The organism is Stenotrophomonas sp. CASM101, from assembly GCF_049384845.1.
In the GTDB taxonomy this organism is placed as follows: Bacteria; Pseudomonadota; Gammaproteobacteria; order Xanthomonadales; family Xanthomonadaceae; genus Stenotrophomonas; species Stenotrophomonas hibiscicola.
Map to the genome: position 1 here is coordinate 1 of NZ_JBMRFR010000005.1, position 55,215 is coordinate 55,215.

Here is a 55,215-nt window from a genome sequence, read left to right on the forward strand (position 1 = left end):
TCCAGTACTACAACCAAGAGCGAATCAAATTGAAATTGAAGGGCCTGAGCCCGGTACAGTACCGGGAGCAGGCCCAACAGGCCCAATCGGCCGCCTGACCCCTGTCCAAGTCTCGGGGGTCACTTCACCATGGGGGCTTGGTCGCTGCATCCATGCCGCTCACACCCCCGCAACCGGACCCACCCCGCCTTCGACAGTTGGTCGCTGCTGTTGGTGCCAGCTGCTGTTGGTGGGTGCCGACCGTTGGTCGGCACGGGATCGGATCCCATCTCTGATTCATTTCCGGCTGACGATGAATAAACTGGCCCCATGTCCATCGAACTGCGCCACCTGCGCTACTTCCTCGCTGTTGCCGATACGCTGCACTTCGGCCAGGCGGCCGAGCGCCTGGGCATGTCACAGCCGCCGCTCAGCCAGCAGATCCGGCAGCTGGAGGAACTGATCGGCGCGCGCCTGTTCGTGCGAAGCCATCGCCGCGTGCAGCTGACGCCTGCTGGGGAGCTGCTGCAGGAACGCGCGCGCGCGATCGTGCAGCAGGTGGAAACCGCGGTGGACGAGGTGCAGCGTGCGCAGCGCGGCGAGCAGGGTGAACTGCATATCGGCCTGACCCGGGCCACGCCGCTGTCGCCACAGATCCCGCGTTCGATCCTGCATTACCGCCAGCAGTATCCGCAGGTGCGGCTGCAGCTGAGCGAGATGAATACGCTGCAGCAGATCGACGCGCTGCTCGATGGTTCACTGGACGTGGGCATCATCCGCAAGCGTGCGTTGCCGCCGGAACTGATGGCACACAGCCTGTTCGTCGACCCGCTCGCACTGATCGTGCATGCCGACCACCCTGCCCTGCGCAGGCTGTCGAAGCAGGGCGCCTTGTCGTTGCGCGACTTCGCGCAGGAGCCGTTCGTGGCATTCCGGCGCAGCGCGGGCGCGGGCATCCACGACCACATGATCGCGTTGTGTGCGGCGGCGGGCTTCACGCCGCGCATCGTGCAGGAAGCCGGTGAAGCATCGACGTTGATCAGCCTGGCCGCTGCGGGCCTGGGTGCGGCGATCCTGCCGTCGTCGTGCGATCACATCCGGGTGGAAGGATCGCGCTTCGTGGCGTTGGCCGATGCTGGCGCGCATTCGGAAGTGCAGCTGGCGTGGCATCGCGAACGGGTGACGCCGCTGATCCGAAACTTCGCCGGGCTGCTGCGCGGGGCGTTCGCCGGTAGAGTCGACTGTTAGTCGACTATCGCGCGCAGCGCGGGTTTTCGCGATCTGATGGAAGAGCAGTCGACTGACAGTCGACTCTACCTCGGCAAAGCCGCTACACCGTGGTTGCCGGCCAGCGGCCGGCACTACCGTGCGTTGGGTCACGCGGTCACCGGCTGCGGGGCGCGGTGCTGCAGCGCCCAGACGATGCCACCACCGATCAGGGTCAGCACCGCGGCGAACGCACACACGCCCCACCAGTCCCAGGCCGCGTAGGCCAGGCCGCCGACCCCGCCCAGCACGCTGGAGCCCAGGTAGTAGGCGAACAGGTACAGCGCCGACGCTTCCGCGCGCATCGTACCGGCACGGCTGCCGACCCAGCTGCTGGCCACCGAGTGGCCACCGAAGAAGCCGAACGTGACCAGCGCGATGCCCAGTGCCATCGTGCTCAGCCACGGCATCGCCAGCAGCGCGATGCCGGCGCCGATCAGCGCGAACGAGATCGACAGGATGCGGCCGCGCCCGTACCGCGTAGCCTGCTGGCCCATCCACGCCGAACTGAAGGTGCCCACCAGGTACACGCTGAAGATCAGCCCGACCACGGTCTGGCTGAGGTGGTACGGCGGCGCCAGCAGGTGATAGCCCAGGTAGTTGTAGAGGGTGACGAACACGCCCATCAGCACGAACGAGGTGGCGAACAGCCACGGCAGGCCCGGGTCGGCGAACAGCAGGCGCCAGCGCGACGGCAACTCGCGCAGGCCATCGCGGCGGGGATGGAAATGGCGCGACGGCGGCAGCTGCAGCCACAGCAGCACGGTACTGGCGATGGCGATGATCGAGACCACGCCGATGCCCCAGCGCCAGCCCCAGTGATCGGCGATGATGCCGGCCAGCAGGCGCCCGCTCATGCCACCGATGGCGTTGCCGCCGATGTACAGGCCCATCGCCAGGCCCAGCGCGCGGCTGTCCATTTCCTCGACCAGGTAGGTCATCGCCACTGCCGGCACGCCGCTCAGCGCCAGGCCAAGCAGGGTGCGCAGCACCAGCAGCGTGGTCCAGTCGTCCACCAGCGCCGTGCTCAGCGACAGCATGGCCGACGCCAACAGCGCAACGATCATCAACGGGCGACGGCCGACCGCATCGGACAGCAGGCCGGCCAACAGCATCGCCACCGCCAGCGTGCCGGTGGTCAGCGACAACGACATCGCGCTGCCTGCGGCCGACACGCCGAAGTGGCGGCTGAACTCGGGCAGCAGCGGCTGCACGGTGTACAGCAGGCCGAAGGTGGAGAAGCCGGCCAGGAACAGTGCCAACGCGGTGCGGCGGAAGGCCGGGGTGCCCTGCTGGATGCGCGTGTCGGTGCCGGTATCGAGAGTGGAGGGACGGCCTTCAACGGCCGCCGCAGTTTCGCCAGTCATGGAATCGAAGGGCCGGTGGGGACGGCCGGGCGTGGGAGGGAACGGGCCTCAGACTAGGCCCGTCGATCCAGTCGATCCATAACCTGATAGATCAGGATTGATATATAGGAAGTATCAATTCAGCTTACAGGCGTTGCCACTCGAAACCGTCACCGCGGCGGTAGTACACCGCCACCGCGCGGCCGTAGATCCTGTCTGCATCGACGAAACCGAAGAAGCGGCCGTCGAAGCTGTTGCCACGGTGGTCACCCAGCACCAGCACCTTGCCCGCCGGCACCACCAGGTCAGCGATGTCAGGACCGCCCCCCATACCCAGATCGAGGCGGGCTCGGCGCTCGCCGAAGGCTTCCACGTCCTGCAGGTCGGCGGTCTGCAGCGGCTGGCCGTTGATGCTCAGGTGCCCTTCGTGCAGCTGTACATGGTCACCGGCCACCGCGGCCACCCGCTTGATCAGGCGGGTGCCGTCGGCCGGCGAATCGAACACCGCCACCTCGCCGCGCTGCGGGGTGCCGGTCGCCATCAGTTCCTTGCCGGTAAACGGCAGGCGCAGCCCATAGGCACGCATGTCCACCATCACCCGGTCGCCGGGCTGCAGGGTCGGCTGCATCGAGCCGCTGGGCACCACGTAGTGGTTGGCCAGGGTATCGCGGGCGGCGGCGAGCAGGCCGAGCATCACCAGCAACGGTAGCGCCTCCTTCTTCAGCCAGGCCAGCGCGCGTTCGGAAAAGGGAGGGCGGGCAACAGCATCCATGACAGGCTCCGGGTGGGTGGTCGCTGCATCAGACCACACTCGGGCGGGAGAGGTTCCCGCGCCGGCTTGTTGTAGAGCCGAGCCCGCGCTCGGCTGCTCTTCGAGTGTCGGTGCACGCCAGCCGAGCGTAGGCTCGGCTCTACAGGAAGGGTTACGCAGGTTTTACAGGCGCACCCGGCCACGGGCATCGCACCTTTACGGCCAGCACGTGCATCGTGTGCCCACCGCGCCGCAGGGCGCATTCCGCAAGGTGTTGTATGACCCTCCTGGTGATCCGCCACGCCTCTTCGTCGGCACCGCGTCCCCAACTGCCGGCACAGTTGGCCGGCCATCGCGTGCTGTGCAGCGACTGCGCCAGCCTGTCCGAAGTGCGCCAGTGCCTGTGCCAGCCGCAGGCGCGTTCGGCCGACTGGGTGCTGCTGGATGTCGGCGTGGCCGACGAGGCGCAATGGCAGGCCGAGGGTGGCGCACTGCAGGCGGCGCTGGAACGGCTGCCGGCGCAGTACATCGAGCTGCAGTCGCCCAGCGAGCCCGGCCTGGATGCGCGGCTGCGCCTGCAGCACGGCCCCGCCGCGGTAGTGGTCGACCAGCGCAGCCAGCAGGCCGGCTATCCGCTGTCGCTGGCCATCGTCGGCCGTCGCCTGGCGCAGGAGGGCTGAGCCATGTCGATCTTCATCATCCGCGGCCCGGAAGCCGCCGGCGCCTTGATCCGCACGGCAATGCCACTGCCGGCGCCGGTCCTGAAGTCGCTGGTGCATCGCGCGATCGATGCCGGCACCAGCGTGGCGATCCGTGCCTGTGGCTCGGAACAGGAACTGCTGGACGCACTGCGCGTGGCCGATCACAGCCGTGGCGAAGTGACACTGCTTGACCCGGGTGCGTGCGCCAACAGCCTGCGCCTGCAGCGCCTGCTGCCCTACCTGCACAATGCCTACGTGGAGGTCCACGACGACGGCGCGGTGGCCGAGCCCTGCCTGCCGGCCGGTGTCGGCCAGCGCTTGGGCATCGCCTCCGGCTATGGCGCGCAGAGCTATGTGCTGGCGTTGGATATCGCGCTCGATCACCTCGGGTTGGCCGAGCAGGCCAACCGGGTGCACGTGGGGACGTGATCCGCTTGTGTAGAGCCGAGCCCATGCTCGGCTGCGTCTCCAGAAAAAGCCAGCCGAGCATGGGCTCGGCTCTACACAAAGAAAAACGGCGGGGTTTCCCCCGCCGTTTTCGATTTCTTACTTCAGCCCGCGGAACTTCAGCAAAGGTTCCACCGACGGGTCCTTGCCGCGGAAATCGCGGTACAGGGTCGACAGCTCCACGCTGTTGCCGCGCGAGAGGATCTTGTCGCGGAACTCCTGGCCGTTGGCCGCCGTCAGCCCACCGTGCTCGGTGAACCACTGGTAGGCGTCATGGTCGAGCACTTCGGCCCAGAAGTAGGCGTAGTAGCCGGCCGAGTAACCGCCACCCCAGATGTGGTCGAAGTAGGTGGTGCGGTAGCGCGGCGGCACCTGCGGCAGGTCGACCTTGAACTTCTTCAGCGCGCTGGCTTCAAAGGCGCCGACATCCTGCAGCGGCGCGTCGGCCTTCTGGGTGTGCCAGGCCAGGTCCAGCAGCGCGGCAGACAGGTACTCGGTGGTCGCATAGCCCTGGTTGAAGCTGCGCGCCTTGAGGATCTTGTCGACCAGTTCCTGCGGCATCGCCTCGCCGGTCTTGTAGTGCTTGGCGTAGTTGGCGAACACCTTCGGATCCAGCGCCCAGTGCTCGTTGAACTGCGACGGGAACTCGACGAAATCACGCGAGGTGGCGGTGCCGGCAATCGACGGGTACTTCACGTTCGAGAACATGCCGTGCAGCGCATGGCCGAACTCATGGAACATGGTGGTGACGTCGTCGAAGCTGATCAGCGCAGGCTGGCCGGCGGCCGGCTTGGTGAAGTTGCAGACGTTGTAGACCACCGGCTTGGCACCGGTCAGGCCGTCCTGTTCGACGAACACGTCCATCCAGGCGCCGCCGGACTTGCTGTCACGCTTGAAGTAGTCGGTGTAGAACAGCGCCAGCGAGGTGCCGTCCTTGTCGAACACTTCGTACACCTTCATGTCCGGGTTGTAGGTCGGAATGTCGGTACGCGGCTTGAAGGTGATGCCGTACAGCTGGGTGGCGGCGTAGAAGACGCCGTTCTGCAGCACATTGTCCAGTTCGAAGTACGGCTTGATCTGCGATTCGTCCAGATCGTACTTGGCCTTGCGCACCTGCTCGGCGTAGAAGTCCCAGTCCGAAGCGGCGACCTGGAAACCACCCTTCTGCGCGTCGATCACCTTCTGGATCTCGCCGGCTTCGGCGCGCGCCTTGGCGGTGGCGGCCGGCACGGTGTCGGTCAGCAGCTTGAGTGCCGCAGCCGGGGTCTTGGCCATCTGGTCGCCCAGCTGGTAGTCGGCGAAGGTCTCGAAGCCGAGCAGCTTGGCCTTCTGCGCACGCAGCTGGGCCAGGCGCTGCACGGTCTGCCGGGTGTCGTTGGCATCACCGCGCTCGGCGCGGGTCTCCGAGGCCTTCAGCACGGCGGCGCGCTGGTCGCGATCGCTCAGCGAGCCGAGCACCGGCTGCTGGGTGGTGTTCTGCAGCGGCAGCAGGAACTTGCCGTCCAGCTTGCGTTCCTTGGCGGCGGCCGCGGCGTTGTTGATCGCATCCTCGTCCAGGCCGGCCAGCTTGGCCTTGTCGTCGACGACGACGGCCGCAGCGGCGGTGGCGGCCACCAGGCGGGTATGGAACTGGGTGGAGAGGGTGGTCTCTTCCACGTTGAGCTTGCGCAGGGTCGCCTTGTCAGCGTCGGACAGCTGCGCACCGGCGCGCACCAGGCCGTCGTAGTAGTGCTCGACCAGGCGCTTCTGCACCGGATCCAATTCCAGCGTGTCGCGCTGGTCATAGATCGACTTCACGCGCGCGAACAGCTTCGGATCGAGATTGATCTCGTCCTGGTGGGCAGCCAGCTTTGGCGCCACTTCTTCCTGGATCTTCTGTCGTGCATCGTTGGTATCGGCCTGGACCAGGCCGAAGAAGATGCGCGACACGCGGGTCAGGGTCTCGCCGCTGCGCTCCATCGCCACGATGGTGTTGTCGAAGGTGGCCGGCTCGCTGCTGTCGGCGATCCTGCGCACCTCGGCCAGGTGCTGGCGCATGCCTTCCTCGAACGCCGGCAGGTAATCGCTGTCCTTGATCCTGTCGAACGGCGGCGCCTGGAACGGCAGCGTGCTGGCGCTCAGCAACGGGTTGGTGGAGGCATCGGCCGGCTGCTGGGCCGGGGCTTTCTGTGCATCGGACACGGGGGTGGACTCCTTGCCGGAACAGGCCGCCAGCGCCAGGCTGATGGCGGCGGCCAGGACTACGGTACGCGACATGCAAAACACTCCTTGGGCAGACGGTATTCAATACCAGCCCTCCACCCTACTCCTGTCGCGCCCGCCCGGCATGTGCCGGACGTGGCGTCTATGCGGGTGGCCTTTGCCGGGTTCAGACCGTGCCGCGGGTCTTGCCGATCCAGGGCCGGTAGAACTCGCGGATCGCGGCCATGTCGGCGGCATCATCGCCGGTCGGCGTGAACAGCGGGCCGATGCCGATGATCTTTTCCGGGTAGTGGAAATACGCGGTCAGGATCGGCACATCGGCCATCCGGGCGATCTTCAGGAAGCCGGCCTTCCAGTCCTTCACCGCCTTGCGGGTGCCCTCGGGGGTGATGGCGAACCACATCTTCTCGTTGTTGCGGATCAGATCCACGGCCTGGCCGACCGTGCCCTGCGGCGAACTGCGATCGAGGGGGATCACCCCCAGCCGGTGCAGCAGCGGGCCCAGCGGCCACCAGAACAGCGAGGCCTTGCCCAGCACCTTCACCCTCATGCCCAGCGCGATCTTGGCCGCCATGCCCCACAGGCCATCCCAGTTGGACGAATGCGGGGCGATGATGAAGACCAGCCTGGGGATGTCAGGCAGGGTGCCGGTCACCTTCCAGCCCCCCACACGCAGGGTGCAGCGCGCCAGCCAGCGCAGGAAGGCGTTGGGTTTGACCTGCGGCATCTGCGGCGGCACGGCCGGCAGCAACGGAGTCGGGTTGTTCAAGCAATCACTCCCAGTCACGTGATGAGCGCCCGCGCTTGATCTGCGCGCGCCCGCGTTTGGCGTCCAGACGACGCAGTTTCGACCCGAGGGTCGGCTTGGTGGCCTTGCGCGGCTTGGGCACGCTCAGCCCGGCCTGGATGAAGGCCGCCAGCCGCTCGCGCGCATCCTCGCGATTGCGATCCTGGGTCCGGAAACGTTGCGCGTCGATGACCAGCACGCCTTCGCCGGTCATGCGCCGGTCACGCCGCGCCAGCAGGCGCGCGCGCAACGGTTCGGGCAACGAGGGCGAGTTGGCCACGTCGAAACGTAGTTCCACCGCGGTGGAGACCTTGTTGACGTTCTGGCCGCCGGCGCCACTGGCGCGCACGAACCGCTCGACGATCTCGCCGTCGGGGATTTCAAGCTGCGCGCTGATGGTGACCGGTCCACTGCCCATCCGCGCATTGTAGCGGCAGGCACGCGGCCGGGTGCGGCATCGCGCCCCGTATGCCGCCGATCAGGCATCGAACACGCCGCCTTCGCCGTGGCTGCAGGTATGCTGGGCATCCCATGTACCGCAGGAAGCCCCGCATGACCCGCACCCGTCCCGCCCTACCGTCCCTGCTGCGCCGCACCGCTCTGCTGCTGGCCCTGGTCCTGGCCTGCGCTCCGGCCCTGGCCGCCCCGCCGACCGACGGTGACATCAACCGCCTGCTGTCGGCCTCGCGCGCGCAGAGCATGATCGACACCATGCTGCCGCAGATCGAAGCCATGCAGCAGCAGCAGTTCCAGCAGGTGGCCGCGCAGCGCCAGCTCAACGCCCAGCAGCAGGAGCAGCTCGGAAGGATCCAGGCGCGGACCCGCCAGACCCTGCGCCAGGCGCTGTCTTGGCAGCAGCTGCGACCGATGTACGTGGACCTGTACAAGAAGACGTTCAGCAAGGAAGACGTGCTGGCGATGGCCGAGTTCTACGAGAGCCCGGCCGGCCAGAGCCTGCTGGACAAGACCCCGGCGCTGATGCAGAACGTGATGGTGGCCATCCAGGCGCGCATGCAGCCGCTGTTCGCGGACCTGCAGAAGGATCTGGAAGCCATCGTCAACGAGCCGGAAAAGAAATAACGGGGTGCGCCGGGCCACGCCCGGCCGCTGGCTGTAGAGCCGAGCCCACGCTCGGCTTACGGCAGCAGCATCAGGCGTCGTCCACCTGCCAGCCAAACAGGTCCAGCGCCTTCTGGAACCCGCCGTCCAGCGGCGCACGCACATCCACCGTGCTACCGTCCGGATGCGGGAAGCGCAGGCGCTCGGCGTGCAGCAGCATGCGGTGCACGCCCTGCATGCGGAAGATGCGGTTGTGGCGGCCATCGCCATGGCTGGTGTCGCCAATCATGTGGTGCGAGAGGTGCTTGAGGTGCCGGCGGATCTGCCGGAAGCGCCCCGTCTGTGGCTGGCAGCGCAGCAGTGCATAACGCGAACGGGTGAACTCACCGACCGGCACCGACAGCTCGCCCGTCGCCAGGCGCTGGAAGTCGGTGATCGCCGGCTTCTTCACCGGCTTGCCCGGGCCGCCATCCAGATCATGGTCCACCCGCCAGGACAGTTCCGCCGGCCATCCCCGGCAGACCGTCAGGTAGTCCTTCAACACTTCGCCGCCCATCAACGCCTTGCCCAGCGCGCTGGCGGTCTCGCGGTCGAAGGCCAGCAGCAGGCAGCCACTGGTGGCCCGGTCCAGGCGGTGCACGAGGAAGATCGGCCGCCCCAGCTGCTCGCGCAGGCGGTCGGCCAGGAAGTCGTCTTCGCCACGGGCCAGCTTGCTGTCGTGGACCATCAGCCCGGCAGGCTTGTTGACCACGGCCAGGCGCTCATCCAGGTGCAGCAACTGCAGGGGCGCGGTGTCGGTCTCGACCGCGGCGAGGGTATCGGGTTCGGTGCTCACCGCGGGATTATAAGGGCCTGCTTACTGTAGAGCCGAGCCCATGCTCGGCTGCTCTGCGCGACCGGCAACAGCGTGCCAACCAAGGTTGGCACCTACCGATGTAGAGCAGTCAGGCGCTGCGTACGGCCAGCAGCTCGCCGTTGCCAACCGGCACCAGGCTGACGCTGAAGTCCGGATCAGCGTCCAGCAGCACGCGCAGCGGTTCCATTTCCTGCGCATGCGAGGTGGCGTTGTCCACCACCAGCAGGCCCCCCGGCCGCAGCACGCGGCGCAGCTGCGGCCACCAGCCGGCGTACTGCCCGCGGTCCGAATCGAGGAACAGCAGGTCAATGCTGGCATCGACGGCCTGTGCCAGCCACGGCCCTGCATCGTCGTGAACCAGCGTGATGCGATCGGCCAGGCCACTGCGCGCGAAGGTGTCACGCGCCATCGCCGCCTTGTCCTGTGCGTATTCCAGCGTGATCACGTGGCCGTCGATGGCGGCGGCAGCCTCGGCCAGCCACAGCGTCGAATAGCCGTTGGAGGTGCCGATCTCCAGCACCCTGCGCGCGGCGCCGAAGCGGACCAGCGCGGACAGGAATTCACCCGTGTCCGGCGTGATGTTGAGCATGCGGCGGCCACGCGCGCTCTCGCGGGCGTCGTTGTCGGCGCCGAAGCGTGCCAGTTCGTCCTTGAGCGCTTGCAGCATGGGACCTACTTCCACCACGCGCGCGCCAGCGCCACTGCGCCCAGCGCACCGGACAACCAGCTCCACATTGGCAGGTCGCCCCAGTACCAGCCCGGCGGCTGCAGCACGTACATGAGCGCGGCAATGGCCAGCAGGCCCACGCCAGTGATCGCCCCCACCGCGCGCTTCTGCAGGCGCTGCACGCTGGCGTCCAGAGCGGCCAGGTCGCGCGAGCGCATCGACAGTTCATGGCGGCCTTCCACCTGCTGGGTCAGCCAGGCGTGTACCAGACGTGGCATGTCCGGGGCATGGGTCATGATTTCCGGCAGGCGCTTGCCGATCTCGCGTACCACCCGGCGCGGGCTGTAGCGCTCGCGCAGGATCTTCGCCAGCACCGGCTTGGCCACCGCCCAGATGTCGATCTGCGGGTCCAGCTGGCGGCCGACGCCTTCGATGTTCAGCAGGGTCTTCTGCAGCAGGATCAGCTGGGGCTGCAGGGTCAGCTGGTAACGCTGCGCCACGCGGAACAGCTTCATCAGCACTTCGGCCAGCGAGATCTGCGACAGCGGCCGGGTGAAGTAAGGTTCGCAGACCGATCGCACCGCCGCTTCCAGATCGTCGATGCGTACGTGGTCCGGCATCCAGCGCGCCTGCACGTGCAGTTCGGCAATGCGGCGGTAGTCACGGTTGAAGATGGCCATGAAGTTCTCGGCCAGGTAGTACTGATCTTCCTGCGAGAGCTGGCCCATGATGCCGAAGTCCAGCGCGATGAAGCGCGGGTTGGCGCGACGCGCCGGATCGGTGTCGACCCAGATGTTGCCGGCATGCGCATCGGCATGGAAGAAGTTGTCGCGGAACACCTGGGTGTAGAACACCCGCACGCCCTTGGCGGCCAGCGCCTTGCGGTCGATGCCGGCCTTGTCCAGCGCGGCGATGTCGTCGGACGGAATGCCCCACACGCGCTCCAGGGTCAGTGCGCGCTCGGCCGTATGGCTCCAGATCACTTCCGGCACGTACAGGTCGTCGCTGTTTTCCCAGAAGCGGCGCAGCACGCTGGCATTGGCGCCTTCGCGCTGCAGGTCCAGCTCGGCGGCCAGGGTGTTCTCGACCTCGGCCACCACTTCGCGCGGCCGGATTTTGTCGGCGCGCGGGTGGGTGCGCTCGACCAGCGCGGCCAGCGAATTGAGCAGGGCGATGTCGGCGTCGATCTGCTTCTCGATGCCCGGGCGAAGTACCTTGACCACCACCTGGCGGCCATCGGCCAGCGTCGCCGCGTGCACCTGTGCGATCGAGGCCGAGGCCAGCGGTTCGGTGTCGAAGCTGGCGAAGGCCGCACTGACCGGCAGGCCGAGCGCGTCCTCGACGATGCGGCGCGCGGTCTCGCCATCGAACGGCTTGACCCGGTCCTGCAGCAGGGTCAGTTCATTGGCCACGTCCGGTGGCACCAGGTCGCGGCGGGTGGACAGGATCTGGCCGAACTTGACGAAGATCGGGCCGAGGTCCTGCAGCGCCAGGCGCAGGCGTGCACCGCGCGACTGTGCGGCGATGTCGGCCGAGGCCCGCGGCACGAACGGCTTGGCCAGGCGCAACCAGCGCTCGGCCGGTGTGCCCTGCAGCAGGTCGTCGAGGCGGTAACGCAGGATCACCCGGCCGATGCGGCTGGCGCGCAGCACGGCCTTCATGCGGCACCCCGCAGGCGCTGCACGCGAGCACCCAGACGCTCGACGTCATCGCGCAGCACGTCCACGTCATCGTGGAAGGCGTCCAGCTCGGCACGCGGCACCACATCGCGCGATTCCTCGGTGATGAACTCGGCGGCGCTGTGGGCCAGATCGATCGCGCCCTGGCGCGCGTGCTGCAGGCCGTTGCGCAGGGTGTTGGCAACCTGCACGCCCAGTACCTCGCCGAATACGCTGACGAAGGGCTGCTGCCAGTCCGGGTCGAAGCCCTTGGCCAGCTGCTGCAGGCGTCGCGCCAGTTCGGCATCGCCGGCCACGCGCACGCGACCCTTGCCGTTGCTGTCACCGCGCCGCGCGTTGGCCAGCAGCGGCAGCTGCGCCAGCACGCCGGCCAGGCTGCTGCGCACGGCCAGGTCGGCTTCCTGCGCGTCCACCGGACCGACCCGCAGCTGGTCGCCTTCGACGCTGATGCGCATCGCCAGCGACGGCGCTTCCAGGGTCAGGTCGATGTGGCGGCCGTCGAGGCTGGCCAGGGCATGGCGGGTATCCGGATCCAGCGCCAGGGCGCGGTTCAGGGCGATCTGCAGGGCGCGGCCAGCGACCGGCTTGAGGGACTTGAGCAGGGAAGGAGCCATGGGCGCATTCTACCTGCGTGGGTGGGGGGCTTGGGCCGGGCTGCCGCCCGGCACCCGCAGATGCAACAGCCAGGGCAACATCAAAAGCTGGCTATCCGTGGGATGGCGGGGTGGGTCCGGTTGCGGGGAACGCTGCAAGTACGTCCATGTAAGCTCGGTCGCGCCATCCATGGCGCTCACGCCCCCGCAACCGGACCCACCCCGCCTTCGACAGCTTGCTGCGATCTGTCGGGACGGCGTTCTGTGTTGCTGTGGTGGGTGTCGACCTTGGTCGACACGGTAGATCCACGCCATGCGTGGATGGATTTCTGGTTCATCTGTGCCTCACGCGGAGGGCCGATGAAGGTTCATGCTATGGGGCCACGCAACGCACAGGACATCGCATTCCCCATGGCACGGACCCGGGTCGGCATCATTTTCGGTGGCAAGTCATCCGAGCACGAAGTTTCGCTGCAGTCGGCGAAGAACATCCTCGATGCGCTTGATCGCGAGCGCTTCGAGCCGGTGCTGGTCGGTATCGACAAGCAGGGTCAGTGGCATCTGAGCCAACCCGATACCTTCCTGATCAATGCCGATGATCCGTCGCGCATCGCCCTGCATCGGTCCGGTACGTCGCTGGCGGTGCGCCCGGGCGCCGAGCAGGCGCAGCTGCAGCCGTGCGATGCGGCCAGCGCGCTCGGCCAGATCGATGTGGTGCTGCCGATCGTGCACGGGCCGCTGGGCGAGGACGGTGCGCTGCAGGGGCTGCTGCGCATGGCCAACCTGCCCTTCGTCGGTTCACCGGTACTGGGTTCGGCGGTGGCGATGGACAAGGACGTGACCAAGCGCCTGCTGCGCGACGCCGGGCTGCAGGTGGCACCGTGGCTGTGCATCCGTCGCCATCAGGCGGCGGCAGTCGATGTCGATGCGGTGATCGCGCAGCTCGGCCTGCCGTTGTTCGTGAAGCCGGCCAACCAGGGTTCGTCAGTGGGGGTGAGCAAGGTCAAGGATGCAGCGGGCTTCGCCGAGGCGCTGGCATTGGCGCTGCGCTACGACCACAAGGTGCTGGTGGAATCGGCGGTGGTCGGCCGCGAGATCGAGTGCGCGGTGCTGGGCAATGCGCATCCGCAGGCCAGCCTGTGCGGCGAGGTAGTGGTACACGACGAGTTCTACGCCTACGACACCAAGTACATCAACGACGATGGCGCCGACGTGGTGGTGCCGGCAGACATTGATGGCGCAACGCAGGCGCGTATCCAGCAGATCGCGCTTCAGGCCTACCGGGCGCTGGAGTGCGCGGGCATGGCGCGCGTGGATGTATTCCTCACCGCAGCGGGCGGGATCGTCATCAACGAGGTCAACACGCTGCCGGGCTTCACCCGCATCAGCATGTACCCGAAGCTATGGGGCGCCAGCGGCGTGGACTACACCACGCTGATCACGCGCCTGATCGAACTGGCGCTGGAGCGCCACGAGGCCGATCGCGGACTGCAGAGCGCTGTGTAGCGGCGCTGTGTGTAGCGTCGAGCCATGCTCGATGATCCTCTGTAGAGTCGAGCCATGCTCGACTCACGAGAAGCAGTCGAGCACGCTCGACTCTACAAAGGGGCGTGCCGACCAACGGTCGGCACCCACCGGAAAGAGCAGTGCCGGCCGGCGGCCGGCACTACCCTGCGGTTTACTAGCCTCGCTTGCGGAACATCGAGATCACCGCAAGGATCAGGAACACCACGAACAGGATCCAGGCGATGTTCGTTGCGGCGCCGGCGATACCGGAGAAACCCAGAACGGCGGCGATGATGGCGATGACAAAGAAGATGATGGCGTAGTGCAGCATGGCGCTCCTCGCGGGTGGTCGAGCCTTGGATGGCGTGGGTCCATCCTCCCGATCCTGCGGTGTGCAACCAGTGATGGCGATCTATGCAGCAGATGAAGCCTTCAGCCTGCGCAGCCCTTCTTCGATGCTGACCTGCGGCACGTAGCCGAAGTCACGGCGCGCCGGTTCCATGCTGTACCAGTGTGGCGTACACAGCTGTTCGGCCAGGAAACGGGTCAGCGGCGGCTCCCCGCGCAGTCGCAGCAGCGGCCACAGCCGCTCGCAGACAGCGCCGATGCGGTAGGCGGTCTTGAAGCTGATCGCCTTGTCCACCGTCGGCGCACCCACCGCAGCCAACAGCTTGTTCACCAGCTCGCGCATCGGCAACGGCTCGCCATTGGAGATGAAGTAGGCCTTGCCCGCGCACGCAGCGCCCGGTGCCAACGCTTCGAAGGCGAGGAAGTGCGCCAGCGCGGCATTGTCGATGTAGGTGGTATCGACCTTGTTGCTGCCATCGCCCACCAGGCGCAGGCGGCCCTGCCGCGCACGCTCGGCCAGGCGCGGCACCAGCTGCTGATCGCCAGGGCCCCAGATCAGGCGCGGACGCAACGCCATCGTCGCCAACGCGGCATCGTTGGCGGCCAGCACGCGCTGTTCGGCGATCGCCTTGGTGGCCGCGTACGGCGCCTGGAAATCTTCGCCGTACGGCACCTCGTCGGCGCCGAGGCCTTCCACCGGATGGGTAGCGCGATGGGTCACGCTGGGCGTGGAGGTGTAGACCAGCCTGCCGATGCGGTGCGCGCGGCAGGCTGCGATGACGTTGTCGGTGCCGACCACATTGGCCTGGTGGTAGCTGTCATAGCTGCCCCACGCGCCGGCCTTGGCACCATTGTGGAACACCGCATCGACGCCGGCCACCGCATGCAGCACCGCCTGCGCATCGGCCAGATCACCGCGGATCTGGCCCACGCCCATCGCCTGCAGTTCGGGGTAGTGGCTGCGGTTGAACGCCAGCACCTGGTGGCCACGCTCAACCAGCCCGCGGCACAGCGCCTGGCCGAGGAAACCACCGCCGCCGGTGACCAGGATTTTCATGCGCGCTTCTCCAGTTCGGCGCCGGCCCAGACGGCGAGCTTTTCGCGGCCGATCTTGGCGTTGTGACGGATATCGACGGGGAACGCCGGATGCACCAGGACGTGCTGCAGGTTCGCATCGGGCAACCGTGCGGCGGCTTTCGCACGCAGGGCCTCGCGCAAGGCCGGGCTGTCGCTCTGCCCGCGCTGCAGTTCCACGCACAGCACCGGTACCTGTGCACCGGCCGGGCCAACACCCACCAGGGCCGTGCGCGCCACGCCGGGCACGGTGTTGAACACCGGCTCGACCTGTTCGGTGTACAACGGCCCCTGCGCGGTTTCCACGCGATGGGTCTTGCGGCCGCAGAACCACAGACGGCCCTGTGCATCAAAGTAGCCCACGTCGCCCATGCGATGGACGATGCGGGTGCTGCCATCGGCCAGCGTCTCGCGGATCTTCGCCGCCGCGGTGGCCTGCGGGCGGTTGAAGTAGCTGTCGGTGGCGGTTGGGCCGGCCACAGTGATTTCTCCCACCTCGCCGGTGGCCAGCACACGTGCCTGCGACCAGTCGGCCAGCGGCGCGTCATCGATGGCGATGATGCGGACCTCGTTCGGTTCCACCACGCTGCCCACGCAGGTGCCAGCGCCGGCCTCGGTGGCGGCGCGGGTGCGCTCCAGCTCACGACCCTCCACCACTGCCACCGGCAGGCACTCGGTGGCGCCGTACGGCGTCCAGAACTGCGCGTCGGCCGGCAGCAGGCTGCGGATGGTGGCGACCACGTCCGGCGGCACCGGTGCACCGGCCGAGGTCACCCGGGTCACCGTCGGCAGCGGCCGGCCATGCTTCGCCAGCACCCGCATCAGCGCGGGCGAACCAAACAGCTGGGTCACGCCGAAGCGCTGGATGGCATCGTGCAGGCGTGCCGGGTCGGCCTGCGCCGGCCGCGTCGGGTCCATGTCCGGGATCACCGAGGTCAGGCCCAGCGCCGGGTCGAACAAGGCAAACGGCGGGAAGGTCGGCAGGTCCACCCCGCCCGCTTCCATGCCGAAGGCACTGCCCAGCAGCTGGATCTGGCCGACGAAATGGCGGTGGCGGTAGACCACGCCCTTGGGCACGCCGGTGGAGCCACTGGTGAACAGGATCGCGGCCATGTCCTCGCCATCGGTGTCGGCCAGCATCGGCCCAGCGCTGGCGCCGGCGCGCTCCAGCGCGGCCAGGCTGGTGCCGCCCCAGCCGAGGCGGCGGCCGACAGTGACCAGGCGGGTCGCCGACGGCGCCCAGCGCAGCACCAGCCGCGCCACATGGGCCAGCGGTATGCCGATGAAGGCTTCCGGCTGCGCCTCGTCCAGACACTGTTTCAGCGCGCGCTTGTCGATGCCCGGGTCGACCAGCACTGGCACCGCGCCCAGCTTGAACAGGGCGAACATCAACAGGAAGAACTCCGGCGAGGGCCGCACCATCACCACCGTGCGCACCCCTCGGCCGATCCCGTAGCCGGCCAGACCGGCGGCCATGGCGTCGCTGCGGGCATCCAGCTGGCGGTAATCGAGGGTGACGTCGTAGGCGGCCATGCCGTTGCCGGCGCCTCGGCGGCCCGGGCAGCGGATGGCGATCTGATCGGGGCGTTCACGCGCCAGTTCAGGCAGGCGCGCGGCAATGTTGCAGGGTCGGTTCATCTGTTCATTGTCGCCGCTTACGGAATTTCTTGCGCGGCGGCCGACTTCGTGGAAAATCCGCACCCTCGTTCCCGATTCCGACTGCCGCCCGAGGCGGCTTGCCCATGCAACATCCCTGCATGACCTGCGGCGCCTGCTGCACCCAATACCGCGTGGCCTTCCACTGGATGGAATCGGACGAGGTCACCCCCGGCGGCGTGCCGCACCAGCTTACCGAGGTGCTGGACCCGCATCGCCTGTGCATGCGCGGCACCCATTCCAAGCCGGTGCGCTGCGTCGCGCTGGATGCGCAGATCGGCGTGTATTCACGCTGCACCATCCACCCCAACCGGCCCAGCGTGTGCCGCGAAGTGGATGCATCGTGGGAGTATGGCAAGGCCAGCCCGCAGTGCGACAAGGCGCGCATCGCCTATGGCCTGGATCCGTTGACGCCGGCCGACTGGCGCTGGCGCGATGACGCCGACAATGACGACGACCATCCGGACGACAACGGCAACAGCCCTTCCTCGCCGCCGCAGGCGCCGGTCGCCGCGTAATGGTAGTGCCGGCCGCTGGCCGGCAACCTCATCAACCCTTCGGGTGTGCCGACCAACGGTCGGCACCCACCGGAAGAGGAAGGGGTGGATGCCGACCGTTGGTCGGCACACCGATCAGATCGGGTTGGCGTCCAGGAACGCCCGGATTTCCGGCACAAGCACCTCGTGCTTGTCTTCCAGCACGTAATGCCCGGCGTCCTCGAACGCATGTACCTGGGCCCGCGGCAGCGCGGCCTGGAAGCCCTTCAGGAAATGATGGTCGAACACGAAGTCGCGCAGGCCCCAGCCGAGGAAGGCTGGGCGGTCGGCGAACGACGGCAGCGCCTTGCCGGCGCGTTCCAGCAGCGACCAGGCCTTGTCGGCCGGCGACAGCGGGATGTCCTGCATGAAACGGATGGTGCTGATGCGGTTGGCCCAGCTGTTGTACGGCGACACGTAGGCGCGGCGCACGTCGGCCGGCATCTTCCGCTCCACGCCCAGCCACGAGGCACCGGAGGAGAACGCGTTGAAGCTGCGGATGATCCACTCGCCGATCTTCCAGTGACGGCCCAGCGCGATCTGCCACGGCATCTTCTTCGCCGCCGGCATCGGGAACGCGGCGGTGTTGAGCACCACCAGGCGCTTGACCTGGTCGTGGTGCGACAGCGCCCAGCCGAAACCGATCATGCCGCCCCAGTCGTGCACGGCCAGGGTCACCGGTCCGGTGATGCCCAGGTGCTTGAGCAGCGCATCGAGGTCGTCCACGCGCGACTGCAGCGTGTACTCGTAGCGGCTGTCATCAGGCTTGTCCGACAGGCCCATGCCGATATGGTCCGGCACGATGCAGCGGTAGGTGTCCGACAGGCCGGCCACCAGCGTGCGCCAGTAATAGCTCCACGACGGATTGCCGTGCACCATCACCACTACCTCGCCGTCGCGCGGGCCTTCGTCGAGATAGTTCATCGACAGGCCCGGGCGCACTTCGAAGCGCTGCGGGTGGGCGGGGTAACCGGGAAGATCGCGCATGCGGAGCACCTTGGAAGAATCGCGGCGCGGTGTAGCGCCGAGCCATGCTCGGCGGCTCTCCGGTCAGGCCGCGGAAGAACCGCGCTGTGCGCGTGAGCCGAGCATGGCTCGGCTCTACAGGAGGTCGGGCAGCGGGCTGCTTACCAGACCACTTCAGCCATCGAACAGTTCAGGCCGGAACCAATGCCCAGAAGCGCGATGCGATCACCCTTCTTCAGCTTGCCCAGCTGCTTGAGCTTGCTCAGCACGATCGGCACCGAGGCCGGCCCGATGTTGCCGTGCTCGCCGAAGATGGTCATGACCTTCTTCGGGTCGATGCCGAAGTTCTTGATGAACGCAGCGGTGTGCGGCTGGCTCACCTGGTGGATCACGAACTGGTCCAGCTCTTCCACGGCCCAGCCGAGTGCGATCTTGGCGGCGGTGAAGGTCTTCTGTGCCAGCTTGATGCCTTCGATCAGCAGCAGGCGGGTGTCGGTGACCATGCGGTCCAGGTTGCCCAGGCACAGCTGGTTCCACTCGGTCGCCGAGCGGGTGACGCCACCCTTGTAGCGCGGCGCGTCCGGCACCAGCTCCGAGCGCGCCATCACCATCGCGGCAGCACCCGAACCGGTGGTCAGGGCCGCCAGTTCGTTGCGGAAGTCGTCGGCGGTGACGTCCGGAGCGGTCATGCGCTCCAACGTCTTCTCGTACACCAGGTTGGCGGTCTCGCCATCCACCACCAGCGCGTAGTCGATGTCACCGCGCTCGATCATGCGCGCGGCGATATCCATGCCGTTGATGAAGGCCAGGCAGGCGTTGGCGACGTCGAAGGTCATGCATTCGTCGCTGACGCCGAGGTTGCCCGACACGATGGAGGCGGTGGACGGCTCCAGGTAGTCGCGGCTGACCGAGGTATTGACCAGCAGGCCCACCTGCGTCGCATCGATTCCAGCGTCTTCCAGCGCCTTGCGGCCGGCCATGGTGGCAGCGTCGGACGCCAGCACGCCGTTGTCCCACAGGCGGCGCGCGTGGATGCCGGCGATATCGCCGAGCACGTCGGTGCGGATGCCCAGGCGATCCAACGTCGGCTGCAGGCGTTCGTTGATTTCCTTGGTGGTCAGCGTATGCGGTGCGTCGACGTGTGCCAGGCCGGCGATCGAGACATTCTTGAAGAGCATCGAGGTTAGCGCCAAGGCTCAGGCAAAAGGGGGCGCTATTCTATAACCCCGGGGGCCTTCACCGCATCTTTACGAATTCAGCGCTGGCCGTATGGTGAAGCGTTCAGCGCGGTGGGCACTGGAACGCGGCGAAGCGCTGGCTGCCATCGGCCGGGGCCGCAGCGGCCTGCACGGCATTGGCACCTGCGCTCGGGGCCTCGTTGCGGGCCAGCGTTTCCAGCTCTTCCTGCACGCGCAGCGGGTTGCGGTTGTAGAAGCCGACCTTGCTCTTCACGGTGACGACCACTTCGCCCTTGGCGATGCAGCCAGCGGGAACGGGGCCTGCCGGCAGTACGCGGGTCGCCTTGCCGGCCGGTTCGATCGGCACCCAGGTACAGGCGCTGACGGTGAGCAGCAGGGAGGAAAGCAGCAGAACGCGCATGGGCAGATCCTGGAAGGGTATGGGGGGATTCTGCCTGAACAGCCTGAATCGGGGGTAGCCGTGGCGGAGCCCAGGTAGCGCCGGGCCATGCCCGGCGAGCGCACAGCGCGGCATGGCTGGCCGCCGGAAAGCCGCCGGGCATGGCCCGGCGCTACCACGGGAGACCTGCCCGCCGTGGCGGGCAGGCACATCCCTTATTTCTTGACCGGGTTGCCTTCGGCATCGATTACGGTCACCTCGCCCAGGTTCAGCGCACGCACGGCCGCTTCGGTCTGCTTGAGATCACCCACCACCACCCAGGTCAGCGCCTGCGGCTTGATCTCGGCGGCGGCCTGCTGCACCTGCGCCGGGGTCATCGCCTCGATCTCAGCCTTGCGACGCAGCACGTAGTCGTCCGGGCGCTTGAACTGCACGATCGAGCCGATGGTCGAGGCTACCGCGCTGGCGGTCTCGTAGGCACCGGGCAGGCTCAGGGTCTGGATATTGCGGATGCGGTTGACCTCGGCAGCGGTGGCCGGCTTGCTGCCATCGGCGAACGCGGCGATTTCCTTGCGCATTTCCGCCAGTGCCGGGCCGGTCTTGTCGATCTGCACCGGCGCGCTGGCCATCCACGGGCGCTGGCCCACCGAATTGACCGCGCTGCTGCGCGCACCGTACGACCAGTGCTTGTCTTCACGCAGGTTCATGTTCAGGCGCGAGGTGAAGTCGCCGCCGATCACACCGTTGGCGATGTCGAAGCGGGTCGAGCTGGTGGCGCTGGAAGGTGCCACCACCTGGCCGGCGAACAGGTTGGCCTGCACCGCGCCCGGCTGGTCGATCAGGAACACGCGCGGGCCCTTCGGCAGCGCCACGTCGGTGGCCGCCTTCACCTGCGGGGCATCGCCGGCAGCCTTCCAGTCGCCCAGCTGCTTGTCCAGCAGCGGCACGATCTCGGCCAGGGTGGTGTCGCCGACCACGATCAGGGTGCCGTTCTGCGGGCGCAGCCAGTCGTGATGGAAGTCGACCAGGTCCTCGCGGGTCAGGCCGTTGATCGCCGCCTCGTCGCCGCTGCCGGTGAACGGAATGGCATACGGGTGGCCCTTGCCGTACAGCAGCGGGGGCAGCACGCGCATCGCCACCGCACCCGGGTTGACCTTCTCCTGCTGGATGCCCGCGATCCAGCTCGCCTTGACCCGGTCGATCTCGCCCTGCTCGAAGCGCGGTTCGCGCAGCAGGTCGCGGTACAGCGCCAGCGACGGCACCAGGTTTTCCTTCAACGCCGACAGGTCCACGCTCATCGAGTCCAGGCCGGCCGAGGCATCCAGGCTGGCGCCCAGCGCATCCGCCGCATCGGCGAAGGCCAGCGAGCCGAGCTTGCCGGCACCCTCGGTCATCAGGCTCATGGTGAAGTTGGCGGTGCCCGGTTTGCGGCCCTGGTCGGCACTGAAGCCGCCCGGGAACTGGTAGCTGAACTGCACCACCGGAATCTCATGGCGCTCGGCCAGGATCACCTGGGTACCGTTCTTCAGTGTCGCGCGCTGCAGCGCCGGGAACTTCAACTGCGGGAACTCGCGGGTCTGCGGCACGCCGGCCTTGCGGTCGACCTGCTCCGGCAGCGTGCTGTACTTCGGGTCCACCGCTGGCACGGTGAACGGCTTCGGCGCCTGGCTCGGATCTTCCTTCAGCGCCACGCGCTCACCCGGTGCGATCACCAGGGTGTGGCTGCCCTTGTCCAGCCACTGCGCGCCGAGCCGGCTCAGATCGGCGGCACTGGCCTTCTCGATGTTGGCCAGCGAGGTGCGGAAGCAGCCCGGGTCGCCGGTGAACACCGCACATTCTGCAAGGGCGTCGGCCTTGCCGCCGAAGCCACCGATGCGCTCGATGCCGCGGATGAAGCCGGCGCGGGCGCCGGTCTTGGCGCGCTCCAGTTCCCCGGCGGTCGGGCCCTGCTTGATCAGCCGGTCCAGTTCCTCGTCGATGATCTTCTCGACCTTGGCCGGGTCCTGGCCCTGCTTGACCGTGGCCATGATCACGAAGTTGGAGCCCAGCTGTGACGTGGAGAGTCCGGCAGCAATGCTGTCCACCAGCTTGTCCTGGTGCTGCAGGCGCTGGCTCAGGCGCGAGGACTTGGCACCGCCCAGCACCTGCGCGAACAGCTGCAGCTGATCGACCTCGCTGGTGCCGACCTGCGGCACGTTCCAGGCGCGGTAGATACGCGCCTGCGGCACCTTGTCGGTCATCGTCTCGCGCGTATCGGCGCTGCGCTTGGCCACGTTCACCGCCGGCTGCGCCATGGTCGGGCCGGCCGGGATGCTGCCGAAGTACCTGGAGACCTTTTCCTTGGCGGTGGCCAGGTCGATGTCGCCGGCCAGCACCAGCACCGCGTTGTTCGGGCCGTACCAGGTGCGGAACCAGGTCTTCACGTCGTCCAGCGACGCCGCGTTCAGATCGTTCATCGAACCGATCACGCCGTGGTGGTACGGGTGGCCCACCGGATACAGCGCCTTGTTGAGCTGGTCCCAGGCCTGGCCGTAGGGCTGGTTCTCGCCTTGGCGCTTCTCGTTCTGCACCACGCCACGCTGCTCGTCCAGCGCCGCCTGGTCGATCGCACCGACCAGATGGCCCATGCGGTCCGATTCCATCCACAGTGCCATGTCCAGCGCGGTGGTCGGCACGTTCTCGAAGTAATTGGTGCGGTCGGTGTTGGTGGTGCCGTTCTGGTTGGTGGCACCCACCTGCTTGAACGGCTCGAAGAATTCGCCGTCGTGGTTTTCGCTGCCCTGGAACATCAGGTGTTCGAACAGGTGCGCGAAGCCGGTACGGCCGGCCGGCTCGTCCTTGCTGCCCACGTGGTACCAGACGTTGACCGCGACGATCGGCGCCTTGCGATCGGTGTGCACGATCACGCGCAGGCCGTTGGGCAGGGTGAACTGCTCGTACGGGATATCGACCTTGGCCGGTGCGGCCGGCTTGGCCGCCAGCGCATGGGAAGGCACAAGCGTGCCCAGGGCGGTGCTGAGGGCGACAGCCAGCAGTGCAGCGCGCGGGCGAAGGGCGAGAGACATATCCGGATCCTTGGTCACGAAGGTGAACCCCGATCCTAGCCTGCGCGCACAGCGGCCGGAATCGGCCAGCAGTCACTGGGGGTGTTTGCCTCCTTGCCCCTCCACCCCTGCTTTGCGGCCCGGGAGGGGCGGTCACAAGCGCCCGCAGGCAACGTCCGGACAGTGTCCGCGGCCCGAGGAATGGACAGGTGTCCGCCCACCGGACACTTCTCTACCCGAAAAAACCCCTTCTAAATCAACAACTAAAAGTTGGCACGCGGATTGCTTGGTAGTTCCTGCGCAAGGAAGGGCTTCAGACGAAAGCTGACTGAAGACTGAACAAATGCAGGAAATCGGAAATTTTCCTTGCAAGCCCAGGATTGGTGTACTACCTTACTACCACACCACTGATCACCAACACTAAACAGGCCCCGTCATGAACGCCAAGACCATTGCCATCGCCATCGCCCTGATTGCCGGCACCGCGGTTGTTTCGTCGGTGCAGGCCTCCGAATCCATCAAGACGCTGTCCACCGTGCAGGTCCGCCCTGCCGCCGACCAGCTGGCCCAGCAGGCCTGGGAACAGGCCAGCGGCATCCCGACCCTGGCCACCGTGGAAGTGCGCCCGAGCGCCGACCAGCTGGCCGAGCGCAACGGCTACGTCGCCGCCCCGGTTGCGGCCGCGATGCCGATCACCACCCTGGCCTCGGTGGAAGTGCGCCCGAGCCTGGAACAGCGCGTCGCCCTGGCCGCCGAGCTGGAAGCCCAGCGCTACGCCGCGACCCTGGCTGCCGCCGCCACCAACGTCGCCAACTCGGTCATCGTCAACCTGCCGGCCCTGCAGGTGCGTCCGAGCGCCGCCGACCTGCAGGCCCTGGCCACCGAAACCGCCCAGGTCCTGCTGCGTCCGTAACCGGTGCCGCCCTGCCTGGCGCAGGGCGTGCGCCGTAAAGGCGGCCGCCGTCGCAGGTACACTGCGCCGATGAATGCCGCGCCCCAGTTCCACGTGATCCTGTTCCAACCGGAAATCCCGCCCAACACCGGCAATGTGATCCGGCTCTGTGCCAACACCGGCGCGCAGCTGCACCTGGTCGAGCCGCTTGGCTTCGCACTGGAAGACAAGCAGCTCAAGCGCGCCGGGCTGGACTACCACGAGTATTCACGCCTGCAGGTGCACCCCGACCTGGACACCGCGCTGGCGCGGATCGCACCGAATCGGTTGTTCGCACTCAGTACCCGCGCCAGCGTGCGCTACGACAGCGTGGCCTTTGAAGAGGGCGATGCCTTCCTGTTCGGGCCGGAAAGCCGTGGCCTGCCGCAGGACGTGCTCGATGCCCTGCCCGACGGCCGCCGCCTGCGCCTGCCGATGCGGCCGGGCAACCGCAGCCTCAATCTTTCCAACACCGTTGCGGTGGTGATGTACGAGGCGTGGCGGCAGCATGGGTTTGCCGGCGGCGCGTAGCGCCACGCGCCTCTCTTCTGCCTGATTGTTGCTGTGGCGGGCGCATGCGTTCATGGGCGTTACTTTTCTTTCCGCGCGGAAAGAAAAGTAACCAAAAGAAACGCGCCGCCATCCGCGAGCCGGTGCTGCGCACCGGTACCCTACGCTCCTCGGCCCGCCGGGGGACGGCGCGGAACTCGCTGCGCTCAGACACCCGCGCCTCTTCGCCCCCGCCGGACCTGCGGTGCTCGGCTCGCTTCAAGGCGGACCCGACAGCCGCGCGGTACAGGCTGTCCTTGAACCCATCGCGGTCCGGTGCGCGGTTCGGCACACCGATCGCTCGCCTGCGAATACGCTACTGGACAATGCCGGCCAGCGGCCGGCACTACCGGTGTACTCAGAACGCGTTGATGCCGGTCAGTTCGCGGCCGATCACCAGCTGGTGCACGGTCTCGGTGCCTTCATAGGTGATCACCGATTCCAGGTTCAACGCGTGACGGATCGCCACGTGTTCGGTGGTGATGCCGGCCCCACCCAGCAGATCGCGACACTCGCGGGCGATGTCGATGGCCATGCGGCAGTTGTTCCACTTGGCCAGGCTGACCTGCTGCGGCTGCAGCTGGCCGGCTTCCTTCAGGCGGCCCAGCTGCAGCGCCAGCAGCTGTGCGGTGGTGATGCGGCGGGCCATCTCGGCCAGCTTGATCTGCGCGCTCTGCGTGGCCGCCAACGGGCGGCCGAACAGCACGCGCTCCTTGGCGTAGCCCAGCGCTTCATCCAGGCAGGCGATGGCCGCGCCGATCGGGCCCCAGCTGATGCCATAACGGGCCTGGGTCAGGCAGCCCAGCGGTCCCTTCAGGCCCTTCACGTTGGGCAGGCGGTGGCTGTCGGGCACGCGCACGTCATCGAAGTACAGCGCGCCAGTGAGCGAGGCACGCAGGCTCATCTTGTGCTTGATTTCCTGGGTGCTGAAGCCGGCCATGCCCTTCTCCAGCACGAAGCCCTGGATGCCGTCCTCGGTCTGCGCCCAGACGATGGCCAGGTCGGCCACCGGGCCGCTGGTGATCCACATCTTGCTGCCGCTGATGCGCCAGTCGCTGCCGTCGCGCACGGCGCGGGTCTTCATGCTGGCAGGATCGGAACCCCCATGCGCCTCGGTCAGGCCGAAGCAGCCGATCAGCTCGCCGCGCGCCATCGCCGGCAGCCACTGCTGGCGCTGTTCCTCGCTGCCATAGGCGTAGATCGGGTACATGCACAGCGAGCTCTGCACCGAGACGAAACTGCGCAGGCCGGAATCGCCGCGCTCCAGCTCCTGGCAGATCAGGCCATAGCTGACCGCGCCGAAGCCACCGCCGCCGTACTCGGTCGGCAGCGTTGCGCCGAGCAGGCCCAGTGACGCGATCTCCGGCACCAGTTCAGACGGAAAACGGGCCTGGTCGAAGGCATCGCCGATGATCGGCAGCACGCGCTCGTCGGTGAAGCGGGCGACACTCTCCTGCACCGCACGCTCTTCCTCATTGAGCAGGGAACGGACATCGAACAGATCGTACGGATGCAAAGCCATGGCACTCACACGCAGTCAGGACCCGGCCATTGTCGGTCATCCGGGCAGCGCGTGCCGACCAGGGTTGGCCCACCACCAGGGCTGAGGCACTACGCTGCGCTGCAGCAATCGTGCGGTGAACGGCGTCTATCTAGCTCGATCACGCGCGTCCCGGTACCCTGACACATTCAAACAACCGTTTCGCCCGTGGCCGCACGCGCGATTCCCAGGCACCGCCGGTGGCCCCGATGCCGGCCCTACCCACGAGTCATGCAATCGATGAGCGCTGAAGCCAACGCCCTGCCCCCGCGTGAAGTAATGGAGTTCGACGTGGTGATCGTCGGCGCCGGTCCTGCCGGCCTGGCCACCGCGATCCGCCTGCGCCAGCGCGCGATCGAAGCCGGCCGCGAGCTGTCGGTGTGCGTGCTGGAAAAGGGCTCCGAACCGGGCGCGCACGTGCTCTCCGGTGCGGTGATGGACCCGCGCGCACTGACCGAACTGTTCCCGGACTGGGCCGAACGCGGCGCACCGCTGAAGCAGAAGGTCACCCGCGACGAATTCCTGTTCCTCAGCGAGACCGGCGCACGCAGCACGCCCAACGCGCTGCTGCCGGAGTGCTTCCACAACGAAGGCAACTACATCATCAGCCTGGGCGAAGTGACCCGCTGGCTGGCGCAGCAGGCCGAGGCGCTGGAAGTGGCGATCTTCCCGGGCTTTGCCGCCGCCGAAGTGCTGTTCGGCGACAACGGTGAAGTGATCGGCGTGGCCACCGGCGACATGGGCATCGAGAAGGACGGCAGCATCGGCCCGGCCTTCGAGCGCGGCATGGCGCTGCACGCCAGGTACACGGTCTTCGCCGAAGGCGCGCGCGGCCACCTCGGCCGCCAGCTGATCGCCCGCTACAAACTGGACGAAGGCAAGGACCCGCAGGCCTACGGCATCGGCATCAAGGAACTGTGGCAGATCGACCCGGCCAGGCATGAGCCGGGGCTGGTGGTGCATGCGGCCGGCTGGCCGCTGGACAGCGACACCTACGGCGGCGCGTTTCTGTACCACGCCGACGGCGGCAAGGTCGCCATCGGCTACGTGGTCGGCCTGGACTACAGGAACCCATGGCTGAGCCCGTTCGAGGAGTTCCAGCGTTTCAAGACCCATCCCTCCATCCGCAAGCACCTGGAGGGCGGCACCCGCATCGCTTACGGCGCCCGTGCGATCACCGCCGGTGGCCTGCTGTCGCTGCCGAAGACGGTGTTCCCCGGGGGCGCGCTGGTCGGCTGCGAGGCCGGTTACCTCAACGCCAGCCGCATCAAGGGCAGCCACGCCGCAATCAAGACCGGCATGCTGTGCGCCGACGCCGCGTTCGACGCGCTGGCTGCTGATCGCCAGCACGATGAACTGAGCGCCTACCCGAAGGCGTTCGAAGCCAGCTGGCTGTTCACCGAACTGCAGCAGGCCAAGAACTTCAAGCAGTGGTTCAAGAAGGGCCAGACCGTGGCCACGCTGATGACCGGCGTGGAGCAGTGGCTGCTGCCCAAACTGGGCGTGCGCAACCCGCCGTGGACCCTGCATCGCACCCAGCCGGATCATGCCTGCCTGGAGCCGGCGGCCAAGCACAACCGCATTGCCTACCCGAAGCCGGATGGCGTGCTGACCTTCGACCGCCTCAGCTCGGTGTTCCTGAGCAGCACCAACCACGACGAGAACCAGCCCAGCCACCTCACGCTGAAGGACCCGAGCATTCCGGTGAAGGTGAACCTGGCCGAGTACGCCGGTCCGGAAGCGCGCTACTGCCCGGCCGGCGTATACGAGTTCGTCGGCGAAGCCGACAGCGCGCGCCTGCAGATCAACGCGCAGAACTGCGTGCACTGCAAGACCTGCGACATCAAGGACCCCACCCAGAACATCGTGTGGGTGACCCCGCAGGGCGGCGGCGGCCCGAACTACTCGGGCATGTGATCGCCCCGGGCTGCGACCGCGTGTCGCAGCCCGGCGGCTCGACCGCACCGCTATCCTGCCGCCCATGCGCGCCGACCGCCTGCTCATTGCCATTGCCGTGTCCCTGCTCGCCACGGCCTGCCAGCGCCCGCCTGCTGCGCCCGCCACGCCCGAACAGGCCCGGCAGCAGGCCATGCAGCGCGCGTTCGAACTGTGCGCCGGTTGCCACACCGTGCAGCCCGGCGGCATCCACCGCTTCGGGCCGAACCTGCATGGCGTGATCGGCCGCCGCGCCGGCAGCTTGCCCGACTACGGCTATTCCGAGGGCATGCGCCGCGCCGACATCACCTGGAGCGCGCAGACCCTGGATGCCTTCCTGCAGTCGCCCACCCACGTGGTGCCCGGCACCCGCATGTACAACGCCTTTCCCAGCGCCGAACGCCGCGCGCTGGTGATCGCCTACCTGCAACAGCAGTCGGCTCAGTGAGCGAGGCGCTGCAGCTGATGCTGCAGCCGGGCCACGAACGCCGTTACGGCTGCGAACAACGGTGCCGGATCGGTTTCGCCCGCATCCTGCAGGCGCTCGACCAGTGCGTTGGCCTGCCCGGCCAGCACCGTCGCCCCAACCGCACCCAGGCCGCCGGCCAGGCGATGCAGGTGCAGCGCCGCGGTTTCGCGGTCGCCGGCCTGCACGGCGCATTGCACGGTCGCCAGATCGCCCTCGCTGGCCTGCAACAGGCTGTCGCGCAGCTGCTCGGCCACCACGCGTGAGCCGAACCGCCGCTGCAGGCTGGCCAGATCAGGCAGCGTCCCGCCATCGTCGGCAGCGGGTCCGGCCTGCGGCTCCACAACCGATAGTCCCTGCGCCTGCGGCAACCAGCGCAGCAGCGCGGCGCGCAGGGTTGCCAGCGACAGCGGCTTGGACAGTACTTCGTCCATGCCGGCCTCGCGGCAGCGCCGTGCATCGTCGTCCAGTACGCTGGCGGTGAGCGCCAGTACGGTCAGCCGCGGCTGGCCGTTGCGACCCTCGCGTTCGCGCAGCAGGCGGGTGAAGGCGAAGCCATCCAGCACCGGCATCCGGCAATCGGTGATGACCAGATCGAACGGCTCCGACGCCAACCGGTCCAGCCCCTGCTGGCCATCGCCGACCAGCACATGCGGCACACCCAGCTGCTGCAGGCGCCAGGCCATCATCGCCTGGTTGGTCGGATGATCTTCGATCACCAGCACGCGTGCCTCGCGCAACGCCGGCGGCAGCAGCGCCGCCTGTTCCTCCTCGGCGGCAAGCGCTTCAACATCGCCACGGCCGGCTTCCACCAGCGACAGCCGCACCTCGGCGCGGGTACCCTCGCCCAGCGTGCTGTGCAGCTCCAGTTCGCCGTCCATCATCTGCACCAGGCGCTGGCAGATGCTCAGGCCAAGGCCGGTACCACCATGGTCACGCTGGATGTATGCACCGGCCTGGGTGAACGGCGCAAACAGGTGCTGCAACTGTTCCGGCGCGATTCCGATGCCGGTGTCGGTGACGCTCAGGCACAGCGGCTGGCTGCCGTCTTCGGCGGTCGGCCCCAGCACTTCCAGCTGCAACCGCACTTCGCCGCGCACGGTGAACTTGATGGCGTTGCTGAGCAGGTTGAACACGATCTGGCGCAGGCGCACGCCATCCACTTCGTGCGCCGCTGCCAGCTGTGGGTCGATCTGCACGTGCAGGTCCAGCCCACGTGCACTGGCCTGCGCCGACAGCAACCGGCACACGCTCTCCAGCAAGGGCCGCAGCGGCTGCGGCACCGGTTCCAGGCGCAGTGCGCCGGCCTCCAGCCGCGAGTAATCGAGAATATCGTCGAGGATCTGCCGCAGCATCTGCGCGGAATCCTCGATCACGTTGAGAATGCGCTGCTGCTCGGCATCCAGCGGCGAATGGGCCAGCACCTCAAGCATGCCCAGCACGCCGCTCATCGGCGTGCGGATCTCATGGCTCATGGTTGCCAGGAAACGCGACTTCGCCTCCGCGGCCTGTTCGGCCTCTGCCTTGGCCGCAGTCAGGGCCTCGGCCTGCGCACGCGCCTCGCTGACGTCCACCCAGTAACCACTCCAGATCACCGCGCCCGCTTCCGCAGCATAGGGATGGGCCTGGCTGCGCACCCAGCGCGCGCCGGTGCCTTCAGGACGCAGCCGGAACTCGAGAATGAGCGGCGCGAACTGCCGCGCCGCCTGCTCGACCGCATGCAGGATATGCTCGCGGTCATCTTCCTCGATGCGCTCCAGCAGGCAGGTTGCATCCTGTTCGGCCTGCTGCCGGCTGATCCCGAACAACGCCTGCAGGTCACCGGCAATGAACGGGAAACTGAGGGTTCCGTCAGCCGCACGGCGTGCCTGATAGACCACGGCGGGCAGGTTGTCGGTGACTTCGGCCAGGCGCTGTTCCAGATGGCGACGCCCGGCTACCTCACGGCGCAGCCGCCAATGCCCGATGGCGTGCACCAGCAGCGCGGTAAGCAGCACCAGCAGCAGCGGCACGCCCCAGCGCGCCACGCGGGTCCACTCGAGGCCGTTGCGGTATTCGACGGCCAGCCAGTCGCCGCGCAGGGCTTCGCGCTTGCGTGGGGTCATCTGCAGCAGCAGGCGGTCGAAGGTGGTGGCCAGGGCGGCATGGCGACGCTCGACAGCCAGCACCAGCTGATCGTTGAAGCCGGCCGGTGCGGCCACCTGCAGGCGCCCCGGGAAGCGGTTGCGCAGCAGGTGGTCCACCACGGCCAGATTGCCTATATAGGCGTCGGCGTCGCCATTGATCAGGCGCTGCAGGGCCTGTTCCGCGCTGCGCGCTGCGATGATCCGGGCCTGCGGTGCCTGCTGCAGCACATAACCACGCACGCGCTCCGGATCGGACAGCAGCACCCGCTTGCCCTGCAGGTCTGACAGGCCCAGCAGCGCCGGGCTGTCGCGCCGGCTGACGATCACGTTCGGCACGCTGATGAAGGGCTGGCTGAACACCCAGTCCGGGCCCAGGTAGCGCGAATCGGCCGGAATGCCCATTACCGCCTGCAGCTCGCCGCGGCGCGCCTTCTCGCGCACTTCGTACCAGTCATGGCTGTTTTCCACCTGCAGGTTGGCGCCGGCCTGCAGCAGGCGGCGCAGGTATTCGCTGGCCAGGCCGCTGGGGTTGCCATCCTGGTCGGCGAACGACAGTGGCGCCGCGTTCGGCGCGAAGCCGATCCTCAACGGTTGCTCCAGTACCCGCTTCTCGGCCTGGCTCAGCGCCAGCTGTGCCGATGCCGACCACCGCGGAGGTGGCAGCCAGCGCTGCGCCAGCGCATCGCGCTGGGCCTGGCTGGTCGCGGCCAGCGCCAGGTCCAGCGCTTCGGCCAGTGGCTGCTTGCCGTTGGGAATGCCGAAGTGCAGTCGCTCCGGCGGGAGATCGCTGGGGCGCAGCAGCACGACGCCCTGCAGGTCCTCGCGGGCGATCAGTTCGGTGGCCACATAGGCATTGCCGATGTAAACGTCGGCCTTGTCGTCTCTGACCATCTCCAAGGCCGCCAACGAGTTGTTTGCGACAAGCTGGCGCGCATGCGGAAAGCGGGCGCGCACCTGGGGCCCGGTCAGGAAGTCCTGCTCGATCACCACCCGCAGTCCGTCCAGATCGGGATTGTCGGAGGCACGCAGGTCATCCGGGCGCCCCACCAGGGCCAGCGGGGCCTCGCCATAGGCGGCGGTGTAGACCATGCAGCGGGTGCGGTCGGCACTGAGCCCGACGTTCATCACCACATCAATCTCGCCACGACATGCCGCATCCAGCACGGATGTCCAGTCGGAGTAGCGCCTTGCCTCCACCTTCACGCCCAACTGATGGGCAAGAAGCGACAGATAATCCGGACCCAGGCCAACCTGTTGGCCATCACGGAGGGACTCGAACGGTGGCCAGCCACTGTCATACTGACCCACGACGATGCTCGGATGGGCGGCCAGGTACTCGCGCTGCAGGGGGCTGAGCGGCAACGGCCCGGGCACCGCCTGCGCCAACGCTGCCGGCAGCGCCAGTACGACCAGCAGCAGGACCAGCCCGCGAACAGCCCAGCTACGCATCGGCGTCGATCTCCTAGAATCCTGCCAGGGACCGCGATGGTCGCGGCCCAGCCAGCCCGGTGGCCATACTAGAGCATGAGCTTGCGCATCATCATCGCAGACGACCACCCGGTGGTCCGTATCGGTACACGCGCCGTCATCGAATCGAGCGGGGTGGGCCGCGTGGTCGGCGAAGCCGACAGCGCGCAGGCGCTGATGGCCCTGCTCGGCAGCCAGCCCTGCGACCTGCTGGTGACCGACTACTCCATGCCGGGCAGCCCGCAGGCCGACGGCTTCGCCATGATCGGCATGATCCGCCGCCGTCATCCAGACCTGCCGGTGCTGATGCTCAGCGTCTCCAGCAATCTGGCGATCCTGCGCATGGTGCTCGACAGCGGCGTGCTCGGCCTGGTCGACAAGAGTTCGTCAATGGACGAGCTGCCGCAGGCCATCCAGTCGGTCTACCGCGGCCAGCCCTACATCAGCCGCAGCCTGCGCGAGCGGGTCGAGGCTGCCGGCAGCTGGCGCATGCGCGAGGGTGACGGCAAGCCGCTGTCGCCACGCGAGGTGGAGGTGCTGCGGCTGCTCGGCACCGGCATGACCGTGAAGGAAATCTCGCTTCAGCTGCACAAGAGCGTCAGCACCATCAGCCGGCAGAAAGGTGATGCCATGCTCAAACTGGGCCTGAAGGGCGACGCCGAGCTGTTCGATTACCTGCGCGACGGCAAGATCTGAGAGCCAGATCGCACAAGAAGGGCATCTGGCACTGCCCTCTTTGACGGGCCGCCGATCTGTGCCAAGATGGTGGGGCATGAGTTCCCAATGCGAGGTCGAAGGAATCGACCGGCTCATGTCCTCGCTCCCGTCCCTGGTGGACGTGGCGCGGTTCCCTGCCGGCCGTCTGGCCCGGCAACGCTGACCATGGAGAGGCGCATGCAACATCCCCCCAAGCTACGCTGGACCCTGCCGTTGCGGCCTCTGCGCGCATTCGCGGCGTGCCTGCTCGTCTCTCTTTCCGCTGCCGCCTGCAGCGCCGCCGATCCGGTCCCCTCGTCCTCCCAGCCCGGCGCCCCTGCGCAGGCTGCCAATGCGCCCCGACAGGATGTTGCCACGATGCAGAACACCTCTCCCGACACCGCCGTTACCCCGCCCGACGCGCCGACCGTGATGTATTTCACCTATCAAGTGGATGGCGATGGCGCGACCTCCTATGAGGTCCAGAACGGCAGCGTGGCGACCTTCTGGTTCGGCCACACCTTCACTCTCGATGGCACTACGTACTACACGGGTTTCTCCTGGGATACCCGCGAGCACTACGGCAAGCCTGGCGAGCAGACGCAGGCCGGTCCGGACGACCGCGCCAACCTCGCCGAGGCCACCTTCGTGCTGGCCGGCACCGACGCGAAGAAGCCGTGGAAGTTCCGTGGCCAGGAATGGACCATCGGCGCACTGGGCGCGTACGACAAGGCCGACGACGTCGATACCCGGCGCAAGCCGCTTGAACATCGCACCGCCGACGGCCGCCTGCTGCTGGCGGTGCCGACCAGCAGCTTCGACCGCGGCATCAGCAGCACCGGCTATGCACTGCTGCTGTTCAACCCCAGGCGCAGCGAAGACGACGTGGACAGCAAGGTCTGGCGCTATGTCGGTACGGTGCGCACAGGCGAAGACAACAGCGCCGCCTGCGACGAAGGCAACGTGATGCCCTGCACCGGCAGCGACGGCGAACTTGCCTTCGCTGCCGATGGCAACGGCCTGCCGCGACTGACCGTGACCTTCAAGGGCACCACCCTCGAAGGCCCCGGCAGGACCCGCACCCTGGGTGCCGGCGACACCGTGCACTACACCTTCGACAGCGCGACCCAGCAGTACCTCGCGCGCTGAAAGCACCCGCCACGCGCGGGTTCCCTGTTGACCGACATGTTCTTGACTCACGGATGAGTCCGGTTGGCGATTCGCGGCATGCGCCGCTCCATCAACCCCGAGGAAAAACGTCATGGCACAGCATGACTACAGCAGAAAGGAAGTCCTGGACATCGTCGAGCAGGTCGCCAGGCAGAAGAGCATTCCGGTCGACGACTTCATGCGCTTCGCGTACATCGAGACCGGTGGCACGTTCAACGAGCGCGCCCACAACGCGTCATCCGGCGCCAAGGGCCTGTTCCAGTTCGTGCCCGGGTCCGCACGCCAGTACCACCTGACCGGCCACGAGTTCGACCCCACCCGCAACACCGAAGCGGCCGCGCAGATGTACCAGGACAACCTGGACTCGATGGCACGCCGCAACGAGCGCACCGGCCACCCGTACCTGTCCGGCGGCAGTACGCCGACCGGGCTGGACCTGTACCTGGCCCACCAGCAGGGCAGTGCCGGCTATGGCTCGGTGCAGACCGCCATTGCCACCGGCACCTTCGGCGTGGTCCGCAACAGCCACGGCGACGAGATCAACATGCGCCGCAACGTGCTGAACCAGATCGGGTCGGACGCGAAGGCGCTGACCGGCCACAGCCTGGCCGAAATGCGCGGCATGAACGATGGCGACTTGGCACGGGCCTTCTCCAGCTACTACATCCACAAGTACGCAGCGATCAGCATCCCGGAAAAGAACATCGAACCGCAGGCGGTGGCGCAGGGCCAGGCCCCGGCCGCGCCTGCACAGGCCAGCGCAGCCGTGGCGGCCGGTGCTGCCACGCTGGCGGCAACCGCAACAGCCGCTGTCGCGCCGAAACCGGGCATCGAACTGCAGGCCGCCTACGAGGCCGGCGTGAAGTACGACGATGTGAAGTACGCCATCAACATTCCGGGCCACGCGCTGTACGTACCGGGCAAGACCGGCAAGAACGTGGACCAGGGTTACATCGATTGCTCCGGCTGGGTCGGCACGCTGCAGAACCGGACCATGGACGAGATCAACCAGAAGGCCGGGCATGCGGTGTTCAGCAAGGCCGATCGCATCGACCTGGGCAACCTGGGTTCCGGCGGCATCGTGCGCAAGGCATTCGACCAGTCCGGCGTGCTGCTTGACCGCGACGCGATCCTCAAGCCCGGTGCGCTGAAGGAAGGCATGATCATCGGCCTGGATACGGCCAGGACCCGCCATGAACACTGGAACGGCATCGACCACATCGTCATGGTGGTGCGCGACCCGAACACCGACAGGCTGCTGATCAGCCAGTCCACCGGCAGCAAGGGCGTGCACACCATGCCGGTGGAGGACTACCTCAGGCAGGTGAAGGACCACCCGCACTGGAAGCTGTTCGCGTCCGATCCATTGTCCAAGGCCCGTGACCTGCTGGAAAACCGCACCCAATCGCACGAGCAGACCCAGGGCAAGGCCAACGCCGAGCACAAGGCGGCCGCCACGCCGCACGCCGAACTGTACAAGCAGGGCGCGCACAGCGAGGGCGTGCGCAAGGTGCAGGAGCAGCTGGGCCACCTGGGCTACGTCGGCGCCGACGGCAAGCCACTGGTCGAGGATGGCCGCTTCGGCCGCAACACCGACGCGGCAGTGCGCCAGCTGCAGAAGGACAACGGCCTGGTCGTCGACGGCATCGTCGGTCCGAAGACGCTGGAAGCGATCAAGGAAGCACGCGAACGGCCCTTGCTGAACGACGAGCGGCACCCACGCAATCCGATGTACCTGCAGGCCACCGAAGGCCTGGAGCGGCTGCCGGCAGGTACCTTCAAGGATCGCCACGCGCTGGAAAGCGCCGCCGCGGCCCTGACCAAGGAGGCGCATGCCGCCGGCCTGCAACGCATCGACACGGTGGTGCCGAGCCCGAACGGTGAGCGCCTGTTCGCCGTGCAGGGCGCGATTGGCGACCCGGCCGCCAGCCGCGTGGCGGTGGAGACCCGAGCCGCCAGCGAGCAGAGCATCGCGCTCAGCAGCGGTGCCGTGCAGGGCGCGCCGAACGTGCTGCACCAGCAGCAGGAGACGCAGCAGGAGCAGGCCCGGCAGGCACAGAAGGCCATGGGGGTCTGAGGCCCCGCAACGCCTTGGGAGAGAAGGGAGGGCCACGTCCGCGTGGCCCTTTCCCTTTCTGCCAGCTGAGCGGCCGGGGCCGCTTTCAGCCTTGCTTCATGGCGCCTGCCGCTAGATGAATGCGCAAGCCGCACGGTGGACCAGGCAATGTTCCGGCAATGTTGGAACGTCAGCGTGGTCTCCACGGCAGCCGGGGCGCCCGCGCCCTCCCTGCCCAGCGTGGCATGCACCTCACAGGAGAACGAACATGCTCAGTACTTCCACACTCAGCTTCCGTGGTCTGGCGATGGCTCTGGCACTGGTGGCCGGTGTCGCCGTGGTCAGCGATGCCAGCGCGATGTCGAGGAAGGACAAGCGCACCCTGGTCGGCGCCGTGGTCGGTGGCGTGGCCGGCAACCTGCTCTCCAACGGTGATCCTGCCGCCACCGTGGGCGGCGCCGTGGCCGGCGGCGCGATCGGCAACCTGACCACCTCCGACCGCCGCGACCGTCGTTACTACGACAATCGCCGTTACGACGACCGCTACGATCGTCGTTACGACCGTGGCTACTACCGCAGCGGCTACTACGACCGCGGTGATGATCGTCGCTGGCAGCGCGAGCGCTACTACGACAACCGCTACTACCACGACCGTGGCCGCCATCGCGGCTGGTAGGCAGCGCGGCGGCATCACCGCAGCTGATGCACGGACGGGCGGGTCGATGACCCGCCCGTTTGCGTTGGCCGCGTGCATGGCGTTGAATGCGCAGCCTTGGATGTGACTTTCCCCACCGGGGCTGCGGCATGAATCCTTCTTCCCACCGCGTGCAGGGCCTCAACAACGACGAGGTCGCTGCCGACTGGCCACCGATCAGCGCGGCGGACATCGCGTGGCTGCGCCAGCGTTACCGGCAGCTGGGCGAGCACAGCCAACCGCGCTGGCATAGCCCCCGACCGCTGTCGGCCGCCGCCATCGTCGACGGCGTGGACGGCGCGCTGTTCATCAAGCGCCACCACCACAGCGTGCGCAGTGCGGCCTGCCTGGAAGAAGAACACCACTTCATCGCCCATCTCGCCGCCGCCGGCGTGCCGGTAGTACAGGTGCTGCCGGCCACCGATGGCCACACTGCCGTCGAGCATGGCGAATGGACCTTCGAGCTGCATGCGGTTGGCGTCGGTGAGGACCTGTATCGCGACGCGGTGTCGTGGTCGCTGCTGACCGATATCGCGCAGGCCCGTGAAGCCGGACGCGCACTTGCACAGCTGCACCATGCCGCAGCCAGCTACCACGCGCCCCAGCGCAGCACCCATGTGCTGGTCGCGCGCGACGATCTGATCCGCGCCGACGATCCGATCGCGGCCATCAAGGCAGGGCTGCACGAGCGCCCCGGGCTGGCCCGCTATCTCGCGCGCATTCCGTGGGAAGCGCAGCTGCAGCGTGACGTGTTGCCGTGGCATGCCGGCTTGGCCAATCGCCTGCGCGACGAGCCGCGGCTGTGGGCCCACAACGACTGGCATGTGTCCAACCTGCTGTGGCGCGATGGGCAGATCAGCACCGTGCTGGATTTCGGCCTGGCCTCGCCCACCAGCGCACTGTTCGACCTCGCCACCGCGATCGAGCGCAACGCGGTGGCGTGGCTGGAGCTGGAGCGCGGCATGGAGGCGGTGCGCATCGATATCGCGCTGGCGCTGCTCGACGGCTACCGCCAGGTACTGCCGCTGTCGGCGGCACGCGTGCACCTGCTGGCCGACCTGCTGCCGATGGTCCATTTCGACTTCGCACTGTCCGAAGTGGAGTACTTCGAAGGTGTCACAGGCTCGACCGCGAATGCCGACGTGGCGTGGCAGCCCTTCATGCTGGGGCACCCGGCGTGGTTCCACAGCGCGCCGGGACAGGCATTGCTGCAGGCCCTGCACGCGGCAGCCTGAAGGGCGCCGGCTCGCAAATCCGTACCATTTGTAGTGAAATGGTCACCTGAAGCGGGGGTGCCTGGATCTGCCAGGCTGAGAGAGTCCCTTGGAACCTGATCCGGTTTGCACCGGCGTAGGGAGCTTTGAGCCGCAGCCACACCCCCGTCATGGGCCGGTGCACCTGCGCGCCGTCGCTTCGTCTCCCTTGTTGTCCGAAGACGAATCGAATGAACCGCTGCCTGCACCCCACCCTGCTCTCCCTCGCCCTCTGCGCCGCGCTGCCGCTGCACGCCAGCGAGGCCGAAGCGTCCCCCGATGCGGCTGCCACCGGCGCCGAGCATTCGCCGACCGAACTGGCAGCGGTGCGCGTGCAGGCCGGCAAACCGAAAGCCGATACCTCGCGCGTGAACGCCTTCGGTGGCGGCAGCTGGAAGGACACGCCGGCCTCGGTGAACGTGCTTGAGCGCGATTACCTCGACCGTCGCCAGGTGCGTTCGCTGTCCGAGCTGGCCAGCAACGATGCCTCGCTCGGTGATGCGTATGCGCCGGTGGGTTACTACCAGAACATCGCCATCCGTGGCTTCGCGCTGGACGCCGCCACCGGCTACCGCTTCAACGGCCTGTCCATCGCCGGCGAACAGCGCCTGGCGCTGGAGAACGTGCAGTCGGTGGAGATCCTCAAGGGTGAAGCCGGCCTGGCCGCAGGCGTGATGGCACCGGGTGGCATCATCAACTACATCGGCAAGCGCCCGGCCGAAGTGCGCACCGCCACGCTCGGCACCGATTCGGAAGGCTCGCGCTACGTCGCCGTCGATGTCGGCCACTGGATCACCCCGCGCTTCGGCCTGCGCCTGAATGCCGCGTGGGATTCCAGCAATTCCTATGTCGAGCACGCCGATGGCCGCCGCAATTTCTACTCGCTGGCGGCCGACTGGCTGATCGGCGAACGCGGCAAGCTGGAAGTGGATGCCAACTACCAGACCAGCTCGCAGCGTTCGGTGTCCGGTTACCAGCTGCTGGGCGCACGCGACCTGCCGCGCGGCGTCGACCGCGAGCACCTGCTCGGCTACCAGCCGTGGCAGCGTCCGGTGGATATCGCCAGCACCAACATCACCGCCCTGCACACCTACGACTTCAACGAGGCCTGGCAGTCGCGCGTCTCGGTCGGCCACAGCCGGTCGGTGATCGATGACAACGTCGCCTTCGCCTACGGTTGCTACTACGCCACGCAGTGCGCCGACGGCAGCGTGCCGGGCAACTACTTCGCACCCAATGGCGACTACGACGTCTACGACTACCGCAGCCCGGACGACACCCGCCGCAACCAGCAGGCCCGTGCCGAGCTGCGCGGCCGTTTCGAGACCGGCAGCGTCGGCCATGAGCTGACCCTCGGTGCCGACTACTTCCGCCGCACCGTGGACAAGCGCCCCAGCGTCAACGAGTACGTCGGCACCACCAACATCCACGAGGCACCGGTGCCGGTGTTCGAGCCGTCGCCGAAGATGCCCGGCCCATCCGCACGTCGCCTGGACAGCCGCCAGACCGCCTTCTTCGCGCTGGACCGGATCAGCTTCGGTGACGACTGGCAGTGGCTGGCCGGTGGCCGCTTCGTGCGCCTCGATGAGCGCGCCTACGACAAGCGCGGCACCCCGCAGCGCCACAGCCGCCTGTCACGCTTCCTGCCGCAGACCGCGCTGGTGTGGAAGGCCACCGGCCAGCTCAACGCCTATGCCAGTTACGTGCGCGGCATTTCGCTTGGCCAGGAAGCGCCGTTCTGGACCAGCAATGCCGACACCTTCCTGCCGTCGGTGCAGTCGCGCCAGCTGGAAGTGGGCGTGAAGTACGTGCCGGTCGAGGCGTTGACCCTGGGTGCGTCCGTGTTCCGCATTTCGCAGCCGTACCAGTACGCCAGGCCGGACAACAGCGACGTGGGCTACACCTTCGTCGAGGAAGGCACCCAGACCCACACCGGCCTGGAGCTGACCGCCAACGGCCAGCTGACCGACGCATTGCAGATCGTGGCCAGTGCCAGCGTGCTGCAGGCGCGTGCGCGCGACACCGGCACGCCGGCTTATGAAGGCCATCAGCTGGTGAATGTGCCGAAGGTGCGGGCCAGCGTGCATGTGGCCTATGCGCTGCCGTTCGTGCAGGGCCTGGATGTCACTGGCGGCTGGCGTTATGCCGGTGCCAACGTCGCACGTGCCGACGGCGGCGTGCGCGCACCGGACTACTCGGTGTTCGACGCTGGTCTGCGCTTCCAGCATCGCCTGCACGAGCGTGCGGTGACCTGGAACCTGTCGGTGGACAACGTGTTCAACCGCTTCTACTGGCGCGATACCGGCAGCAGCGGCGGTGACTACTACCTGTTCCCCGGCGCACCGCGACAGGCCCGCCTGTCGGTGACGTTCGCGCTGTGAGCGGCGTGATGCTCGAGTGGACCGCCGCACTGTGCAGCATCCTTGGCGTCTGGCTGATGGCCCGGCGCCGGCTGGTGGCGTGGCCGGTGGGCCTGCTGTCGGTGACGCTGTACGGGCTGGTATTCGCCGAGGCCAAGCTGTACTCGGATACCCTGCTGCAGGTCGCCTTCGGTGGCTTCCTGGTCTACGGCTGGCTCAACTGGCGGCAGCATGCCGCCGATGAGGGCAGCATCCGCATCGTGCCGCTGGCGCGCGGCAAGCTCTTGCGTGACCTGGCCATCGGCCTGTGTGGTGGCGTGGCGCTGGGTGCAGCCATGCACAGCTTCACTGATGCCGCCCTGCCGTGGTTGGACGCGCTGCTGACCGGCCTGAGCCTGGTCGGGCAGTGGTGGCAGGCGCGCCGCCACGTGGCCTGCTGGTGGGTGTGGATCGCGGTGGACGTGGTCTACGTGGGCGCGTACCTGTTCAAGTCGCTGCACGTGACCGCCGCGCTGTACGTGTTCTTCCTCGGCCTGGCCGTGTTCGGCCTGCGCGCATGGAGTGCCGCCGCACGCGAACCGCAGGTGGCGCCGGTTCGTTGATGCGGATGGCCGGGCTGTGCGCTGGCCATCCACAGTAGAGCCACGCCATGCGTGGCTGAAGGGTCACCGGTAGGCCCATCCACGCATGGCGTGGATCTACCGGTCAAGCACCAGACCCAATCGCAGCGGTTGGCGCATGTCGGCCGGTGGGGCCGCCTGCAACGGCGCAGCCTGCAGCGTCGCGCGCAGGTCGGCGTCGACCTGGGCATCGCCCAGGCTGTCGAATTCCAGCTTCGAGATGCGGCCATCCGCAGCGATCCACACGCTCACCGGCAGCGGCGTCGGTGCGTCCGGATGTGCCTGCAGCCATTCCAGCACGCGCTGCGCCTGCGGGTCCTGCTCCTGCTGCAGGCGCTGCTGCAGCTGGCCACCGACCGCAGCGGCGTAGGCCATCCAATGCGCAGGGGCGTCCTGCGCGGACACCGCCGCGCTCCCCAGTACCAGCGCACCGAACACCGCGGCCAGCGGCCGCCACCAGCGGCGTGCACCGGTTGTGTTCCTTGCCATCGCCATCGCCCGCCCCTGCGCTCTCATCCAACGGCTGATGGTCGGGGCGGTAGATGACAGGCAGATGGCGGTCGCCGCTGCCCGGCGCGATCAATCGCCCAGATCGGCCAACACTTTGCGCGAGGGCGCGAAGAAGGTCACGCCGGTGGTGGCGGTGGAGAAATCGAGGATGCGGTCGTGCAGCGGCGCGGGATTGCCGATGAACATGCGCTCGAGCATCTTCTCGATCACCCACAGGCGGCGCGTGTAGCCGATGAAGTAGGTGCCGTACTCGCCACGGCCCGGGTTGGCGAACGGCATGTTGTCGCGCAGGATCTCGTGCTCGCCGTCGGCATCCTCGATGGTGCACAGCGTCTTGTGCGACTTCTGCGCATCGGCCGGCGCATCGTCCAGCTCGATGTTGTCGTGCTTGGTGCGGCCGATGATCGCCTCCTGCGCTTCGGTCTTCTGCGCGCGCCAGGCATCGAGGTTGTGCAGGTACTTCTGCACCACCACGTAACTGCCGCCGGCATGCTCCGGGTCTTCCTCGCCCACGATGGTGGCTTCCGGCAGTGACAGCCCTTCCGGGTTGGCGGTGCCGTCAACGAAATCGAGCAGGTCGCGGCCATCGAAATAGCGGAAGCCGGCCACGTCATCGACCGTCTCCACCGCATCGCCAAAGGCCATCAGCAGGTTGCGCTCGAACGCCACGATCAGATCCATCGTGCGTGCACGGATGTGGTACAGCAGGTCGCCCGGCGTGGACACAGCGGTATGGGTCGCGCCCTTGATCTCGCGGAACGGCTGCAACTCGCGCGGCGGCGTGGTGCCCACCAGCGGCTGCCACACGCGGTGGCCGATGGCCACGTTGCAGGTGAAGGTGCGTTCGATCTCGCGGATGGCGGTGTTCTTGATCAGGTCGTCGGTGCTGGCCAGCACCTCGCGCGCCCTGGCGATCGACGCCTCGTCATCCTTCACCTTCAGCACCAGAAACGCCGCCGAATGGGTCAGTGGCGCGGTGATCTGCTGCGGCTCGTTGTCGAGCGTATGGTTGACGGCGGTGATCGGTGCGGGCTGGGAGTTCACGGCGGTTCCTGCTGGCTTGAGGCGGACGCATCGCGTGTGGCGATGTGCGGGCGATCATAGCGGAACCGCCTGACCGGGGACGGAGCGGTTCTCGTTCCGTCCACCGGCGAAGCTACGAAGGCCTCAATCCACATCACTCCAGACCGCCAGTTCGTAGCCATCCAGATCGCGGAAGTGGAAGCGGCGACCACCCGGGAAGGCGAACACCGCCTGCACCACCTCGCCACCGGCGGCCACTACGCGTTGCTGGGCATCGGCCAGGTCCGCGCAGTAGAGGATCACCAGCGGTCCTCCCTGGGCGCGCAACGGCGCGTCAGACACGAAGCCACCTTTCAGACGGCCGTCGTCGAACTCGGTGTAGGCCGTGCCGTAGTCGGTGAAATGCCAGCCGAACACCTCGCCGTAGAAGCGCTTGCTACGGTCAATGTCGGCGACGTTGAATTCGATGTTGTCGATGCGGCGTTCGGCATCGCGGGATGCGGCGTGGCTCATGGCGTGGCTCCGTGTTGGGAGCCCCAGCTTCAATCAACGTGGCATCGCGGTCTTGAACGAAACGGCCATCATTGGCCCCATTCCAGGCGCAGCTCGCGTGCTGTCATGCTGGCAAGCTCACGTGCCTCGCGGCTGAGATGGGCCTGGTCGGCATAGCCGGCCTCGGCGGCCAGCATCGCCAGGGAGTGCTGCGGCAGCGCGCGGCTGTGGCGCAGAAAACGTTGCAGCCGCAGGATCCGTTCCAGCGTCTTGGCGCCGTAGCCGAACTGCGACTGGCTGAAGCGCCGCAGGCTGCGCGGACTCAGGCTCAGGCGTGCCGCCAGCGTATCCAGCGTGGCGTCACCAATGGCGAGCGCCTGGAACAGGGCATGTGCACGCTGCGCCGGGGTATCGAGCGCGGACGCACCCATATGCTGTTGCAGGCAGTGCGCCATCCGCTGCAGGCGCTGTGCAGGCGCGGTGTCACCAATGGAGGCCGCCGCCTTGCTCGCCCACGCGCCCTTCAGATCGGCCAGTGGCACGGCCTGGCCGATGATCTCGGCCAGGGGCAGGCCCAGCGCGGCCAATGCCTGGCCGGGACGGAAGCGTGCCCCCAGCACCTGCGCACCGGGTGCCAGCGCCGGGTGCGCGGCCACGCGGTCCGGGCCGACCACGAACAACGCACCGTCGCGCCAGAGGATATCCACGCAACCATCGGGCAGTACGGTGATGTGCCCATCGGCATCGTCAGGAAGCTGGCTCTGCCACAGCTGACCAAAGTGGCCGCGCAGCGGCGCAGGCGCCGGATGCTCCTGGTAGGCCGTGCCAGTACCTGCGAGGGGGGAAGAGTCGCCCATGCCGCATTGTCGCGCTACGGGGCCCATAAAAGTGAAGCCCGGCGCGAGGCCGGGCTTCGGTTGGCGTGTGGGAGAGAGAGAGAGAGTCACACGCCAGCACAACACGCACTAACGGCAGGCGTTTGTTACCAGGTGAAGCGCGGGCCCACGAACCACTCGCGGTCGCCAGCCTTGGCCAGCTTCACTTCGCCGCTCAGGCCCCAGTTCTGGTTGAACTTGGCGGTGGCGCCGACACGGCCGTAGAACTCGCCGTCCGGGTTGTAACCGTGCTTCTTGCTGAAATCTTCGTAGCCGGCCATCACGTAGCCTTCCACGTACGGGTTGAACGCGGTGCGCACGCCCACTTCGGTGGAGTAGCCGTTGAAGTCCAGGCCGTGCTTCATGTCGTACTTCTGGTACGCAACGCGAGCCACCAGGTCGGTGTTCGGTGCGATGCCGTAGTTGTAGCCGGCGCCGATGCGCCACTGGTCGACATCGTTCTTGAACTTGTCGGTCTCCTGCGCGCTGTAGTCGCCGAAGATATGGAAGTTCGGGTGCACCGCAACGGAACCCTTCACCTTCCAGCCATCGGCGTCGCCGCCCTTGGCGTCGGTGTTCACGTAGCCGCCTTCAACGTAGTTGTACGACAGGCCGTCGGTTGCCGATGCAGCGAATGGCAGGGCAGCCAGAAGGCCCAGAGCGAGCAGCGAATTCTTGTTCATCGGGACACACCTTTAATTATTTTGGTTTCGTCGGCCGCCTCCCGGGAGGGGGAGAGAGAGGAGGCGATCGACAGGTGTGAATTATCCGTTAGGGGGTCTAATCAACCCTGAATATTGAACTGACTGGTATATAAATGTGGGCAACGTTCAGGGAACTCCGCATGCCGCACACATCCGCCGCGTCACTGCTGTTGCGGGGACGTGCCCGCCGTAGGGTGCGCGAGCTGCTGCTCATCATCCTTGCGATGATGCTGCAGGCGGCCGAGCGCAGCCAGCCTCCTGCGCGCATCGTGATTCAGACGGACGATGTCACGCGTTTCTTCCATGTGCTGGATGCCAGCGCTGGAAAGCCGAGTGCCGACGATCTGCAGCGCGGCTATCTGGATGCTGGCACAGACGCTCTGCGCAGCTTCACCGACAGCCGTATCGGCTCGATGGAGCGGCTGGCCAGGGCCATCCAGGACACGCCGGCATTGTTTGCGAAAGCGAGAACCTGCGCGACAGCATTGCCATCGATCCGCATGCGCGTCGCCGCTGCCGTCGATCAGCTGGGCACCTTGTTGCCGTCTGCGGCGCTTTCCCCGGTCACCGTACTGGTGGGCCGCGGCAACAGTGGTGGCGTGACCGCCGAAGCAGGCGTGGTCATTGGACTGCAAGCGCTGTGCGACGCCGACTGGATGAGGCCGATGTCGGCGACCGTTTCGTGCACCTGATTGCCCATGAGTACGTGCACGTGCAACAGCCAGGTGCACGCGTGGAAGTCGAGCAGCCCACCCTGCTCTATCAGGCGCTGCTGGAAGCCAGCCGGTGGCGGCCCGCGTGCGCTGGCATCGAGGCGGTGCCGACGGCACTTCGATGAAATCCGCTTCATGCTGATGAATACGTGCTTCTGAACAGGCACAAGGCAAGCCGGCCGATGCACGTCCGCCCGCGTGATCCTGCTTGTTAAGTTTTGTTGATCGAACGTCTTCACGGCGCTTCCACGTCTTCCAATTCCAGCTGAAAGCACGGGCTAGCGCCGGGAACAAACGCCGCTATATTCCAGCTTCCCCAGACGAAGGAGGGAGTTGGAAATGAAACTGACCAAGCAGCACATCAACGCAGCACGTGCCATCACCGTCGCCATCGTGGCCACCGTAAGCCTCGGCGCTTGCGCCACCTACAAGGACGAGTTCGCAACCATCAACTCGCGCCTCGATCAGCTCGACGTAAAGGTGCAGGGCGCTGCCCAGAGTGCCGAGTCCGCCAACCAGTCGGCGCAGCAGGCCAACCAGCGTCTGGACCAGATCGAAGGCCGCGTACAGCAGCTTGAAAGGGCACCGGCCGGTCGCAAGCCGCGCGGCTGATAGCTCTCTCACCCTTTGAATTGATCCACCTCTGTATCGGGAACCAGTGGCCTTCGCCGGCCACTGGCATCCTTCCACCCAGAATTGCATTGCAAGGAGCCGTCCCATTCGTACCTCCTCCTCCCCTGCACGCCGCGTCTTCCATGCCGCACTGGCGTTGGCACTGGCCGTTGCGTGCAGCGGCGCAGCCAGCGCCAAGGGCAAGGACAAGGAAGCGCCTGAACAACGCATTGCCGCCGTTGATGAACTTCCGCCCGACCAGAGCGTGTCCGAAACAGTGATCGAGCTGGCCGGCTGGGTGGTCGCCAGCAAGGACAACCAGGGCTATCCGTTTGCGGTCATGGACAAGGCGGCGGCGCAGGTTCTGGTCTTCGGCGGTGACGGCAAGCTGCGCGGCGCAGCACCGGCGCTGTTTGGGTCGGCGATCGGCGACCACTCCGCACCGGGCGTCGCCAAGCTCGCACTGAGCGCGATTCCCGGCCACGACCGCACCACGCCTGCCGGCCGCTTCATTGGCGGTTACGGCCCGTCCGACGATGCCGGACGCGTGCTGTGGGTGGACTACGATTCCGCAGTCTCGATGCACCCGCTGCCGCCGGGCAGCCCGAAGGAAAAGCGTGCCGAACGACTGGCATCGCCCACGCCGGACGACAACCGCGTCACCCACGGTTGCATCAACGTCTCGCCTGCGTTCTACGAGCAGATCGTGCACTCCACGTTCGAGAAGGGCGGTGTGTTCTACATCCTGCCGGACAAGGATTCGATCGCGAAAACCTTCCCGGAGTTCGCACAGAGCCGTGGGAATGCGAAGGAAGAAGACGAGAAGGGCGCGCGGCGCGCAAGCAAATAGAGCGCGTTTGCGTAGCGGAACTCAGGAGGCGGTAGCGCCAGCAGCCTGCGCCAATGCGGCCGCGAGCGCGTCGCCCTTCCTCTCGCTGTAGCGGTCCACCAGGTAGTCCGACCGCCCTCGCGTCAGCAGCGTGAACTTCACCAGCTCTTCCATCACGTCCACCACCCGGTCGTAGTACGGCGAGGGTTTCATCCGGCCGTCGTCATCGAATTCCTGCCAGGCCTTGGCCACCGATGACTGGTTGGGGATAGTCAGCATGCGCATCCAGCGACCGAGCACGCGCAACGTGTTGACGGTGTTGAACGACTGCGAGCCGCCGCTCACCTGCATCACCGCCAGCGTCCTGCCCTGCGTGGGCCGCACGCTGCCATCTTCCAGCGGCAACCAGTCGATCTGGTTCTTGAACACGCCGGTGACCGTGCCGTGCCGCTCGGGGCTGACCCAGACCTGGCCTTCCGACCACTGCGACCACGCACGCAACCGCTGCACTTCAGGGTGACTCGTTTCCACGCTATCCAGCATGGGCAGCGCATGCGGATCGAACACGCGGGTCTCGCACCCCAGGTGGCGCAGCAATCGTTCGGCTTCCAGCGCCAGCTTGCGGCTGAACGACTGCGGCCGCAGCGAGCCGTAGAGCAGGAGGATGCGTGGCGGCCCCAGATCTGCGGCGGCGAGCTGGCGGTGATCGGGCTGGGGCAGCGAGGCGTCTACCAGGTTCGGCAGGTGGGCACTTGTGATTGGCTTATTCATTCGACTATTCTAGAAATATGGAAACGTCGAATGCAATCGCCGCCCTCACCGCCCTCGGCCATGCCACCCGCCTGGCTGCCTTCCGCCTGCTGGTGGAGGCTGGCCCGGCGGGCCGCATGGCCGGAGACATCGCCATGGCCCTGCAGGTGCCTCCAGCCACGCTCAGCTTCCACCTGAAGGAGCTGGTGCAGGCCGGGCTGGTGGAGAGCGAAAGCCAGGGCCGCCATGTCTGCTATCGCGCCAACTTCGATGCGATGAACGGCTTGATCCAGTACCTGACGCACAATTGCTGCGCGGGTTCGCCGGACCAGCAGTGCGCGGCAAGCGAACCGGCCTGCAGGTGCTGAGATGAAGCCAGACCCCGTGATTCGTGCCGGCACACGCGACGACCTGTCCTGCATCCGAGACCTTCTGCAGCGGGCGCAGTTGCCCGTGGCCGATCTGGAAAGCAGCGAGGTCGTGTTTCTCGTCGCAGACCTCGACGGCGTCCCCGTGGGCGCCGTTGGATTGCAGGTTTTCGGCGCCTCGGCGCTGCTCCGCTCCCTGGTGGTGTCTGATGACCGACGCGGCACCGGCCTTGGACGCGCATTGCTGGCAGCGGCCGAAGAGATGGCCCACCGTATGCAGGTCAGGGAACTGGTGCTGCTGACAACATCGGCAGGCTCGTGGTTCGCGCGGCACGGCTATGCCGGATGCGATCGCGCGCAGATAGCGGAGGCGATCCGCAGCTCTGCCGAGTTCACCCGTCTCTGTCCGGGCAGCGCGCTTTGCATGTCCAAGCCACTCACTGACCACGGAAGCCACATGACCCGTAATGTCCTGTTCCTCTGCACCGGCAACAGCGCCCGCAGCGTGCTTGCTGAAGCCACCCTGCGCGCCTGGGGCGGCGATCGCTTCAGCGCATTCAGTGCGGGCAGCCAGCCCACTGGCCAGATCAACCCCTTCGCGCTGGCCCAGTTGCAGGCCGAAGAAATGCCCATTGAAGGGCTGCGCAGCAAGTCGTGGGATGAGTTCGTGGGTGCAGCCCCGATGGACCTGGTGATCACCGTATGCGACTCAGCCGCAGCGGAGGCCTGCCCGGTGGTGTTCGGTGATTTCATCCGCGGCCACTGGGGCCTGCCCGATCCGGCCGCCGTAGCGGGTAACGATGCCGACAAGGCCGCGGCATTCGCGCAGGCCCATGCCATCGTGAAGCTGCGACTGCGTGCATTGCTCGCCTTGCCTGACTCATTGTGGTCCGACCGCGAAGCGCTGCAGCACGCGCTGGATCAGATTGGACAGTTGCAGCCGACCGACAGCATGCCGTGACTTCCCGCATGAATCTGTTCGAACGCCACCTGACGCTTTGGGTCGCGCTTTGCATTGCGGTCGGCACGCTGCTGGGCCACTTCCTACCCGGTGCTTTTGCCGCGCTGGCATCCGCAGAGATCGCCAAGGTCAACCTGCCGGTTGCGGTACTGATCTGGCTGATGATCATCCCGATGCTGCTGAAGGTCGACTTCACTGCGATGCGCCAGTTGCAGCAGCACTGGAAGGGCATCGGCGTAACGCTGTTCATCAACTGGGCGGTCAAGCCATTCTCGATGGCGCTGCTGGGCTGGCTGTTCCTGCGCCATGCCTTCGCCGACTGGTTGCCCGCAGCACAGATCGACAGCTACATCGCCGGGCTGATCCTGCTGGCGGCCGCGCCCTGCACCGCCATGGTGTTCGTGTGGAGCAACCTGTGCCGTGGCGATGCCAACTTCACCCTGAGCCAGGTGGCGTTGAACGACGCGATCATGGTGGTGGCCTACGCGCCGGTGGTTGCACTGCTGCTGGGCCTGTCGGCGATCACCGTGCCGTGGGATACCCTGCTGCTGTCCGTTGGCCTCTACATCGTGGTGCCGGTGCTGCTGGCTGCGTTGCTGCGGCGCTGGATCCTGATGCGTAGTGGCGAGGCGGCGTTGCAGCGGGTGCTTCGCCATCTGGGGCCCGTCTCGTTGTGCGCGCTGCTGCTCACACTGGTGCTGCTGTTCGGCTTCCAGGGCCAGCAGATCGTGAAGCAACCGCTGGTGATCGCACTGATTGCGGTGCCGATCCTGATCCAGGTCTATTTCACTTCCGGCCTGGCCTACCTGCTCAATCGTCGCCTGGGCGTGGCGCATTGCGTGGCCGGCCCTTCAGCACTGATTGGTGCCAGCAACTTCTTCGAATTGGCGGTTGCCACCGCGGTGGGGCTGTTCGGCGTGCATTCGGGGGCTGCGCTGGCGACGGTAGTTGGTGTGCTGATCGAGGTGCCGGTCATGTTGTCTGTGGTGCGGATCGTGAACCGTACTCAAGCCTGGTACGAGAGACGCGAAGAGCACTGACAGACCGGAGTGCGTCGAAGTCTATTTACGTCCTTCGCCCCGCACTGTCGTCATCGGCCTGGTGGGGTACCCGTACGCCACGTCATCAACTTCGACCCATGTCGCATATTCCCCATGCCGCTACGGACGTTGCGGCGCCTGCGTCTGCGACGGCTTAACAGCATGCAAAAATGCCAAAAGCGTCTTTGATCCAGCGTTGAATGCAACTCTTCTGATTGGCGTTGCGCAGCGACGGCGGTACAGATGGCGGGCCGCCGGAAAATGGGTGGCCGGGCCTCGAAAACCCGTTAGATCACGAACGTTGTTTGCGCTTGCCAGCCGGCGTCACCCCGCGTGGCGCCGGCTGGCATTCCGTCTGCCGGCTATGGCGGGCGGAGCGTGGAGGCCTTGCGCCTGCCGGTCTTGTTCGTGATCTCCCGGTTTTCGAGCCACGTCTCCGCCCGCCACCTTTGCGTGGCGGCTACCGTCTGTCCTGCACGGAGCACTGCCATGACCTCACCGGACTTCCCCCGCCTGCATCCGCATCGCTCGTCCGCCACTGGCGGTGAGCCCTCAGAGCACGCGGCTGCGACCGACCCGAACGCCTTCATCGCCACGCTTCACCGCATCGGCAAAGGCGCGGCCGCCGATGGCCAACCCTGGCCGGAGCGTCACCAGATGCCGGGCCGTTGCATGGCGCTGGCCGATGCGGACTGCGCACTGGCCGGCCAGCGTGTGACGCTGGAGCTGCTGCTGGCGGCCGAACGCGTGCGCCAGAACGGCACGGAGGCCGAGTACGTGGGCGACCGGGTGATGGAAGGGCTGATCATGGCGTGCCTGACGATGAACGCACAGGCCAGCGCGCGCATGCAGCCGGACGGGTGACGCCGGCGCCACATCACTCGCAGAGCGCGCTGTCTTCCTTCAACGCGGCATCCTGCAGTGGCTGGCGCTGTTCGATCTGCTCACGCTGTTCCGCCGTCGGCTCGCCCAGCCACCACACACGGCAGCGCGCGGTAAGACGGCCGACCATCTTCGCCTGCGTGGGTGAGTACAGCATCGCCAACGCGGTGCCGGGGCAGTCGTGGGCCTGGCAGGCGGTGTAGAACCACCACGGCTCGCCCTGCAGCACTACCAGCTCGCCAGGGCCGCTGGGTCCGCCCAACAGGCGCTTGCGCAGCGACGGCATATCCTTGTCAGTGGATTCGGCGTCCTGCGTGCCCTTCATCAGCGCATCGAACGCGGCCAGCACCTTCGGGTCCTTGCGGCCGCAGTCGTCCACGGTACTGCCGCCGACCAGGGTGAAGAAGTGGGTCGCCAGCGGATTGTCCGCGCAGGTCAGTTCGCCGCCAGCGCCCGGGTCTTCCGGTTCGCCCTCGCTGTCCCACACCGCGGGGTCCACGCTGTCTTCGATTGACGGTTCCTTCTCGACCACCGTGGCCGTGGCGGCCGGAGCTTCGGTGGTTGGTGCTGGCGCCGCAGCAGGCGCGGCCTCGCCAGTCTTCTCCGGTGCCTGTCCGCAGGCTGCCAGCAGCGCGGCCATCATCGCCATCCCTGTGATTCGCATCTTCATCGCGTGTCCTTGTCTGATCTGCGCCGCGTCCACCGAATCGGCGGCCGCGTGATTCTAACCAGCGGCGCGCTAGGATGCGTCTGAAGCCTTCCCATCATCGCCAGGGCCTGGACGCATGCGCCGCACACGACTCGCCATGATCTTCTGCGGTGCCCTGCTGCTGGCATTGCCGGCAATTGCCCACGATGCAGAAAACGCGAAGCCTGCGCAGCCTCTCCCGGACGCAGCCCTGCCCGCACCGCTGGACCGTGTGCTGCGCAACTACGAGCAGGCGTGGCGCGGGGGTGATGCCAGGGCACTGGCTGCGCTCTTCGCCGAGGATGGCTTTGTGCTGCAGAGCAACCAGCCACCCGTGCGCGGGCGCACTGCGATCGAGGCTGCATATGCCGGACAGGGCGGCAGTCCGTTGCGGTTGCGTGCCTTGGCGTATGCGGTGGAAGGGAACACGGGTTACATCATCGGTGCGTACAGCTACGGCAACAACGTGGGCGATACCGGCAAGTTCACGCTCACGCTGAAGCGTGAGCGTGATGGGCCGTGGCTGATCTTTTCGGACATGGACAACAGCAACGCGCCGCCGCGGGCGCGGTGATGAATGCCGCCGGGCATGGCCCGGCGCTACCGGGCGCCAACCAAGGTTGGCCGCTACCAGAAGCGGGATCCGTCCTGGATCCACGCCATGCGTGGATGAGGCGCACAAGAAAAAACCCCGGCACCTGGCCGGGGTTTTTCGATTCACTTGAACAGCGTGTCCGGATACTCCGGTTTCTGTTCCCGCGCCAGCAGTGCGCGCAAGCCTTCTTCCGGGGTCTGCTCGCCATGCAGCACGGCACGCACACCGTCGGAGATCGGCAGGTCGATGCCATGGCGGCGCGCCTGTCGCATCACTTCGTCGGCAGTCTGCACCGACTCGACCACCTGGCCGATCTCGCGCACGGCATCCTGCAGCGTCTGGCCGCGGCCCAGGGCCAGGCCCAGGCGGCGGTTGCGCGACAGGTCGCCGGTGCAGGTCAGCACCAGATCGCCCAGGCCGGCCAGGCCCATCAGCGTTTCCGGCTTGGCGCCGATCGCAGCGGCCAGGCGCAGCATTTCGTTGAGGCCGCGGGTGATCAGGCCGGCACGGGCGTTCAGGCCCAACTGCATGCCATCGGCCACGCCGGTGGCCACCGCCAGCACGTTCTTCATCGCGCCGCCCAACTCGGCACCGACCATGTCGTCGCCGGTGTAGGCGCGGAACGCCGGGCCGTGCATCGCCTCGGCCACCGTCTGCGCGAACTCGGGCACGTCGCCGTGCACGGTGATCGCGGTCGGCAGGCCCTGGGTCACTTCCTTGGCGAACGACGGGCCGGTGACCACGGCCAGCGGCACGTCCTCGCCCAGCACTTCGCGCGCCACTTCGTGCAGGAAGCGGCCCGAACCGGGCTCAAAGCCCTTGGTGGCCCAGGCCACGCCGGCACCGGCCGGGCGCAGCGGCGCCAGCGCGCGCACGGTTTCGCCGAAGGCATGCGAGGGGGTCACCACCAGGATCCAGGCCGCGCCCTCCACCGCCGACGCCAGGTCGGTAGTGGCACGCAGGCCGTCCGGCAGCGGGATGCCCGGCAGGTAACGCGGGTTCTCGTGGCGCTGGTCGATGGCGTCGACCACGGCAGCATCGCGCCCCCACAGCACGGTCGGGTGACCGTGCCGTGCGAGCAGGCTGGCCAGCGCGGTTCCCCAGGAACCGGCGCCCAGCACGGCGATCTTGTCAGCGGGAGTGCTCATCCGTGACGTCGCGGCAGGAATCAGGCGTTGCCGGCCGGCTCGGAGTCAGCCAGCGACGGTGCGTCGCCCTGCTCCTGGCGCTGGCGCAGGGTTTCTGCGTACAGGCCTTCGAAGTTGATCGGCTGCAGGAAGAACGGCGGGAAGCCGCCGGCCTGGATCAGGTCGCTGATCAGCTGGCGCACGTACGGGAACAGGATGTTCGGGCACTGGGTGCCGAGCAGCACGTCGATCGACTGCGGGTCCAGGCCGACCAGGCCGAACACGCCGGCCTGCTTCACTTCGGCCACGTAGGCGGTGCGCTCACCGGCCTGGCAGGTGAGGGTCACGGCCAGCACGACTTCGAAGGCGTTCTCACCCAGGCGCTGCACCTGCTGGTTCAGGTTCAGCTGCAGCTCCGGCTGCACCTGGTCATTGAAGATGGTCGGGGCGTTCGGCGACTCGAAGGAGACGTCCTTGACGTAGATCTTCTCGACGGTGAAAGCGGGGCCGGTGGCGGCATCGACCGGCGCAGCAGCGCCGTTGGTGATCTCTTCGGACATTTCCAGTAACTCCAATGAATGCAATGAAAACGATGGTCGAATTACTGCGATGGGGGCGGGATCAGGCCCATACAAGGCCGGATCCGCCACCTGCGGCAATCAGTTGCGGCCCTTGACCAGCGGCAGCTCGGCCTGCTGCCAGGCAGGAATGCCGCCGTCGAGCACGTAGACCTTCTCGAAGCCGGCCTTCTTCAGCGCCTTGGCGGCGGTTTCCGAGGCATTGCCGCTGCGGCACACCAGCACCACCGGCGACTGCCTGGCGTTGGCCACCAGCTTGTGCTCCGGGCCGAAGGCACTGGCCTGGGCGTTGCGGCTGCCGGCAATGTGGCCCTTCTCGAAGTCACCGCTGGCCGACAGGTCGACCACCACCGTGCCGCCCGCGTTGATCAGCTGGGTCAGTTCGGCGGGCTTGATGCCCTTGAAGCCCCGGAACAGGCGGCGGATCTCGGTGACGATGATGGCCACGGTCAGGCCGACCAGGGCCGCGGACAGCATCGGGTTTCGGCCTGCAAAGGCCAGCAACTCTTCGTAATTCACTCAGGTCACGGGTCGATTAAGCGGGCGCCGATTGTCGCACAAGCCGGACGCGGCCCGTCACTGCCCCTTCCACAGGTCCGGCAGGCCGGCGGTCTGCCACCAGCGCTTGGCCTCCGGATCCCAGCGCCAGCGCTCGACCACCATCACGGTGCGTTCGGCCTGGGTGTTCTGGTTGATCACCCCGATTTCGACCCGGCGCTCGACCAGGCCGCCTTCCAGCGCCGCGCTGCTGCGCTCGCGGTAGGACGACACGCGCAGCTGCGCGTAGCGGTTGAGCTCGAACTCGGTGGGCGGCTTTTCCTTGCGCAGCTTGGGGTCCAGATAGCCGATGGCATCGTCCATGCTGCCCCAGCGGATGGTGGCGCCGTAGGCGATCTGGGTCTCTTCCAGCAGCTTGCGCTGCTTGCGGCTGAGGTCGTCGGCCGAAGCCACGGCGCTGACCAGCAGCAGGGAACACATCAGGAACTGGATGAGGCGGCGCATCGGTGGTTTCCCCAGGACGTCAGCCTGCCATCCTACCCTTTGGCGAAGGCAACGAAGCGACCGCTGAACTCGGCGGCCGGCTTGCCATCGGCGCCGGGCTGGGTGGCGATGATGCTGATGCGGGCCTTGCGGCGCTGGCGGAAGGTATTCAGGAAGGCATCCCAGCCGCTGGCTTCGGCCGCTTCGGCATGGGCATGCAGGTCTTCGTAGACCGGGGCCAGGTAGCGCAGGTTGCTGTCGGCCACGTAGACCTCGGCATCGTGGCCGGCCAGGCGCAGGCGCAGGCTGACCAGTGCCCAGCCGGACAGGGTCAGCACCGAGGCCAGGCTGCCACCGAAGGCGTTGCCCTTGTCGTTGACGTTGGCGGCCAGCGGCGCGGTGATGCGCAGCACGCCATCGGCATAGCCATCGAGCTGGATCTGCATGGCGCGCACCGCCGGCATGCAGTCCAGCACGTCCTGCAGGGCGGCCAGCGAGGAAGTCAGAGCATCAACGGACATCGGAGCAGCGACCACGACAACGAAGGGCCCGCATAATGCAGGCAATGGCCGACCATACGATA

Annotated in this window: 56 protein-coding genes, 2 pseudogenes and 1 riboswitch (1 of these 59 only partly in view); of the genes and pseudogenes, 28 read left to right on the forward strand and 30 right to left on the reverse strand. The window is 67.2% G+C overall.

The features are described 5' to 3' along the window. A partial coding sequence (locus VG543_RS09650) for an IS3 family transposase (RefSeq protein WP_134735908.1) occupies positions 1–98 on the forward strand: 98 nt, incomplete at its 5' end. A 211-nt stretch (positions 99–309) separates the two neighbouring features. After that, positions 310–1,227, forward strand: coding sequence for a LysR family transcriptional regulator (locus tag VG543_RS09655; RefSeq protein WP_423178863.1), 918 nt, complete (start codon positions 310–312; stop codon positions 1,225–1,227). Positions 1,228–1,355: 128 nt separating this feature from the next. Here VG543_RS09655 and VG543_RS09660 read toward each other — a convergent pair whose 3' ends face one another. Continuing rightward, complete coding sequence (locus tag VG543_RS09660; RefSeq protein ID WP_188250590.1) at positions 1,356–2,612, reverse strand: MFS transporter; 1,257 nt, start codon at positions 2,610–2,612, stop codon at positions 1,356–1,358. 124 nt (positions 2,613–2,736) lie between these two features. After that, entirely contained in the window at positions 2,737–3,363 is a 627-nt protein-coding gene (gene lepB / locus VG543_RS09665; protein ID WP_312543160.1) for a signal peptidase I, read from the reverse strand. Between the two features lie 257 nt (positions 3,364–3,620). Here lepB and VG543_RS09670 point away from each other — a divergent pair, with 257 nt between their 5' ends. Together VG543_RS09670 and VG543_RS09675 are read left to right on the forward strand one after the other, a co-directional pair. After that, the gene (locus VG543_RS09670; protein ID WP_021203742.1) at positions 3,621–4,022 is read left to right on the forward strand and encodes a hypothetical protein; all 402 of its coding nucleotides are present in this window, start codon (positions 3,621–3,623) and stop codon (positions 4,020–4,022) included. A 3-nt stretch (positions 4,023–4,025) separates the two neighbouring features. Beyond that, on the forward strand, positions 4,026–4,472 hold the full coding sequence (locus VG543_RS09675) for a 3-dehydroquinate dehydratase (RefSeq protein ID WP_423178864.1): 447 nt from the start codon (positions 4,026–4,028) through the stop codon (positions 4,470–4,472). A 117-nt stretch (positions 4,473–4,589) separates the two neighbouring features. Here the strand turns inward: VG543_RS09675 and dcp are convergent, their stop codons facing one another. The 3 genes from dcp to arfB form a co-directional block, all read right to left on the reverse strand. Continuing rightward, positions 4,590–6,746 carry a peptidyl-dipeptidase Dcp gene (gene dcp, locus VG543_RS09680; protein WP_423178865.1) on the reverse strand — a complete coding sequence of 719 codons (2,157 nt, stop codon included), beginning with the start codon at positions 6,744–6,746 and terminating at the stop codon, positions 4,590–4,592. A gap of 112 nt (positions 6,747–6,858) precedes the next feature. Further along, positions 6,859–7,461 (reverse strand): lysophospholipid acyltransferase family protein, encoded by a 603-nt coding sequence (locus tag VG543_RS09685; RefSeq protein ID WP_423178866.1) that lies wholly within the window; start codon positions 7,459–7,461, stop codon positions 6,859–6,861. 4 nt (positions 7,462–7,465) lie between these two features. Next, positions 7,466–7,897: an alternative ribosome rescue aminoacyl-tRNA hydrolase ArfB gene (arfB, locus tag VG543_RS09690; RefSeq protein WP_005420755.1), complete on the reverse strand. Its 432-nt coding sequence runs from the start codon at positions 7,895–7,897 to the stop codon at positions 7,466–7,468. A 113-nt stretch (positions 7,898–8,010) separates the two neighbouring features. On the opposite strand from arfB, the gene VG543_RS09695 reads away from it, so the two are divergent. Then, complete coding sequence (locus VG543_RS09695; RefSeq protein ID WP_423178867.1) at positions 8,011–8,559, forward strand: DUF2059 domain-containing protein; 549 nt, start codon at positions 8,011–8,013, stop codon at positions 8,557–8,559. A 70-nt stretch (positions 8,560–8,629) separates the two neighbouring features. On the opposite strand, the gene VG543_RS09700 is transcribed toward VG543_RS09695, so the two are convergent. The 4 genes from VG543_RS09700 to VG543_RS09715 all read right to left on the reverse strand — a co-directional run bounded on the left by VG543_RS09700 (position 8,630) and on the right by VG543_RS09715 (position 12,354). Then, positions 8,630–9,373, reverse strand: a complete 744-nt coding sequence (locus VG543_RS09700) for a pseudouridine synthase (protein ID WP_207049543.1) — start codon at positions 9,371–9,373, stop codon at positions 8,630–8,632. Between the two features lie 109 nt (positions 9,374–9,482). Continuing rightward, positions 9,483–10,061 carry an O-methyltransferase gene (locus tag VG543_RS09705; protein WP_423178868.1) on the reverse strand — a complete coding sequence of 193 codons (579 nt, stop codon included), beginning with the start codon at positions 10,059–10,061 and terminating at the stop codon, positions 9,483–9,485. 5 nt (positions 10,062–10,066) lie between these two features. Then, entirely contained in the window at positions 10,067–11,722 is a 1,656-nt protein-coding gene (ubiB, locus tag VG543_RS09710; RefSeq protein ID WP_058979718.1) for a ubiquinone biosynthesis regulatory protein kinase UbiB, read from the reverse strand. Next, positions 11,719–12,354 (reverse strand): ubiquinone biosynthesis accessory factor UbiJ, encoded by a 636-nt coding sequence (locus VG543_RS09715; protein WP_423178869.1) that lies wholly within the window; start codon positions 12,352–12,354, stop codon positions 11,719–11,721. The genes ubiB and VG543_RS09715 overlap by 4 nt, the downstream gene beginning before the upstream one ends. Positions 12,355–12,744: 390 nt before the next feature. On the opposite strand from VG543_RS09715, the gene ddlA reads away from it, so the two are divergent. Beyond that, the gene (gene ddlA / locus VG543_RS09720) at positions 12,745–13,839 is read left to right on the forward strand and encodes a D-alanine--D-alanine ligase (RefSeq protein WP_155028797.1); all 1,095 of its coding nucleotides are present in this window, start codon (positions 12,745–12,747) and stop codon (positions 13,837–13,839) included. Between the two features lie 175 nt (positions 13,840–14,014). On the opposite strand, the gene VG543_RS09725 is transcribed toward ddlA, so the two are convergent. From VG543_RS09725 to oleC, 3 genes are all read right to left on the reverse strand, one after another. Continuing rightward, entirely contained in the window at positions 14,015–14,170 is a 156-nt protein-coding gene (locus tag VG543_RS09725; RefSeq protein WP_005407633.1) for a DUF1328 domain-containing protein, read from the reverse strand. An 81-nt stretch (positions 14,171–14,251) separates the two neighbouring features. Beyond that, positions 14,252–15,244, reverse strand: a complete 993-nt coding sequence (oleD, locus tag VG543_RS09730) for a 2-alkyl-3-oxoalkanoate reductase (RefSeq protein WP_134735589.1) — start codon at positions 15,242–15,244, stop codon at positions 14,252–14,254. Then, positions 15,241–16,899, reverse strand: coding sequence for an olefin beta-lactone synthetase (gene oleC / locus VG543_RS09735; RefSeq protein WP_423178870.1), 1,659 nt, complete (start codon positions 16,897–16,899; stop codon positions 15,241–15,243). The genes oleD and oleC overlap by 4 nt, the downstream gene beginning before the upstream one ends. 104 nt (positions 16,900–17,003) lie before the next feature. On the opposite strand from oleC, the gene VG543_RS09740 reads away from it, so the two are divergent. Continuing rightward, positions 17,004–17,435, forward strand: coding sequence for a YkgJ family cysteine cluster protein (locus VG543_RS09740; RefSeq protein ID WP_005407630.1), 432 nt, complete (start codon positions 17,004–17,006; stop codon positions 17,433–17,435). A 114-nt stretch (positions 17,436–17,549) separates the two neighbouring features. Here the strand turns inward: VG543_RS09740 and VG543_RS09745 are convergent, their stop codons facing one another. The 4 genes from VG543_RS09745 to VG543_RS09760 form a co-directional block, all read right to left on the reverse strand. After that, positions 17,550–18,440, reverse strand: coding sequence for an alpha/beta fold hydrolase (locus VG543_RS09745; protein ID WP_423178871.1), 891 nt, complete (start codon positions 18,438–18,440; stop codon positions 17,550–17,552). Between the two features lie 140 nt (positions 18,441–18,580). Beyond that, entirely contained in the window at positions 18,581–19,597 is a 1,017-nt protein-coding gene (locus VG543_RS09750) for a 3-oxoacyl-ACP synthase III (protein ID WP_014035559.1), read from the reverse strand. Positions 19,598–19,700: 103 nt separating this feature from the next. Then, positions 19,701–20,018, reverse strand: a complete 318-nt coding sequence (locus tag VG543_RS09755) for a DUF4156 domain-containing protein (protein ID WP_130768364.1) — start codon at positions 20,016–20,018, stop codon at positions 19,701–19,703. A 194-nt stretch (positions 20,019–20,212) separates the two neighbouring features. After that, positions 20,213–23,062, reverse strand: a complete 2,850-nt coding sequence (locus tag VG543_RS09760; protein ID WP_423178872.1) for a M16 family metallopeptidase — start codon at positions 23,060–23,062, stop codon at positions 20,213–20,215. 415 nt (positions 23,063–23,477) lie between these two features. On the opposite strand from VG543_RS09760, the gene VG543_RS09765 reads away from it, so the two are divergent. Together VG543_RS09765 and VG543_RS09770 are read left to right on the forward strand one after the other, a co-directional pair. Then, positions 23,478–23,954: a hypothetical protein gene (locus tag VG543_RS09765; RefSeq protein WP_014035556.1), complete on the forward strand. Its 477-nt coding sequence runs from the start codon at positions 23,478–23,480 to the stop codon at positions 23,952–23,954. Between the two features lie 69 nt (positions 23,955–24,023). Then, positions 24,024–24,503, forward strand: coding sequence for a tRNA (cytidine(34)-2'-O)-methyltransferase (locus VG543_RS09770; protein ID WP_021202091.1), 480 nt, complete (start codon positions 24,024–24,026; stop codon positions 24,501–24,503). 376 nt (positions 24,504–24,879) lie between these two features. On the opposite strand, the gene VG543_RS09775 is transcribed toward VG543_RS09770, so the two are convergent. Next, the gene (locus VG543_RS09775; RefSeq protein WP_423178873.1) at positions 24,880–26,043 is read right to left on the reverse strand and encodes an acyl-CoA dehydrogenase family protein; all 1,164 of its coding nucleotides are present in this window, start codon (positions 26,041–26,043) and stop codon (positions 24,880–24,882) included. Between the two features lie 258 nt (positions 26,044–26,301). Here VG543_RS09775 and VG543_RS09780 point away from each other — a divergent pair, with 258 nt between their 5' ends. Together VG543_RS09780 and VG543_RS09785 are read left to right on the forward strand one after the other, a co-directional pair. Then, positions 26,302–27,978 (forward strand): electron transfer flavoprotein-ubiquinone oxidoreductase, encoded by a 1,677-nt coding sequence (locus VG543_RS09780; RefSeq protein ID WP_423178874.1) that lies wholly within the window; start codon positions 26,302–26,304, stop codon positions 27,976–27,978. A 64-nt stretch (positions 27,979–28,042) separates the two neighbouring features. Further along, positions 28,043–28,444, forward strand: coding sequence for a c-type cytochrome (locus tag VG543_RS09785; protein WP_021202094.1), 402 nt, complete (start codon positions 28,043–28,045; stop codon positions 28,442–28,444). On the opposite strand, the gene VG543_RS09790 is transcribed toward VG543_RS09785, so the two are convergent. Beyond that, positions 28,438–32,037: an ATP-binding protein gene (locus VG543_RS09790; RefSeq protein ID WP_423178875.1), complete on the reverse strand. Its 3,600-nt coding sequence runs from the start codon at positions 32,035–32,037 to the stop codon at positions 28,438–28,440. The genes VG543_RS09785 and VG543_RS09790 overlap by 7 nt on opposite strands. Before the next feature lie 75 nt (positions 32,038–32,112). Between VG543_RS09790 and VG543_RS09795 the strand changes: the two genes are divergently transcribed. The 7 genes from VG543_RS09795 (at position 32,113) to pnuC (ending at position 40,886) form a co-directional block, all read left to right on the forward strand. Continuing rightward, positions 32,113–32,751: a response regulator transcription factor gene (locus VG543_RS09795; RefSeq protein WP_019661903.1), complete on the forward strand. Its 639-nt coding sequence runs from the start codon at positions 32,113–32,115 to the stop codon at positions 32,749–32,751. A gap of 378 nt (positions 32,752–33,129) precedes the next feature. Continuing rightward, the gene (locus VG543_RS09800) at positions 33,130–33,900 is read left to right on the forward strand and encodes a hypothetical protein (RefSeq protein ID WP_155028791.1); all 771 of its coding nucleotides are present in this window, start codon (positions 33,130–33,132) and stop codon (positions 33,898–33,900) included. 112 nt (positions 33,901–34,012) lie between these two features. After that, positions 34,013–35,998 carry an XVIPCD domain-containing protein gene (locus VG543_RS09805; RefSeq protein WP_423178876.1) on the forward strand — a complete coding sequence of 662 codons (1,986 nt, stop codon included), beginning with the start codon at positions 34,013–34,015 and terminating at the stop codon, positions 35,996–35,998. A 247-nt stretch (positions 35,999–36,245) separates the two neighbouring features. Further along, positions 36,246–36,653: a glycine zipper 2TM domain-containing protein gene (locus VG543_RS09810; RefSeq protein ID WP_014645533.1), complete on the forward strand. Its 408-nt coding sequence runs from the start codon at positions 36,246–36,248 to the stop codon at positions 36,651–36,653. Positions 36,654–36,781: 128 nt separating this feature from the next. Further along, a complete protein-coding gene (locus VG543_RS09815) occupies positions 36,782–37,906 on the forward strand; it encodes a phosphotransferase enzyme family protein (protein WP_423178877.1) in 1,125 nt (374 codons plus the stop codon). A gap of 43 nt (positions 37,907–37,949) precedes the next feature. Continuing rightward, positions 37,950–38,045: riboswitch (TPP riboswitch) on the forward strand. 70 nt (positions 38,046–38,115) lie between these two features. Next, complete coding sequence (locus VG543_RS09820; protein WP_423178879.1) at positions 38,116–40,305, forward strand: TonB-dependent receptor; 2,190 nt, start codon at positions 38,116–38,118, stop codon at positions 40,303–40,305. A gap of 8 nt (positions 40,306–40,313) precedes the next feature. Further along, a complete protein-coding gene (gene pnuC, locus VG543_RS09825) occupies positions 40,314–40,886 on the forward strand; it encodes a nicotinamide riboside transporter PnuC (RefSeq protein WP_312543138.1) in 573 nt (190 codons plus the stop codon). A gap of 96 nt (positions 40,887–40,982) precedes the next feature. On the opposite strand, the gene VG543_RS09830 is transcribed toward pnuC, so the two are convergent. From VG543_RS09830 to VG543_RS09850, 5 genes are all read right to left on the reverse strand, one after another. Then, complete coding sequence (locus VG543_RS09830) at positions 40,983–41,399, reverse strand: hypothetical protein (protein WP_423178880.1); 417 nt, start codon at positions 41,397–41,399, stop codon at positions 40,983–40,985. Between the two features lie 84 nt (positions 41,400–41,483). Then, positions 41,484–42,458, reverse strand: a complete 975-nt coding sequence (locus VG543_RS09835) for a Dyp-type peroxidase (protein WP_423178881.1) — start codon at positions 42,456–42,458, stop codon at positions 41,484–41,486. Positions 42,459–42,581: 123 nt separating this feature from the next. Beyond that, the gene (locus VG543_RS09840; RefSeq protein WP_423178882.1) at positions 42,582–42,950 is read right to left on the reverse strand and encodes a VOC family protein; all 369 of its coding nucleotides are present in this window, start codon (positions 42,948–42,950) and stop codon (positions 42,582–42,584) included. A gap of 68 nt (positions 42,951–43,018) precedes the next feature. Continuing rightward, positions 43,019–43,786 carry a helix-turn-helix transcriptional regulator gene (locus VG543_RS09845; protein WP_227844210.1) on the reverse strand — a complete coding sequence of 256 codons (768 nt, stop codon included), beginning with the start codon at positions 43,784–43,786 and terminating at the stop codon, positions 43,019–43,021. Positions 43,787–43,911: 125 nt separating this feature from the next. After that, positions 43,912–44,487, reverse strand: a complete 576-nt coding sequence (locus tag VG543_RS09850; RefSeq protein ID WP_021202106.1) for an Ax21 family protein — start codon at positions 44,485–44,487, stop codon at positions 43,912–43,914. Positions 44,488–44,702: 215 nt separating this feature from the next. On the opposite strand from VG543_RS09850, the pseudogene VG543_RS09855 reads away from it, so the two are divergent. The 3 genes and pseudogenes from VG543_RS09855 to VG543_RS09865 all read left to right on the forward strand — a co-directional run. Further along, positions 44,703–45,286: pseudogene (locus tag VG543_RS09855) on the forward strand (lytic murein transglycosylase); the annotation flags it as partial. Between the two features lie 274 nt (positions 45,287–45,560). Further along, a complete protein-coding gene (locus VG543_RS09860) occupies positions 45,561–45,833 on the forward strand; it encodes a hypothetical protein (RefSeq protein WP_005407606.1) in 273 nt (90 codons plus the stop codon). 157 nt (positions 45,834–45,990) lie between these two features. Continuing rightward, a complete protein-coding gene (locus VG543_RS09865; protein ID WP_134729755.1) occupies positions 45,991–46,683 on the forward strand; it encodes a L,D-transpeptidase in 693 nt (230 codons plus the stop codon). Positions 46,684–46,704: 21 nt separating this feature from the next. On the opposite strand, the gene arsH is transcribed toward VG543_RS09865, so the two are convergent. Continuing rightward, positions 46,705–47,433, reverse strand: coding sequence for an arsenical resistance protein ArsH (gene arsH, locus VG543_RS09870; protein WP_329847946.1), 729 nt, complete (start codon positions 47,431–47,433; stop codon positions 46,705–46,707). A 17-nt stretch (positions 47,434–47,450) separates the two neighbouring features. On the opposite strand from arsH, the gene VG543_RS09875 reads away from it, so the two are divergent. From VG543_RS09875 to VG543_RS09895, 5 genes and pseudogenes are all read left to right on the forward strand, one after another. Next, positions 47,451–47,780 (forward strand): ArsR/SmtB family transcription factor, encoded by a 330-nt coding sequence (locus tag VG543_RS09875; protein ID WP_111097754.1) that lies wholly within the window; start codon positions 47,451–47,453, stop codon positions 47,778–47,780. A gap of 1 nt (position 47,781) precedes the next feature. Then, positions 47,782–48,201 (forward strand): annotated as a pseudogene (arsN2, locus tag VG543_RS09880) (arsenic resistance N-acetyltransferase ArsN2); the annotation flags it as partial. Positions 48,202–48,237: 36 nt separating this feature from the next. Continuing rightward, entirely contained in the window at positions 48,238–48,741 is a 504-nt protein-coding gene (locus VG543_RS09885) for an arsenate reductase ArsC (protein ID WP_423178898.1), read from the forward strand. 8 nt (positions 48,742–48,749) lie between these two features. Further along, a complete protein-coding gene (gene arsB, locus VG543_RS09890) occupies positions 48,750–49,781 on the forward strand; it encodes an ACR3 family arsenite efflux transporter (RefSeq protein WP_423178883.1) in 1,032 nt (343 codons plus the stop codon). A gap of 489 nt (positions 49,782–50,270) precedes the next feature. Further along, positions 50,271–50,645, forward strand: a complete 375-nt coding sequence (locus VG543_RS09895; RefSeq protein WP_069138124.1) for a hypothetical protein — start codon at positions 50,271–50,273, stop codon at positions 50,643–50,645. A gap of 13 nt (positions 50,646–50,658) precedes the next feature. Here VG543_RS09895 and VG543_RS09900 read toward each other — a convergent pair whose 3' ends face one another. Continuing rightward, a complete protein-coding gene (locus tag VG543_RS09900; protein ID WP_423178884.1) occupies positions 50,659–51,333 on the reverse strand; it encodes an Ivy family c-type lysozyme inhibitor in 675 nt (224 codons plus the stop codon). Positions 51,334–51,469: 136 nt separating this feature from the next. On the opposite strand from VG543_RS09900, the gene VG543_RS09905 reads away from it, so the two are divergent. Then, positions 51,470–51,925, forward strand: coding sequence for a YybH family protein (locus VG543_RS09905; protein ID WP_423178899.1), 456 nt, complete (start codon positions 51,470–51,472; stop codon positions 51,923–51,925). A 143-nt stretch (positions 51,926–52,068) separates the two neighbouring features. Here VG543_RS09905 and VG543_RS09910 read toward each other — a convergent pair whose 3' ends face one another. The 5 genes from VG543_RS09910 to VG543_RS09930 form a co-directional block, all read right to left on the reverse strand. After that, positions 52,069–53,094, reverse strand: a complete 1,026-nt coding sequence (locus VG543_RS09910; RefSeq protein WP_111097750.1) for an NAD(P)H-dependent glycerol-3-phosphate dehydrogenase — start codon at positions 53,092–53,094, stop codon at positions 52,069–52,071. Between the two features lie 20 nt (positions 53,095–53,114). Then, entirely contained in the window at positions 53,115–53,633 is a 519-nt protein-coding gene (gene secB / locus VG543_RS09915) for a protein-export chaperone SecB (protein ID WP_005407596.1), read from the reverse strand. Between the two features lie 99 nt (positions 53,634–53,732). Further along, on the reverse strand, positions 53,733–54,170 hold the full coding sequence (locus VG543_RS09920) for a rhodanese-like domain-containing protein (RefSeq protein ID WP_058980222.1): 438 nt from the start codon (positions 54,168–54,170) through the stop codon (positions 53,733–53,735). A gap of 57 nt (positions 54,171–54,227) precedes the next feature. Further along, positions 54,228–54,653 carry a hypothetical protein gene (locus VG543_RS09925; protein WP_005407594.1) on the reverse strand — a complete coding sequence of 142 codons (426 nt, stop codon included), beginning with the start codon at positions 54,651–54,653 and terminating at the stop codon, positions 54,228–54,230. A gap of 32 nt (positions 54,654–54,685) precedes the next feature. Beyond that, on the reverse strand, positions 54,686–55,153 hold the full coding sequence (locus VG543_RS09930; RefSeq protein ID WP_008266702.1) for a YiiD C-terminal domain-containing protein: 468 nt from the start codon (positions 55,151–55,153) through the stop codon (positions 54,686–54,688). A gap of 35 nt (positions 55,154–55,188) precedes the next feature. Between VG543_RS09930 and VG543_RS09935 the strand changes: the two genes are divergently transcribed. Then, a protein-coding gene (locus tag VG543_RS09935) for a uroporphyrinogen-III synthase (RefSeq protein ID WP_423178885.1) crosses the window boundary here: on the forward strand, positions 55,189–55,215 show its beginning. It continues 783 nt past the right edge of the window; 27 of the gene's 810 nt are visible here — the first part of the coding sequence; the start codon lies at positions 55,189–55,191; the stop codon falls past the right edge of the window.

Excerpts from the sequence above, each read along its gene's own strand:
- lepB (WP_312543160.1), bottom strand. The coding sequence starts at position 3,363 with ATGGATGCTGTTGCCCGCCCTCCCTTTTCCGAACGCGCGCTGGCCTGG.
- oleC (WP_423178870.1), bottom strand. The coding sequence starts at position 16,899 with ATGAACCGACCCTGCAACATTGCCGCGCGCCTGCCTGAACTGGCGCGT.
- VG543_RS09860 (WP_005407606.1), top strand. The coding sequence starts at position 45,561 with ATGAAACTGACCAAGCAGCACATCAACGCAGCACGTGCCATCACCGTC.
- VG543_RS09775 (WP_423178873.1), bottom strand. The coding sequence starts at position 26,043 with ATGGCTTTGCATCCGTACGATCTGTTCGATGTCCGTTCCCTGCTCAAT.
- VG543_RS09785 (WP_021202094.1), top strand. The coding sequence starts at position 28,043 with ATGCGCGCCGACCGCCTGCTCATTGCCATTGCCGTGTCCCTGCTCGCC.
- VG543_RS09845 (WP_227844210.1), bottom strand. The coding sequence starts at position 43,786 with ATGGGCGACTCTTCCCCCCTCGCAGGTACTGGCACGGCCTACCAGGAG.
- VG543_RS09925 (WP_005407594.1), bottom strand. The coding sequence starts at position 54,653 with ATGCGCCGCCTCATCCAGTTCCTGATGTGTTCCCTGCTGCTGGTCAGC.
- VG543_RS09885 (WP_423178898.1), top strand. The coding sequence starts at position 48,238 with ATGACCCGTAATGTCCTGTTCCTCTGCACCGGCAACAGCGCCCGCAGC.
- VG543_RS09755 (WP_130768364.1), bottom strand. The coding sequence starts at position 20,018 with ATGCGCGTTCTGCTGCTTTCCTCCCTGCTGCTCACCGTCAGCGCCTGT.
- VG543_RS09760 (WP_423178872.1), bottom strand. The coding sequence starts at position 23,062 with ATGTCTCTCGCCCTTCGCCCGCGCGCTGCACTGCTGGCTGTCGCCCTC.
- ddlA (WP_155028797.1), top strand. The coding sequence starts at position 12,745 with ATGGCACGGACCCGGGTCGGCATCATTTTCGGTGGCAAGTCATCCGAG.
- VG543_RS09695 (WP_423178867.1), top strand. The coding sequence starts at position 8,011 with ATGTACCGCAGGAAGCCCCGCATGACCCGCACCCGTCCCGCCCTACCG.
- VG543_RS09810 (WP_014645533.1), top strand. The coding sequence starts at position 36,246 with ATGCTCAGTACTTCCACACTCAGCTTCCGTGGTCTGGCGATGGCTCTG.
- VG543_RS09765 (WP_014035556.1), top strand. The coding sequence starts at position 23,478 with ATGAACGCCAAGACCATTGCCATCGCCATCGCCCTGATTGCCGGCACC.
- oleD (WP_134735589.1), bottom strand. The coding sequence starts at position 15,244 with ATGAAAATCCTGGTCACCGGCGGCGGTGGTTTCCTCGGCCAGGCGCTG.
- VG543_RS09795 (WP_019661903.1), top strand. The coding sequence starts at position 32,113 with ATGAGCTTGCGCATCATCATCGCAGACGACCACCCGGTGGTCCGTATC.
- VG543_RS09725 (WP_005407633.1), bottom strand. The coding sequence starts at position 14,170 with ATGCTGCACTACGCCATCATCTTCTTTGTCATCGCCATCATCGCCGCC.
- VG543_RS09800 (WP_155028791.1), top strand. The coding sequence starts at position 33,130 with ATGCAGAACACCTCTCCCGACACCGCCGTTACCCCGCCCGACGCGCCG.
- VG543_RS09740 (WP_005407630.1), top strand. The coding sequence starts at position 17,004 with ATGCAACATCCCTGCATGACCTGCGGCGCCTGCTGCACCCAATACCGC.
- pnuC (WP_312543138.1), top strand. The coding sequence starts at position 40,314 with ATGCTCGAGTGGACCGCCGCACTGTGCAGCATCCTTGGCGTCTGGCTG.
- VG543_RS09830 (WP_423178880.1), bottom strand. The coding sequence starts at position 41,399 with ATGGCGATGGCAAGGAACACAACCGGTGCACGCCGCTGGTGGCGGCCG.
- VG543_RS09770 (WP_021202091.1), top strand. The coding sequence starts at position 24,024 with ATGAATGCCGCGCCCCAGTTCCACGTGATCCTGTTCCAACCGGAAATC.
- VG543_RS09790 (WP_423178875.1), bottom strand. The coding sequence starts at position 32,037 with ATGCGTAGCTGGGCTGTTCGCGGGCTGGTCCTGCTGCTGGTCGTACTG.
- VG543_RS09660 (WP_188250590.1), bottom strand. The coding sequence starts at position 2,612 with ATGACTGGCGAAACTGCGGCGGCCGTTGAAGGCCGTCCCTCCACTCTC.
- VG543_RS09905 (WP_423178899.1), top strand. The coding sequence starts at position 51,470 with ATGATCTTCTGCGGTGCCCTGCTGCTGGCATTGCCGGCAATTGCCCAC.
- arsH (WP_329847946.1), bottom strand. The coding sequence starts at position 47,433 with ATGAATAAGCCAATCACAAGTGCCCACCTGCCGAACCTGGTAGACGCC.
- VG543_RS09715 (WP_423178869.1), bottom strand. The coding sequence starts at position 12,354 with ATGGCTCCTTCCCTGCTCAAGTCCCTCAAGCCGGTCGCTGGCCGCGCC.
- VG543_RS09875 (WP_111097754.1), top strand. The coding sequence starts at position 47,451 with ATGGAAACGTCGAATGCAATCGCCGCCCTCACCGCCCTCGGCCATGCC.
- VG543_RS09930 (WP_008266702.1), bottom strand. The coding sequence starts at position 55,153 with ATGTCCGTTGATGCTCTGACTTCCTCGCTGGCCGCCCTGCAGGACGTG.
- ubiB (WP_058979718.1), bottom strand. The coding sequence starts at position 11,722 with ATGAAGGCCGTGCTGCGCGCCAGCCGCATCGGCCGGGTGATCCTGCGT.
- VG543_RS09805 (WP_423178876.1), top strand. The coding sequence starts at position 34,013 with ATGGCACAGCATGACTACAGCAGAAAGGAAGTCCTGGACATCGTCGAG.
- VG543_RS09840 (WP_423178882.1), bottom strand. The coding sequence starts at position 42,950 with ATGAGCCACGCCGCATCCCGCGATGCCGAACGCCGCATCGACAACATC.
- VG543_RS09850 (WP_021202106.1), bottom strand. The coding sequence starts at position 44,487 with ATGAACAAGAATTCGCTGCTCGCTCTGGGCCTTCTGGCTGCCCTGCCA.
- VG543_RS09675 (WP_423178864.1), top strand. The coding sequence starts at position 4,026 with ATGTCGATCTTCATCATCCGCGGCCCGGAAGCCGCCGGCGCCTTGATC.
- VG543_RS09655 (WP_423178863.1), top strand. The coding sequence starts at position 310 with ATGTCCATCGAACTGCGCCACCTGCGCTACTTCCTCGCTGTTGCCGAT.
- VG543_RS09705 (WP_423178868.1), bottom strand. The coding sequence starts at position 10,061 with ATGCTGCAAGCGCTCAAGGACGAACTGGCACGCTTCGGCGCCGACAAC.
- VG543_RS09895 (WP_069138124.1), top strand. The coding sequence starts at position 50,271 with ATGACCTCACCGGACTTCCCCCGCCTGCATCCGCATCGCTCGTCCGCC.
- VG543_RS09815 (WP_423178877.1), top strand. The coding sequence starts at position 36,782 with ATGAATCCTTCTTCCCACCGCGTGCAGGGCCTCAACAACGACGAGGTC.
- VG543_RS09670 (WP_021203742.1), top strand. The coding sequence starts at position 3,621 with ATGACCCTCCTGGTGATCCGCCACGCCTCTTCGTCGGCACCGCGTCCC.
- dcp (WP_423178865.1), bottom strand. The coding sequence starts at position 6,746 with ATGTCGCGTACCGTAGTCCTGGCCGCCGCCATCAGCCTGGCGCTGGCG.
- VG543_RS09820 (WP_423178879.1), top strand. The coding sequence starts at position 38,116 with ATGAACCGCTGCCTGCACCCCACCCTGCTCTCCCTCGCCCTCTGCGCC.
- VG543_RS09780 (WP_423178874.1), top strand. The coding sequence starts at position 26,302 with ATGAGCGCTGAAGCCAACGCCCTGCCCCCGCGTGAAGTAATGGAGTTC.
- arsB (WP_423178883.1), top strand. The coding sequence starts at position 48,750 with ATGAATCTGTTCGAACGCCACCTGACGCTTTGGGTCGCGCTTTGCATT.
- VG543_RS09745 (WP_423178871.1), bottom strand. The coding sequence starts at position 18,440 with ATGCGCGATCTTCCCGGTTACCCCGCCCACCCGCAGCGCTTCGAAGTG.
- VG543_RS09900 (WP_423178884.1), bottom strand. The coding sequence starts at position 51,333 with ATGAAGATGCGAATCACAGGGATGGCGATGATGGCCGCGCTGCTGGCA.
- arfB (WP_005420755.1), bottom strand. The coding sequence starts at position 7,897 with ATGGGCAGTGGACCGGTCACCATCAGCGCGCAGCTTGAAATCCCCGAC.
- secB (WP_005407596.1), bottom strand. The coding sequence starts at position 53,633 with ATGTCCGAAGAGATCACCAACGGCGCTGCTGCGCCGGTCGATGCCGCC.
- VG543_RS09750 (WP_014035559.1), bottom strand. The coding sequence starts at position 19,597 with ATGCTCTTCAAGAATGTCTCGATCGCCGGCCTGGCACACGTCGACGCA.
- VG543_RS09910 (WP_111097750.1), bottom strand. The coding sequence starts at position 53,094 with ATGAGCACTCCCGCTGACAAGATCGCCGTGCTGGGCGCCGGTTCCTGG.